This window comes from Flectobacillus roseus (genome assembly GCF_030056595.1).
Taxonomy (GTDB): domain Bacteria; phylum Bacteroidota; class Bacteroidia; order Cytophagales; family Spirosomataceae; genus Flectobacillus; species Flectobacillus roseus.
The window spans coordinates 57,672-103,728 of sequence record NZ_JASHIF010000016.1 but is presented as its reverse complement, the minus strand read 5'-3'; the positions used below and the strand labels follow the sequence as shown (position 1 = coordinate 103,728).

At 37.4% G+C, this 46,057-nt stretch carries 37 protein-coding genes (1 of these 37 running past the window's edge); 9 read left to right on the top strand and 28 right to left on the bottom strand.

Features of this window, described 5'->3' with window-relative positions; all coding sequences use genetic code 11:
- Positions 1-86 precede the first annotated feature (86 nt).
- Positions 87-272, top strand: coding sequence for a hypothetical protein (locus QM524_RS17625; RefSeq protein WP_283345574.1), 186 nt, complete (start codon positions 87-89; stop codon positions 270-272).
- Positions 273-753: 481 nt separating this feature from the next.
- Here the strand turns inward: QM524_RS17625 and QM524_RS17620 are convergent, their stop codons facing one another.
- From QM524_RS17620 to QM524_RS17595, 6 genes are all read right to left on the bottom strand, one after another.
- A complete protein-coding gene (locus QM524_RS17620; RefSeq protein WP_283345573.1) occupies positions 754-3,312 on the bottom strand; it encodes a DUF5686 and carboxypeptidase-like regulatory domain-containing protein in 2,559 nt (852 codons plus the stop codon).
- 405 nt (positions 3,313-3,717) lie between these two features.
- Positions 3,718-4,299, bottom strand: coding sequence for a non-canonical purine NTP diphosphatase (locus QM524_RS17615; RefSeq protein WP_283345572.1), 582 nt, complete (start codon positions 4,297-4,299; stop codon positions 3,718-3,720).
- Between the two features lie 126 nt (positions 4,300-4,425).
- Positions 4,426-5,316 carry an FKBP-type peptidyl-prolyl cis-trans isomerase gene (locus QM524_RS17610; protein WP_283345571.1) on the bottom strand — a complete coding sequence of 297 codons (891 nt, stop codon included), beginning with the start codon at positions 5,314-5,316 and terminating at the stop codon, positions 4,426-4,428.
- Positions 5,317-5,528: 212 nt separating this feature from the next.
- Positions 5,529-6,401: an FKBP-type peptidyl-prolyl cis-trans isomerase gene (locus tag QM524_RS17605; protein WP_283345570.1), complete on the bottom strand. Its 873-nt coding sequence runs from the start codon at positions 6,399-6,401 to the stop codon at positions 5,529-5,531.
- Positions 6,402-6,683: 282 nt separating this feature from the next.
- Entirely contained in the window at positions 6,684-7,547 is an 864-nt protein-coding gene (locus QM524_RS17600) for an FKBP-type peptidyl-prolyl cis-trans isomerase (RefSeq protein ID WP_095161362.1), read from the bottom strand.
- A gap of 33 nt (positions 7,548-7,580) precedes the next feature.
- Positions 7,581-8,603, bottom strand: a complete 1,023-nt coding sequence (locus tag QM524_RS17595; protein WP_095161361.1) for a DHH family phosphoesterase — start codon at positions 8,601-8,603, stop codon at positions 7,581-7,583.
- A 289-nt stretch (positions 8,604-8,892) separates the two neighbouring features.
- Here QM524_RS17595 and QM524_RS17590 point away from each other — a divergent pair, with 289 nt between their 5' ends.
- Positions 8,893-9,312, top strand: coding sequence for a nucleoside-diphosphate kinase (locus tag QM524_RS17590; RefSeq protein WP_095161360.1), 420 nt, complete (start codon positions 8,893-8,895; stop codon positions 9,310-9,312).
- Positions 9,313-9,428: 116 nt separating this feature from the next.
- A complete protein-coding gene (locus tag QM524_RS17585) occupies positions 9,429-10,814 on the top strand; it encodes a sodium:solute symporter family protein (protein ID WP_283345569.1) in 1,386 nt (461 codons plus the stop codon).
- 98 nt (positions 10,815-10,912) lie between these two features.
- Here the strand turns inward: QM524_RS17585 and ftsA are convergent, their stop codons facing one another.
- The 17 genes from ftsA to rplM form a co-directional block, all read right to left on the bottom strand.
- Entirely contained in the window at positions 10,913-12,277 is a 1,365-nt protein-coding gene (ftsA, locus tag QM524_RS17580; protein WP_095161358.1) for a cell division protein FtsA, read from the bottom strand.
- Positions 12,278-12,390: 113 nt separating this feature from the next.
- Entirely contained in the window at positions 12,391-13,128 is a 738-nt protein-coding gene (locus QM524_RS17575) for a cell division protein FtsQ/DivIB (protein ID WP_166578624.1), read from the bottom strand.
- Between the two features lie 269 nt (positions 13,129-13,397).
- Positions 13,398-14,771 (bottom strand): UDP-N-acetylmuramate--L-alanine ligase, encoded by a 1,374-nt coding sequence (murC, locus tag QM524_RS17570; RefSeq protein ID WP_283345568.1) that lies wholly within the window; start codon positions 14,769-14,771, stop codon positions 13,398-13,400.
- 309 nt (positions 14,772-15,080) lie between these two features.
- Positions 15,081-15,551 carry a CYTH domain-containing protein gene (locus QM524_RS17565; RefSeq protein ID WP_283345567.1) on the bottom strand — a complete coding sequence of 157 codons (471 nt, stop codon included), beginning with the start codon at positions 15,549-15,551 and terminating at the stop codon, positions 15,081-15,083.
- 3 nt (positions 15,552-15,554) lie between these two features.
- A complete protein-coding gene (locus QM524_RS17560) occupies positions 15,555-16,562 on the bottom strand; it encodes a Gfo/Idh/MocA family oxidoreductase (RefSeq protein ID WP_283345566.1) in 1,008 nt (335 codons plus the stop codon).
- 29 nt (positions 16,563-16,591) lie between these two features.
- Positions 16,592-17,680, bottom strand: coding sequence for an undecaprenyldiphospho-muramoylpentapeptide beta-N-acetylglucosaminyltransferase (gene murG, locus QM524_RS17555; protein ID WP_095161655.1), 1,089 nt, complete (start codon positions 17,678-17,680; stop codon positions 16,592-16,594).
- A 66-nt stretch (positions 17,681-17,746) separates the two neighbouring features.
- Complete coding sequence (locus tag QM524_RS17550; RefSeq protein WP_166578626.1) at positions 17,747-18,895, bottom strand: FtsW/RodA/SpoVE family cell cycle protein; 1,149 nt, start codon at positions 18,893-18,895, stop codon at positions 17,747-17,749.
- Positions 18,896-18,932: 37 nt separating this feature from the next.
- On the bottom strand, positions 18,933-20,276 hold the full coding sequence (gene murD, locus QM524_RS17545; protein ID WP_283345565.1) for a UDP-N-acetylmuramoyl-L-alanine--D-glutamate ligase: 1,344 nt from the start codon (positions 20,274-20,276) through the stop codon (positions 18,933-18,935).
- A gap of 237 nt (positions 20,277-20,513) precedes the next feature.
- The gene (gene mscL / locus QM524_RS17540) at positions 20,514-20,846 is read right to left on the bottom strand and encodes a large conductance mechanosensitive channel protein MscL (protein WP_095161353.1); all 333 of its coding nucleotides are present in this window, start codon (positions 20,844-20,846) and stop codon (positions 20,514-20,516) included.
- 19 nt (positions 20,847-20,865) lie between these two features.
- On the bottom strand, positions 20,866-21,771 hold the full coding sequence (locus QM524_RS17535) for a DUF3078 domain-containing protein (protein ID WP_095161352.1): 906 nt from the start codon (positions 21,769-21,771) through the stop codon (positions 20,866-20,868).
- Positions 21,772-21,829: 58 nt separating this feature from the next.
- Positions 21,830-22,672, bottom strand: coding sequence for a mechanosensitive ion channel family protein (locus tag QM524_RS17530; protein WP_095161351.1), 843 nt, complete (start codon positions 22,670-22,672; stop codon positions 21,830-21,832).
- Between the two features lie 37 nt (positions 22,673-22,709).
- Positions 22,710-22,913: a hypothetical protein gene (locus tag QM524_RS17525; RefSeq protein WP_095161350.1), complete on the bottom strand. Its 204-nt coding sequence runs from the start codon at positions 22,911-22,913 to the stop codon at positions 22,710-22,712.
- 35 nt (positions 22,914-22,948) lie between these two features.
- On the bottom strand, positions 22,949-23,554 hold the full coding sequence (locus tag QM524_RS17520; protein ID WP_095161349.1) for an RNA polymerase sigma factor: 606 nt from the start codon (positions 23,552-23,554) through the stop codon (positions 22,949-22,951).
- A 441-nt stretch (positions 23,555-23,995) separates the two neighbouring features.
- Positions 23,996-24,829 carry a translation elongation factor Ts gene (gene tsf / locus QM524_RS17515; protein ID WP_095161348.1) on the bottom strand — a complete coding sequence of 278 codons (834 nt, stop codon included), beginning with the start codon at positions 24,827-24,829 and terminating at the stop codon, positions 23,996-23,998.
- A 419-nt stretch (positions 24,830-25,248) separates the two neighbouring features.
- Positions 25,249-26,061, bottom strand: a complete 813-nt coding sequence (gene rpsB, locus QM524_RS17510; RefSeq protein WP_095161347.1) for a 30S ribosomal protein S2 — start codon at positions 26,059-26,061, stop codon at positions 25,249-25,251.
- A gap of 167 nt (positions 26,062-26,228) precedes the next feature.
- Positions 26,229-26,618 (bottom strand): 30S ribosomal protein S9, encoded by a 390-nt coding sequence (gene rpsI, locus QM524_RS17505; protein ID WP_095161346.1) that lies wholly within the window; start codon positions 26,616-26,618, stop codon positions 26,229-26,231.
- A gap of 59 nt (positions 26,619-26,677) precedes the next feature.
- Positions 26,678-27,121, bottom strand: a complete 444-nt coding sequence (rplM, locus tag QM524_RS17500) for a 50S ribosomal protein L13 (protein ID WP_095161345.1) — start codon at positions 27,119-27,121, stop codon at positions 26,678-26,680.
- 456 nt (positions 27,122-27,577) lie between these two features.
- Here rplM and QM524_RS17495 point away from each other — a divergent pair, with 456 nt between their 5' ends.
- Both QM524_RS17495 and QM524_RS17490 read left to right on the top strand, forming a co-directional pair.
- On the top strand, positions 27,578-29,635 hold the full coding sequence (locus tag QM524_RS17495; RefSeq protein WP_283345564.1) for a S9 family peptidase: 2,058 nt from the start codon (positions 27,578-27,580) through the stop codon (positions 29,633-29,635).
- Positions 29,636-29,770: 135 nt separating this feature from the next.
- Positions 29,771-30,565 (top strand): SDR family oxidoreductase, encoded by a 795-nt coding sequence (locus tag QM524_RS17490; RefSeq protein ID WP_283345563.1) that lies wholly within the window; start codon positions 29,771-29,773, stop codon positions 30,563-30,565.
- A gap of 241 nt (positions 30,566-30,806) precedes the next feature.
- Here the strand turns inward: QM524_RS17490 and QM524_RS17485 are convergent, their stop codons facing one another.
- A complete protein-coding gene (locus tag QM524_RS17485) occupies positions 30,807-32,135 on the bottom strand; it encodes an amidohydrolase (RefSeq protein ID WP_283345562.1) in 1,329 nt (442 codons plus the stop codon).
- 665 nt (positions 32,136-32,800) lie between these two features.
- On the opposite strand from QM524_RS17485, the gene QM524_RS17480 reads away from it, so the two are divergent.
- From QM524_RS17480 to QM524_RS17470, 3 genes are all read left to right on the top strand, one after another.
- Positions 32,801-36,043, top strand: coding sequence for a SusC/RagA family TonB-linked outer membrane protein (locus tag QM524_RS17480; RefSeq protein ID WP_283345561.1), 3,243 nt, complete (start codon positions 32,801-32,803; stop codon positions 36,041-36,043).
- Between the two features lie 70 nt (positions 36,044-36,113).
- Positions 36,114-37,424, top strand: a complete 1,311-nt coding sequence (locus QM524_RS17475; RefSeq protein WP_283345560.1) for a RagB/SusD family nutrient uptake outer membrane protein — start codon at positions 36,114-36,116, stop codon at positions 37,422-37,424.
- A gap of 295 nt (positions 37,425-37,719) precedes the next feature.
- Positions 37,720-40,344: a T9SS type A sorting domain-containing protein gene (locus QM524_RS17470; protein ID WP_283345559.1), complete on the top strand. Its 2,625-nt coding sequence runs from the start codon at positions 37,720-37,722 to the stop codon at positions 40,342-40,344.
- A 271-nt stretch (positions 40,345-40,615) separates the two neighbouring features.
- On the opposite strand, the gene QM524_RS17465 is transcribed toward QM524_RS17470, so the two are convergent.
- On the bottom strand, positions 40,616-41,272 hold the full coding sequence (locus QM524_RS17465; protein WP_283345558.1) for a hypothetical protein: 657 nt from the start codon (positions 41,270-41,272) through the stop codon (positions 40,616-40,618).
- 262 nt (positions 41,273-41,534) lie between these two features.
- Here QM524_RS17465 and accD point away from each other — a divergent pair, with 262 nt between their 5' ends.
- Entirely contained in the window at positions 41,535-42,377 is an 843-nt protein-coding gene (accD, locus tag QM524_RS17460; RefSeq protein WP_095161336.1) for an acetyl-CoA carboxylase, carboxyltransferase subunit beta, read from the top strand.
- Positions 42,378-42,625: 248 nt separating this feature from the next.
- Here accD and QM524_RS17455 read toward each other — a convergent pair whose 3' ends face one another.
- From QM524_RS17455 to QM524_RS17445, 3 genes are all read right to left on the bottom strand, one after another.
- Positions 42,626-44,104, bottom strand: coding sequence for a tetratricopeptide repeat protein (locus tag QM524_RS17455; protein WP_283345557.1), 1,479 nt, complete (start codon positions 44,102-44,104; stop codon positions 42,626-42,628).
- 139 nt (positions 44,105-44,243) lie between these two features.
- Positions 44,244-45,002, bottom strand: coding sequence for a zinc ribbon domain-containing protein (locus QM524_RS17450; protein ID WP_095161334.1), 759 nt, complete (start codon positions 45,000-45,002; stop codon positions 44,244-44,246).
- 85 nt (positions 45,003-45,087) lie between these two features.
- On the bottom strand, positions 45,088-46,057 hold the 3' portion of the coding sequence (locus tag QM524_RS17445) for a Nif3-like dinuclear metal center hexameric protein (RefSeq protein ID WP_283345556.1). Its footprint extends 128 nt past the window's final position; the window shows 970 of its 1,098 coding nt (coding positions 129-1,098); its start codon lies beyond the right edge, outside the window; the stop codon is at positions 45,088-45,090.

The following is a 46,057-nucleotide window of genomic DNA, read 5'->3' as shown; positions in this document are numbered from 1 at the left end:
ATAGCTTCAATTATCTCGAATTTCTAAGAATAGCCCTTTTTTACCAATAACAACACAACATTCAAAAATTTAAAACTCTTATTGCCATGAAATCTATCGCAACTAACAACAAGCTTTCTGTTTATAAATCTACTGTAGCAAAATTCAACAACCAAGATAGCCTTAACCACAAAACGGCTTCGATTATCTCAAACGTTGGTGCTCAGTATACTGCTTCTATCATTTCGAATTTCAATGATAATGCTACTGCTTCAATTATCTCGAATTTCTAAGCAGTTGTTTGTCCTAGCCATAAAACAAAAAAATCCTTAATTTGTAGACATTCGCAAAACCGCTCAAGTGCGAAAAGTAAAATTATAAATCTACAATATTCTAAATTTCAAATCGCAAGTTTACATTCGGTCAAAAGGTACTTTTGACAATCAATCATCAAATTTTTTTAGCTAATGTCTTCGACTTTAGGAGGCACGTAGATGTCGATATGCTATAGAAATGAACCAGAGGGGAAACTCAGTAATTCTACATAATGGAAAATACTCAATTATACGCATTGCTCAATACGTATAGCCCTAAAGGTTCATTTCTTTTTTTTGGATTCACGGCACTGTAATATACTTTTTGTACAAAGTAAATACCTTATCGCAAAAAAACTATCTTCAACAAAGACATTTTCGATATCTGACAGGGTATAGCAAAATAAGAGACTTAACAAAAAACTCCTACCAAACATTACGTTCAATAGGAGCTGGTAACTTAGAATGAAAAATGTACTGAACCTTTGATGGTAAATTTATCTGGTAATTTACCCGATGGTGACAAATGGTCTAAGTAAGTTAGGCGATGAAATGCCTGAAGTCTAAATATTTTGAAGATATTATCAATACCATAACCAACCTCAACAAACGGTACATTGGGATCTAAGCTAGAGAAATTAAACCTTGATTCCAACAAATTAGATGGGTGTCTAGGGTTAAAAATTGGCATTGCATCATCCATTAACTGTTTATTGCTATGTTTTTGGCTACCGAACAATACATTGGCTGTTGCCAAAAGACGCCATTTCAATTGACGAATCGCAGGAATTCTATTGAATAATAACCCTTCGAAATTGTGGTTGTATTGCATTGAAACAAACTTATCGCTCACGAACTCAAAATAGTGCATCGTATTAAAAGCTGCTCTATTGAAAAATAAGGTCTGATTCCCTAAATGTGGATACAATAATGGCGCTGGCAAACTTGATGGAGTATAACCCGCTTGCAACAAATAAGACGAGCGACCGAGCGTACCTAATCTAAATGTTTGATATACTTTTGCGGTAAATTTATGATAGTCAAAATCGCCATTTAAAACTCCTTTCAAACCCTTTTGATAAGTAAGCGTTACAACTGGAACACGTTTGGTGTCGAGAGTAATTCGTTCGTTGCCGTCCATGATATAAGTTTCATTTTTAGCAAAACGAGCTTCTAATGTCAAAAAGGTATCATCATAATAATCTCTTGAAGGAGATTGTTGATTCATTTCTGGATTAGTACGGTATTTGAATGCAAACAAAGGATCAAAATTTCGTTGAATCAATGATGCCGTTAAAGTAATGCCTTTAGTCGGCTCAGTTTTAATGAACGCTTCATTTTCTCGACGATAAAACGCTCCAGAATATAATCCCCAGCGCGTAAAAGCGTAGAAAATTTTATTGTCTGAAATCAATTCAGGTGTTAAGCCTATGCGCTCTAAGTCATAAGAATGTTTAATTCCTGCAACAGTCCAGTGTCTTCTAGATAAAATATAATTAGCCTCCGCCCCATATTTCATCTTCAAATCTCTTGTACCAATTCCAGCAAACCCTTTAAAAACCCAACGCTTGCTAAAGGCTGCATTAGTTCTAAAGCCCATTCTTAAGCGCATTCCCTCGATTCGGTTGAAGGCAATAGAATACAAATATGGGCCAATTTCGATACCATCGAAACGCTTGTAACCACTTGCAACAATCTCCGCAATCTCTACATATGTACGTACGATAGGCACATTACGAACGGTATCTATCAACTTAGACGCTAATACATCTTGAGCACTAAAAGGCTCATGACGCGCTTGTTCCCAAAACTTAGGATCTGCTTCTTTTGAATCTTCGGCTACTTCGACAGGAATATCATAAAACGCTAGAGGCTTTGGCTGATTTATCACAAAGTCTTTGTTGGAGATATACATTTTCAAAAGCATACCTGCCGAGTTTTTTGAAATTTCAGCAATATCAATCAAAAAACGTGTTTTTGCTGGAAGCCAAGCACCTTCAGAAGTTTGTGTTAACTCCTGAGAAATTTTAATTTTATCGATGAAGTTGATATTGGCTTCTTTACCTACAGTAGCGTCTATCTGAACCAAAGCATAAGTAGTGGTATCGATATAAGCTTTTCCGATAAACACCAAATCTTTATCGTTTTTTGGGTCAAACTCCATTCCATAGCAGATATGCCCATCGATATCGGTAGTATCTGCCAAATACCACTTATAGGTTCCTTTCCAGTTTTCACCTATTGGCGAAATAATATCTTTTCCTAAAAACGCTACGTAGTTATTATAAAAGTTGTAGTTAGCAAAAAGATTTCCGCCCACCAACTGTGACACAAATCCACCTTCTTTGACGCCAACTCCTTTTACATTATTTTTAAGCACCATCTCTTTTTTACGAGAAGGACTTTCACGATAATAATACTTTGATACTGTTTCGGAAATGAATGTTGGGATAACTGCCTTTCCATCTTCGCCAGCCATTTTTTCAAATTTGCTAATAGCGCCTTGGATTTGCTTCATAACCTTTTTCTTCTTGAACTTTTCTGAAATATTATCTACATCAAGTTCCATTTTCGAATAGGAATCATACTCGTAGGCACTCAAACGCTTACGGTCATTTTTATCACTATTTTCACGAAGTTTACGAAGAATTTTAAAAGCAGGATTTTCTCCAGAATAAACAATTACCTCATCTAGTGACTTGGCTTCGCCTGCTAACTGAAAATCAATAGTTTGATTTGCTGACTTTTTATCTATGGCTTTGGTACGAGTTTTATAGCCTACTGTACTTACATAGAGAGAATCGCCTAATTCTTTTGCACGAATAGTAAAAATACCCTCAAAGTTAGTTTGAGCGCCTATATTTTTACCTTTGATACCGACTGTGGCAAAAGGAAGCGGATCACCATTTTTTGCATCTGTAACTCTACCTTTTATGACGAATTGTGCTCTTGTAGTTAGGGTTGTTAAGATTAGAATGGTTAAAATTTTTGTGAATAAAAAGAGGTTTTTAGTGCACATGTATAAGACAAGTGATTTTGATTCCAACATTTCTCGGATAATACTCGGATGGCGATAATGTTTTAAATCTGTGATTAGATATTTTATAAACGGAAAACTAAACAGCTGGCTACTTGAGCCATTAATTTAAAGAGATTTTTTATTCAAATTTGGAAAAAGAAACTTAAAAATACAATTTATTAGTATGACAATTAAAAGACACTTCACCCTCTAACTTACTGAAGATAAGTCTATAATCTTGTATAGCAAATCTCCATTCCTTTTATGTGCTGTACATTGAATATGTACGAAGAAAAAGTTATAACTGGTTGCTTAAGAGCGTAGAATATTTTTGGGGTACAATTCAGTTAATGAATCATTGAGGTTATTTTTTATTTCAAATCAAAAAGAAGTTTTCACTCCTCTCTAAATTTCTTTCAAGAATTGGACTAATTTTTGGAAAGCTCGTCCTCGGTGAGACATACTGGCTTTTTGTTCCATCGTCATTTCAGCAAATGTTTGCTCATAACCATCTGGCACAAATACAGGATCGTAGCCAAAACCGCCTTCGCCTCTTAATTCTTCGATTATTTGTCCTTCTACGATACCATCAAATTGGTGAATTACGCCATCCAATATCAAAGTAATAACTGTTCTAAATCTTGCTTTACGACTTGCTTTATCTTTTAAATTGGTCAAAAGCAAGGCTATATTATCGGCATTATTACGATGGGCGCCTGCATAGCGTGCCGAATATACCCCTGGCTCGCCATTGAGTGCTTCAACTTCTAAACCTGTATCATCTGCAAAACAGTTGATATTGCTATAATTATCAAAAAGGTATTGGGCTTTTTGTAGAGAATTGGCTTCAAGGGTATTACCTGTTTCGGGTAACTCTTCTTTGCAGCCTGTAGCTTCAAGAGAGATAAGTTCGAACTGCTCGCCGAGCATGGCTTGAATTTCTTGCAACTTATGGGCATTGTTCGTTGCAAAACACAACTTTTTCATAATAATCATTCAAATTTTAGTTTCGGGCTATACTTTTCATGTCAAAGCCTTCCTCTGCTGAGAAGAAGGCTTTGATATTTTTTGTAAAACTACAAAGAAAACAGTTGAGTACTACCCTGACTGTCATTATTTTACTGACACTACTTCTACTTCAAATTGTAATGAAGAATAAGGAGGTATCACATATACACCAGTAGTTTGATTTACACTACCACTACTTGAATACCCAATATTTGACGGAAAGATAAACACCGCTTTTTCTCCTACCTTCATTCTTGCAACACCTTCTTCGAACCCTCTAATTGCAAGATTTGCACCAACGGTAAAGTCCATAGTATTTGAGTCAAATTGAGCATCATAATAAAGTTTGTTATTGGCATCTACTTTTCTCATTTCAAAAAGCAACTTTCCTGTGTACTTCAGTGACACTTTTTTGCCTGCTGTTAAAGACTCCCCAGTAGGATTAGCACTTGTTACTGCAAATCGCAAATCTGTAGAAGTTTTGGTAAATGACAATTGCGGATACTTTGTTGCGATGTATTTGTCAATATTCTCGTTTTCGGTAAGCGTATTTAATAACTCAATCTCAATAATCACAGGATCACCATTACTTTGAAGTTGAGGGAAAATAAATTTACCTTTATCGCCTACACGCATGATGCTCAACGGATAATTGAACACACTGTTATAAGCTCCGAAAATATAATCATAAGCAATTTTCTGATTAACTCTTGAGCTATCGACAATAGTACCTGCAAGGTTTTTAATGACAAAGTTAATTGACGACAAGTCACCTACCACAGGAACACGACCTGAGGGATTTGAATTGTTGATTTGAAAATAAAAGCCCGAGGCATGTTGTTGTACAGCAAGATTATTATCAGTGATATATTTCTTTACTGCTGCTTCATTCTGTTTTAGTTTCTCTGTTGCAGCTGGGTCTGGATCGCCATTACTCATACAAGAAGTCACCAAAAATGCGCAGCTAATCGCTAATAACCAGAAGAGTTTTTTCATAATAAATACAATAATTGGGGTTTAAAATTGCAGAATCTTATGGCTTTGCATATATCTGCTATCAAAAAATAAAGAGTTAGATGTTAGAGCATCTTATCCCAAAGACTCCAAAGCTAGCAAAATGGTTGTATCAACACCTCCATTCCTTACAACTTTATCTTTTTAAAAGGATTACTTACTCTAATTTCTAACTCTTTAGATAATATTTACTATTAATTATCGCTTACAGCAATTACTTGTACATCAAAAATCAATGGTGATTCTCCTGGAATCTTCGGTAAAGAGCCTGTTGTACCATAGCCAATAGATGATGGGAAAATAAGGGTTGCTTTTTCTCCAACTTTCATCAACTCCACACCTCTTTGAAAACCTGTAATAGCCGATGAACCTCCAATGGTAATTTTGAAAGTATCGGTTTTAGCAACGTTCGAATCGAAGATGAATCCATTTAATAGCTTTCCCGTATATTTAACTTTGGCAATTTTACCACTTGCCATATAGTCGCCTGTACCGTCTTGAGTACGGATATAACGTAAGCCATTGGTATATTTTGCTGTTACCTTAATCTTATTAGCCAAGATATAGTTATCAATATAGGCTGATTCACTGTATGTTTTAAACCATTTTACATCCAAACGAATTGGTGAGTTTGCAGGTAAATTTGGAAACGTTTGTGACCCCAACGCTTGAGTAGATGGAATTATAAATGAACCTTGTTGGCTTTCATGCAACAAAGGAAGTGTTTTCACAAAAATACTGGTACTATTACCATAGATAAACTGGAAAGGTTTTCCTGTCACAGAGCTATCTATCTTCACCCCATCCAATCTCGAAATGGTGTACTGTACTCTTACAGTATCGCCAGAAGTCATAACACGCCCGCTAGTATCACCCACAGCTGTATAGTAAATACCGTTTGTTGCTTTGGTAAATGATAATGACTGTGAACTTAAATATGTCTGAATTTTGGTTTCGTTCTGCTTAACGATTTCGTCGTCCTCTAAAACGATCGTCGATAAACAAGAACTCAATAGCACTACAATCGCAAACAGCCCCAACACATATAAACTTTTGATGTTTTTCATCTTTGATGATAATTACAGATTGTTAGATTAAAAATTAGCTTGGAATATCTTTAACTGAAAACTCCTAAACATAAAGTATTCACTTTACTGGAACAGACAGTCTTTCATAGTGTAAAATAACGACAAGCAATTGTGGAATAGTGCTACTTGGCTGTTAAAAACTGTTAAAATTAGCAGTTTTGCACTTTAGTATGAAGGGATTTCCAAAAACAGACAAAAGTGTAAGATGTATCCGAGAATACCGCCTACACTTTTATCGGATAATTACTTACAACCTTGATATTATTTTGACGCTGTGAAATCAATTACTTCAACCTCGAATACCAATGCAGAGTTGCCTGGGATTGGGCCTTGTCCTTGCTCGCCATAACCAATAGCTGGAGGAATAACGAATGTTGCTTTACCACCTTTTTTCATCAATGTCAATGCTTCGTTAAATCCTGGAATCATTTGTCCGATTGGCATATCAATTGGTTGTTTGCTTTGGTCAAATACTTTACCATCCAAGAATTTACCAACATACATACACTTACAAACGTCTCCTTTTTTAGGACTAGCACCAGTACCTTCAGTTGTGATTGAGTAGTACAAGCCTGAAGCAGTAGTTTTGAATGTTTTTCCTGATTTTGCGATATAATCTTCAATCAATTTTGGAAGTTGTGTCTTACGCTCTTCAGCAGCTTGCTTTTCTTTTTGAGCGTTAGCAGCCATTTCTTTATCAAAATCAGCACGAGTTTGTACTTTCAAGATTTTAACAGAATATTTCAAATCTGTTCCTTTTTTGATAAATGGAGGCAATTGTTGTGCACCTTTTGACAATGAATCTACTGGTACATAAATTGTTGCACTGTCACCCTGAGCAAGTAATCTCAAACCATCTTCGAAGCTACCTTTAAAGCCTGATGCACCTGCTGGTTGAACCATAGCACGTGCTGGGTTTGCTTCTGTTGACTCCTGTAACAATGAATCTGCGCTGTTATAAATTTTCGCAGTAAAAGTGATGATATCGCCATCTTTTAATTTCTTCGCCTTGTCGTCATGATTGTGAATTTGGATCTTCACATTTTCAATTACCTCTACACGATTTTTGTTACATGCAACTACTAAGCTAGCAGCAGCCATAACCATGGTAAGTTTTTTAAGCATTTTTCTGATTATTGTAAAAAATTGATTTTAATTCTATTCTACTTTTAATAATTCCTCTTGATACTCTGGCAAAATTGAGAGTAATTTAGCGACTGTTCCTTCTACGCCCAATCCTGTTGTTTTTCCTCCTGCCGCATTTTTATGTCCTCCGCCATTAAAATACTTAGATGCCAAGCCATTTACTGCAAACTGCTCTACCGAACGGAACGACATTTTTACAGCTTCTGGGCGATCTACAATAATTACTGACATGACAATGCCTTCTACTTGTAAACCATAATTTACAATCCCCTCTGTATCACCTGTTTGAGAATTGTATCGTTTAAGCTCCTCAGCAGTTAACACAAAATACACTACTCGATATTTAGGCAATACCACCATTTTTTCGGACAATACAAATCCTAAAAACTTCAGGCGCTCTACCGAAGTACTATCATAGATACGACGATGGACCAAGTTGGTATTGACGCCCAACTCCATAATATCTGCCGCAATACGATGTACTTCTGGCGTGGTACTTGGATGTCTAAAAGAACCCGTATCAGTCATAATACCTGCATACAAGCTTTCACCGATTGGAACATCGATGAGATTTTTATCACCCAACAATACAATCAGTTGATAAATCAACTGCGCTGTTGCCGAAGCTTTTGTGTCATGGTATACAAAAGTAGCAAAGCTTTCAGGATTGATGTGATGGTCTATCATCACTTTGGTAGCTTTTGCTTTTTCTACATATTCGGCCATTGCTTCAATGCGACCTAATGCAGAAAAGTCAAGGCAAAAAATTAAGTCTGCCTCATTTATGTATTTTATGGCTTGCTTTTGAGCTTTTGAGTCTTCAAAATTAAGAACCTCATCATTTCCCTGCATCCAATTCAAGAACCTAGGATAATCAGATGGAGTGATTACCTGTACTTGATGACCTTTTTTCTTGAGATAACCTGCCAAACCTAGCGACGAACCTAAAGCGTCGGCATCTGGCTTGTAGTGAGTGGTAATCACAATCCTTTGTGGGGTAGCGATTATCTCACGAAAGGCTTCGAAGTTTTGCATTCTATTAGTGATTTCTCCTAAAAGAGTTTTATTTTAAGTTAATTAGCCCACAAAGTTAGAGAATAGTTTACAGTTTATGATTTATCACTTGGAGATTTTTGAAATATTCGAGTGATTTAGCCTTAAAATTGCTATATTAGGTAGGTAATCGTTTGAAAATCAAGCAAAGAGTATATCAAGCCTATAAAACCGTATAGTTATTTCTTTGAATGGTGAGAAGAATATCCTTGGAACTTGATATAATCAGATATAATTTTGTATTAAACAAAAATCATATAATACCCATTTTATGGCTACTAACAGAACCTTTACAATGATTAAGCCAGATGCTGTAGCAGATGGCAACTCAGGTGCAATTATCAAAATGATTGAGGAAGCAGGCTTCAAGGTTATTGCAATGAAAAAAACATTGTTGACTCCAGCTCAGGCGGGCAAATTCTATGAAGTTCACGCTGAGAGACCGTTCTACGCTGATCTTTGCGAATACATGTCTTCTGGTCCTATCGTACCAATGATTCTTGAAAAAGAAAATGCTGTTCTTGATTTTAGAACACTTATTGGTGCTACTGACCCAGCTAAAGCTGACGAAGGAACTATTCGTAAAATCTTCGCAAAGTCTTTGAGTGCAAACGCCATTCATGGTTCTGATTCAGACGAAAATGCAGCTATTGAAGGTGCATTTTTCTTCGCAACTACTGAGCAATACTAGGCTATTGCTGAGTAACACTTCAGATGCAACATTAATCACAGAAGCTGTCTTACCGACAGCTTCTGTTTTTTAAGGCTTTTGATTAAATATCATTTTATTTACCTCAATTCCGACACATGCTCCTTTTCTTTATCCTTGGATATTTATCGGTGAATCTTTTGGTAGGCTGGTGGGCTTCAAGCAAAATATCGAGTACCGAAGATTTTGTACTTGCAGGACGTGGTTTGTCCTTTGGGCTTTCGTCGATGGTTACTTTTGCGACGTGGTTTGGCTCAGAAACCATGATGGGAGCTCCCGCAGAGTTTATAGAAAAAGGTATCTTAGGAGTGATAGAAGAGCCTTTTGGAGCAGCGCTGTGTTTGATTTTGGTAGGCTTGTTTTATGCAAAAATTTTCTATAATCTGAATATCCTCACCTTTTGTGATTATTTCAAATTACGATATGGAGTTGCCGCAGAATATGTATCGGCATTCCTAATGGTTCCTTCTTATTTTGGTTGGATTGCCGCCCAGCTTATTGCGATGGGTACAGTTTTGGAGGTAGTAGTTGGCTGGCCTTTGTATGTGGGAATATTAATCAGTGCCATTTTGGTGATGGTTTACACCCTAATGGGTGGAATGTGGTCAGTTTCAGTAACCGATTTTTTCCACAATATTTTGCTAATTATTGGATTAATCATTCTCACGGCAATCATGCTTGATAAAACAGGCGGACTCAAACCTGTGATAGCCTCTACGCCACAAGATTTTTTTAGAGTAATACCCAAACGGTTTACCCTACTCGAATCGGCTTCTTACCTCACAGCTTGGATTACTGTTGGATTAGGCTCTATTCCCCAACAAGATATTTTTCAGAGAGTTATGGCATCTAAAGATGCAAAAACGGCTGTTCGATCTTCAGTTACAGCGGGTTTTCTGTATTTGTCTGTAGCTATGCTACCTTTATTTATTGCCTTAATGGCAAAATACCTTCACCCCGAACTTTTACAGCATGATGCCCGTATGATTATCCCAAACATGGTGATGGAGCATACCAATACATTTATACAAATCTTGTTTTTCGGTGCTTTAATTTCGGCAGTATTGAGTACAACGAGTGGAGCTATATTGGCTCCTGCGTCTGTCATTGGTGAAAATATCATTAAACCACTTTACCCTAAACTAACAGACCAACAATTACTTTTTGTGATTAGATGCTCTATAGTTGTAGTGACTATAGCAAGTATATGGATGGCAACCTCAAGGCAAAATATCTTTGAGTTAGTTGGCGAGTCCTCAGCATTTAGCCTTGTATCACTTTTTGTGCCATTGACGGTAGGATTATACTGGAAGAAAGCCAATACTATAGGCTGTATTGCTTCGATGATATTAGGATTTAGCTCTTGGTTTATTTGCAATTTTGTATGGAAAACGGAGTTTCCTGCTTCCCTTATCGGGCTTATAGTTAGCTGGATTGCTATTTATGTCGGGTCGTATATTCCAATTAAGTCTCTAAGATCTTAATTGGAATAATACTTCGACATACGATGTTGACCATCAGATGTGAAGGTTTTAGAAATTTTATTTGTAAGGATTTTATAAAATATCAAAAATCAATCTGACTAATACTTATCGTCTTCGCCCAAATCATCTCCTAGAAGGCCTTTGCCAAATTTTTTGAGACCATCTAGCCACGAACCCTGTTTCTTTCCCTGTCTTACTTCTTTTTCTGGTTCGCGTTTTCTTGGCGTATTAGGTGTAACAGTTACTGGCGGTACAACCTTAGGTTCTGTTTTACGCAAAATTTTATAACTATCTTCACGTTCATCGATTGAACGAAGCCCGTTCCAAACTAATCCTACAGCCGTTGCGAAAGATGGGTTTTTCACTTCTTCAGAAATGGTACGTCCAAGATTTTCGTTAGGATACCCTAGTCTTACATCGCGTCCTGTTACTTTTTCAAACAACTCGCAGATATTCGGTGTTTGTACAGAACCTCCCGTAAGAACGATACCACATGACAAGCGATTTCCAAACCCTGAACGGCTAATTTCGGCAACCACGAGTGCTGCGATTTCCTTCAAACGCTCCTCAATAATGATAGATAGGTTTTTTACCGAAACAACTTTTGGCTTACGTCCATTGATACCAGGAATCGAGATAGTTTCTTCAAAAGGTACCTGAGAAGCTAATGCATTACCAAAACGTACCTTCAGTACCTCTGCATGTTCATTCGAGACATTACATCCTTGCTCAACGTCGGCTGTAATGATATCGCCAGCATAAGGCAATACCGAAATATAGCGAACGATATTTTTATAGAAAATAGCAATTTCGGTAGTACCGCTACCGATATCTACCAAGGCTACTCCACTTTTCTTTTCTTGCTCTGAAAGTACTGCCAATGAAGCTGCCAACGGAGAAAACACCAAACCACCTTCGATTTCCATTTTCTCTTTTGCACGCTCGATACAGCGCTTAGTTTTATCCAAAGCCAGTGTAGGAGATGTAATCATTAGAAAATCTCCTTGTAACTTCAAACCACTAATACCTACAGGTTCTTGAATACCTGTACTAGAATCTACCACGTATTCTTGGGGTAAGGTATGTACGATTGAGTTACCTTGAGAAATGAAGGTACGCTCTGCGTCACTAGCCACTTGGTCTACGTCTGTTACTGTAACCTCCTCGCCTGAGGTGTTACGAGTAATCATGGCCTTGTGCTTAATTCCCGCAATGTTTGGACCCGCAACACTAGCGATAACTCCACGGATATCGATATTCGCTTGTTGCTCAACTTGCATAATCGCGTTGCGAACGGCGTCGATTGTTTTGTTGACGTTCAAAACAACACCCTTCGAAACTTGACCAGTAGTATCGCCTTTGCCCAAGCCAAGTATCTCTAACTTTCCCATGTTATCGAGTCTACCAGCTACAACGCTTACTTGCTTGCTACCTATGTCCAATCCAACAATTATCTCACTCATGCGTTTTAGAAGTTTTAGTGATCCTTCAGTCAATAAACCCCAATATAAATGTAATAGCAAAAACTACATAATACGCCTCAACCTATAACACTATTGATTAACAACTGAAAACCTTATTCACAAACAATCTGATTCTTATATTTAACACTAATCTTTTTATAAAAATCCCAACCTTTGACTGGTAGAATCTCCTTATATAAAATTTTGATTTTTTTAAATTTAGCCTCTAAATCCATGGCTAATCCTAGCTCAATAAAGTGACTTCCAAATTCGGGTATTAAAGTAACTCCCCCATCTTTTTCAACAATAAGCTGGGTAATTTGAGACTTCCAAAATTCATCATCACGAATAAACTTTATCAGTTCTATAATAGACTTACTTTGTGCGTCTTTTAGGGATTTTTTACCCGTAAAGTAACCGCCCGAAATCAACAACACTCGCTCGGTGTGGTGAGGCGATAGCCCAATCATTGAACCATCCTCTACCAAGTAGCTATCATATTGAGTATGGTTGGGACTTTTGCTCGACAAGATTCTTGCAATAGGAGTATGTTCTTGCACCGTAATAGTCATTTGTCCACTCAAATCTTGGTGTGCCTGACATGATTTAATCAAAGGATTTGCCAACACTTTTCGTTCAATTGCCTTCAGATTTATTCTACTAAAAGGCTTGCCTTGAGGGTCTTCGCTTGGTATTCCAGTGACTACGTTTTGAACATCATACTCTTTTACAAGTAGATTTTTGTTTTCACTCTCTATTACAACCTTAATCTCTTTACATTTTTGTTTGCTATGAATTAGATTAGCTCCAAAAATGGCAACCGCCACCGCTACCACTGATACGATAAGCACTATAGTTCTCTTGAATTGTACTTTTAGTGGCAAATCAATATGGGGTTAGTGTTTACACGTTATTACTATTTTTTAGCCAAGCAGTTAAGGCTACAAGATTTACACGAAATTAGTATTTTTTTCTTATGTTTTACTTAAGAGGATTTTATTAAAATTTTTAATAACCCTAAAAAAGCAATTTTAATCACCGAATTTATTACAAGAGTGCAACAAATCGGTGATTAACTTATTTCAAATTGAATATTTTTTTATAGTAGATACCTCTTTTTTTATTGAGCGGTTAACATCTCCTTAATTGGAGCCAAAAGAGTATCAATATCTCCAGCCCCAATTGTCACTAGCAAGTCTAAATCTTTCGTTTTAAGCACGTTCAACAAATCTTGCTTAGCAACCATTTGTTTGTTATCAATAGTCACTTTATCAAAAATAATTTGCGAAGTAACTCCCTCAATTGGTAGCTCTCTTGCAGGATAAATATCTAATAATAAAAGCTCATCAGCCAAACTTAAACTTTCGGCGAAACCCTCTTGGAAGTCTCTTGTACGAGTAAACAAATGTGGCTGAAATACCGCCGTAAGTTTACGGGTAGGATACAGCGCTTTTACAGAACGTAAAAAAGCCTCAATTTCTGTTGGGTGGTGTGCATAATCATCAATAAACACTACGTTTTCTTGACGGACATGGTATTCAAATCTGCGTTTTACTCCCTTAAATGTATTGATTCCATCACGAATTTCATCAGCACTCAAACCTACAGTTAAACATGCCGCTGTAGCTGCCAATGCATTTTCGACATTATGAAATCCTGGCGTAAGTAATTTACAATCTTTGATTTCTCCATCTGGATACACGATATCAAAGACCATCTCTGCATTTTCAATGCGAAGGTTACTCACATGATATTGCCCACCATCGAGCGAAAACTCAGCCGAGTTCTTTGTGTAATTCTCCAACTCCAAGCCTTTTCGCTGAAACAATCGACCACCTTCTTTAATTTGTCCGACATACATTCTAAAAGAGTCCAATACATGATTGTGATCTCCATAAATATCTAAGTGGTCGGCATCGGTAGAAGTTACAATAGCAACATCGGGATGCAAGGTCAAAAACGAACGGTCAAACTCATCCGCTTCAATAACGCATGCCAAAGGATTTGGCGCACTACTAATCAAAAAGTTGGTTCCGTAGTTTTGCGTTATGCCTCCCAAAAATGCCGTAATATCACGATTTGCATTTTTAAGAATATGAGCAATCATCGAAGAGGTTGTGGTTTTACCGTGCGTACCCGCCACGCCAATCGTAAACATATTTTGCGTGAGAAGTCCCAATACCTGCGAGCGCTTCATCAGCGTAAAGCCATTTTCCTGAAAATAATTCAACTCGGTATGATTCTTTGGAATAGCAGGGGTATAAACTACAAGGGTTTGACTCGTATCTGCCAAATATTCACTTGGAATAAGTTCAATGCTATCTTCGAAATGAACTTTTGCACCTTCTTTTTCCAAAGCTTGAGTTAGTGGTGTAGCTGTTTTGTCATAACCAGCCAATTGATATCCGTTGGCAATGAACCAGCGCGCAATTGCTGACATACCGATTCCACCTATTCCTAAGAAATATACGTATTTGAGTTGTTGTAAGTTCACGATATAGTGTTTGGTTAATGTTAATTAAGTAAGTGGCAACATAAAATTCAACTATTTGGCATTCGGCTATGGGCTCTCGGCATAAATATTTCTCATAAATTCATAGAAAATCTTCTGCCTAATACCTACAGCTTATACCCTAAAGCATTTTAACGCCATCCTATTTTGCATTAATACTGGAGTTATTAAACAATATTAACTTTACTGCCTCTATGCTAAAAGTTTGACGGTATCTTTGAGGAAACCATGGAAACATTTTTGCCAAATGCCCATTGTCGACAGCTAGTACCCAATAGCTATAATTTTGCTCTATTGCCATGACGAATAAGGCTCAATACTTAGTCTTGAATTGTAATAACGAGGGTCGTCTGTAACTTCAGTCTGTACCCAAGTAGGTAGGTCAAATGTTTCTGTTTCTGAGCTAAGCTCTATTTCGGCAACAATTAAGCCTTCGTTGGCTCCTTTAAATACATCGACTTCCCAAGTTTTTCCTTCGTGAGTAATGAGATATCTGTACTTTTCAATGTTTTGTTGCGTAAAATTATCTAACAATGCCAGTGCTTCATCTTTAGGTATCTCATATTCAAACTCTAAGCGACTCATTCCTTGAGTTTTTCCTTTAATTGTAATAAAGCCTTTATCATTGGTAGCTCTCACTCTCAAAGTTTTTTCAGGATCGGTAGAAAGATACCCTTGTTTTAAGAAGTTGGGTATTGGTTTATCCAATTCATGCCATAATTCATGATTTACCAAAAACTTTCTTTCTATTTCTACAGCCATGATTTATAGTTGTTTTACGGCCTCAATAATTTTAATTTGCTCAAGTACCAATTCTGGTTTTATCAACAACTCTTTTCCTTCTGCAATGGCTTCATATAAGTTTTGGAAAAGTAATCCCCAATTACCAACTTCCGTTTCCACTTTTCCTTTGATAACTACATCGCCAATATTCGAATAGATTGCTCCTTGATTTTCGATAGGCTCAACGCCAAACCCTGCCATCTGTGGTAATAAGTCTGCCTTCAAATGATCTTCTTGATGGTCTATACCGTATTTCACAAATGAACCTGCTGTACCGTTAATTCTATAGCGAGGGCTTTCTTCTCTTACTAATAAACTTGAGGATAGCTTTACCGTCATTGTGTCATAAGATAAATAAATATCAAATGCATCGTCAATCAATGAGCCTTCTCGCTGGGTATATGTTTGCCCCCAAACTTTTTGGGGCACTCCAAACAATACTAAAGCTTGGTCAAGAATATGTGGTCCTAAGTCATAAATAATACCGCTTCCCGGCGATGGTGTTTCTTTCCATTTTTTGGGATTAAGTACAGGCTTATAACGGTCGTATCTCACTTCATAACTTACGATATCACCTAATAATTTGGCTTTCAAAATTTTTTGTACTGTCAGAAAATCAGAATCAAATCTGCGATTTTGAAACACAGAAAGTACCTTATTTTGCTGTTTGGCCAATAGAATCAGCTCCTCTGCTTCTTGGCTAGTACTAGCAAGAGGCTTTTCTACCAAAACATGCTTATTGGCTAATAAAGCTTTTTTAGCATATTCATAATGAGTAGCATTCGGACTTGCAATACTCACTAAATCGATAGTCGAATCTGCCAAAACATCTTCGATTGAAGATACGATCTGAGCTTCAGGGTATAACTCCTTTGCCAAGGCATTGGATGTTATAATAGTTTTGAGATGATAATTAGAATTTGCCGTAATGAATGGTGCCTGCAAATAACGTCCAGAAAGACCAAATCCCACCAATGCTATATTTATCATAGTTGAGTCGAAAATAAGTAAAAGAATGTCTATTTTACCAAGCTAAGCACTTGTTGAGCAATCTCAATAGCGGCATTAGGCTTACCTAATTTTAGAATATTATCGATGAGCGTACTTTGTTTTTGTTTATCATGTAATAAATCCAAAGCAACCTTCACGAGTTCTTCTCTTGCATGTACATCTTTAACAAGTATGGCAGCATTATTTTCTACTAAACTCATAGCATTTTTTGTTTGGTGATCTTCAGCAGCAGTCGGAAGAGGCACTAAAATAGACGGTTTGCCAGCCAAACAAAGTTCTGAAACAGACAGCGCTCCTGCACGCGACACAACAATGTCGGCCATAGCATAAGCCAAATCCATCTCATAAATAAAATCAGAGACATATACCTTGCCAGTAAATACTTCAGCAGCTTTTTTGGCTCTTTCGATATAGAGCTTACCTGTTTGCCAAACTACTTGGCAACCTTCATTAACAAGACTTGTTAGGCCACCATCGATACTTTCATTGATGGTTTTGGCACCTTGGCTTCCTCCTATTACTAACACGGTTGGTTTATCGGGCTGTAGTCCAAAATGCTCAAACGCTTGCTGGCGCTTAGACGCCACATTGAGTATATCTTTTCTTACGGGATTACCTGTCATCTGAATTTTAGATGCAGGAAAAAACTGTTCCATTTTTGGGTATGCCACACATATTTTCTTGGCGTTTTTGGCTAAGAATTTATTGGTAATACCCGCGTAAGAGTTTTGTTCTTGAATTAAAATAGGAACATTGGCAAAAGAAGCTGACAATAGTAGTGGCCCAGAAGCATAGCCTCCTACCCCTACCGCTACATCAGGATGAAAGTCTTTTACAATTTTTCTTGCTCGTAGCAAGCTCGATATGAGCTTTAGAGGAAAACCTAAGTTTGCCAGCATATTCGAGCGGTTGATGCCTGCAATTGGTAAACCAATAATAGGATACCCAGCCTTGGGTACTTTTTCCATCTCCATTTTTCCTTCAGCACCTACAAAAAGTACTTCAACGGCGGGATTAATTTCTTTGAGGGCGTTAGCAATTGCTATGGCAGGATAAATATGACCTCCTGTACCACCGCCTGAAATAATTACTTTTATGGCTTTCACAAGTTGTATTATTTTTCAATTAAACCTTAAAGATAATGATTACTTATAAATCTCTTATTAGAGAGCTGCATCTTTCACTTTATCTCTACTCACCGATATAATAATCCCAACTGTAATACCTGTAAAAATCAAGGAGCTCCCTCCCCAACTTAATAATGGCAAGGGTTGACCCGTAACAGGCCCTAAACCTGTAGCTACCGACATATTGACCATCGCCTGTATAACCAAACTAAAAGTAAGTCCTGCCGAAAGTAGCCCTCCAAAGGCTCGCCCAGAGCTATCGACGGCCTTCATTCCTCGATACAAAAACCACAAGTAAAGTCCTAATACAAAAATGCCTCCGAGCATTCCCCATTCCTCAATGATAATAGAATACACAAAATCTGAATCGGCTTGAGATAGGAAATATCGTTGTTGGCTTTTGCCAGGTCCTTTGCCAGTAAGTCCTCCGTTGGCAATAGCAAAGAAACTTCGTTCTATTTGGTAATCGCTATCTTTATCAGCACCGGGTTTCTTTTTACCTTTGATACCATCAACATAATTTGCAATACGATTACGAGCTGTCTCGATACGACTACCTGTACCTGTCATCACCAAAATTGTTCCCATCATAAAAAGTCCCATCATAGTGTACACTAAATATTGTACAGGTACTCTACCAAAGAACATTAGTAAAAAACATGTTGAAAACAGCAACGCCGACGTAGATACATTGGTCAAAGCGATACAGGTACAAACCATGAGAATTTTTAAAATCATAGGTAACAATTCTACAAAGGTGTATTCTACATGCTGGCGCTTGGCCAACATTCCTGCCAAATTGGTAATCAGCGAAAGTTTGGCCAAATCGGATGGCATAAAAGTCATTCCTATCAATGGTACACGTACCCAACGGCGGGCATCGTTGATGGAAACTCCGTATTTGTAAGTATAAATTAGTAGCGCTATCGAAAGAAACACACAAAAGTTGGAAACGGTGGCAAATTTATGGTAGTCAAATTTGTGAAAATACCACATTGCGCCTAAGCTTGCTACTACAATAGCGGTATGTTTCACTAAAAATGAGAAAGTACCTTGGCCCGACAATATGGCTAATTTTCCTGTAGCGCTAAATACTACAATGATACTACACATTGATAGAAAGGCTACAATTGTCCAAATCTGATAGTCCCCTTCAAGGTTTTTTTTCAGCCAATTAGTTATCATAGTTGATAGAATTCTATGGGTATTAAGTAAAGTAGGATTATTTCAGATTGGGTAATTCTTTGACAGCTTGCTTAAATTGGCGACCTCTGTCTTCATAATTTTTGAACAAATCAAAACTGGCACAAGCTGGTGATAAGAGTACTACATCGCCCTCAACTGCTAAGTTTGCTGCTGTTTCCACAGCCTCTTTCATAGATTTTGTATCAAAAATTAAAGGTACTTTTTTACCAAAATAATCAAACAATTTATGATTATCTGTTCCCATACATACAAGGGCCTTGACTTTGTTTGCCACTAACTCATCTATTTGGCTATAGTCGTTACCTTTATCAACTCCTCCCATTATTAATACAATAGGCTCATTAAAACTTCCTAGTGCATAAAATACTGAGTCTACGTTCGTGGCCTTCGAGTCATTCACAAAAGAAACTCCATTTACAATTCCAGCTGGTTCTAAGCGGTGCTCTACACTTTGGAAAGAAAGTAAGCCCGTAGTAATTTGCTCATCGCTCAATCCGATGGCTTGGGACGCTAACACGGCACAACTTGCATTGATGCTATTATGGGTACCTTTGATTGGTAATTTTTCTATTTCAATCTGAAAATCTCTTTCTTGAAATTTAGCCTCCAAAATACCATTTTGCACAAATGCTCCTTGAGCTACCTCTTCCTGAATTGAAACTGGCAAGTGGTTGACTGAATATGTTTTTTGGGTCAGTTCTTTCGCTAATGCTTCACTTTCTTGAAAATAAATAAAATGGTCTGTGGCCGTCATATTCTGCAAAATACGGAATTTGGAATTCACGTAGTTTTGGAAATTATACTCATAACGGTCAAGGTGGTCGGGTGTAATGTTCAATAAAATGGCAATATCAGCCTTGAAATTATAGCAATTGTCAAGCTGAAAACTCGAAAGCTCCAGCACAAAATAATCGAAAGTATCCTCAATCACCTGTTTCGCGAAACTATCCCCCACATTTCCAGCTAGACCAACCTTCAATCCTGCCGATTTGAGAATATGATACGTTAGAAGCGTAGTGGTAGTTTTACCATTACTTCCAGTTATAGCAATAATTTTCGCTTTGGTATATCTTGAAGCAAACTCTATTTCTGATATAATAGGTTTGCGCAAAGACTTTAACTTTTTAATTAATTCAACTTTATCAGGAATCCCAGGGCTTTTGATAATTTCATCGGCATCCAAAATAAACTCCTCATTGTGTTGTCCCTCTTCGTAAGGAATATCATTTTGCTCTAAAATTTCTTTGTACTTGTCAGACAAGGCTGATTTATCAGATAAAAAAACCTCATATCCTTTACTTTTTGCCAACAAAGCTGCACCTACGCCACTTTCTCCACCTCCTAAGATTACAATTTTCATAACAGTTTTATTTTTGGGATAAAGCTTTAATTCATTTTGTTTTTGTATCAAACCACCAATATAAGCCCATCAAAAAGTACTCATTTTGTATCAGTGTCAAATCTTTCTGCATGAAAGACTTTTTGACGTTGCAAAATAATCAAAAAGCGCTTTACCAAATATGCTTTAAAAAATAAAAAACAAAAGTCTGACGCCATTAGCATCAGACTTTTGTTGAAAATCGAAATCTTTGATGATTTATTCAAATTTCTTTTCTGTCAAACCTGCTTTATTTGCAGCCTTAATGACCAAGAAAATCACCCATGCTACGATAAGGAAATTGACCGAAATCTGAACAAAACTACCAAATTTCATGGCTACTTCTGCTTGGTTTTCTGCAGGGTTTGCAGCTTTTAGCACGACCTTCCAAGAAGAAAAATCGATTCCGCCAAGAAATAAGCCAACCACTGGCATTAAAATATCCTCAACAAGTGAGGTAGTAATTTTGCTAAATGCTCCACCTATTACAACCCCCACTGCCAAATCAAGCACATTACCCTGAGAGATAAAACTTTTAAATTCTTTTAACATCGGTAGTTTAGTTTAGAAATCATGGAAAAGTATATAAAAGACCAATACCCAAGTTTTGAGCTACTTGTAAATTAGCACTTTGATCTTGGAAATACATAGCAATGATATCAAATGTAGTGCTTATGTATTTATTAACCTTGGCTGTAAATTTCGCATCTAAGCGATTATCCATTGCTGCGAGGTCATTGTATTTCACAAACAATGCATAACGCGCCTTTAGATTAATATTCTTTGCTACATCTTTATCCAACGTTGCAACTATCTGCATCAAGGCTACTTCATTTTTAATGTTTTTGCCATCTGGTACACCATATCGCTCTCCTGTTTTGGTAAACGCAATTTTATTGTCCGCGATGATAGTCTGACGAAGGGCTCCAGGAGCAAAAGACATATTAAAGACTTTTGAAGGTTTCCATTCAAGACCTATAGATTCGGTTATGTACGCAGGAGAGAACAAATTCGAAACCAAAATATCGGGTTTATAGGTAGTTCCATCTGGAAGTGTCACATCAGCGCCTGCTCCATAGTTATAGCCCTTTGAAAATTGCGATTGAAAGTTGAGGTTGGCGATAAACAACCATTTAGGAGAAATTTTATTTCCTAGTTTAGTATCAAAGAATACCCTATCTATTGTTTTTCTTAAACCACTTCCATTATCCTGTAAGCCATACTGCATTTGTAAATCATTTACCCAGTTGACTCTCCCCTTATTATATTCACCTTTTGCATTAAAAAATACGTTGAACCCTACAGATCCTTTCGCACCTTGAACAGAACTCCAAGCTCCATTAAAACTAGCTTGGTTGAAGTTGGCACCAAAAGAGGTTTTCTTTTTCCAGTAAGAAGTATCTTTTTTTGCCTCTTGTGCTCTTATAGCACAACCTACACTTAAAATTGAGAGTGTTAATAAAATTTTTTTCAGCATGGCTCTAATATGTATTGATTGTAGAATTTCCACTCTCCTTCTCAACACAAATCTGGCACTACAGGTCTGATTCTACCTTTGAGTCATGTGTGAAAACTTCAATTCTTTCCTTTTGTAGTACATTCAAAGGTAAAATTGTCTGTGTTTCGCCAGTTTGTAATGTTAAAGAGGTGGTGTCAAACGAAACGATGGTACCTTTCACACCATTCACTTCGATGACTTGTCCTTCTTTGAATTTATTTTTGCTATAGAAGTTAGACAGGATATTTGTTAAAACGTCACGCGAGGCAAAACCATATCCTATGGCAAACGCTAAAACGACTCCTCCTATGATTAGATTGAAGCTCGATTCTAAAAGGCTAGTTTCGATACCGGCCTGTTTAAGAGAGGCGATCAACGCAATCACAAAGAAGAAGAAAAATACTATATTGCCAAGGAGCTTCGCAGAATCGATTTTAAACGAATTACATAAGTTTATTACCGTATTTTTTAGGGTATCTGCAATCATTAACCCAGCAAAAAGCAAAATAGCAGAAGCTATCAATTTGGGGATTAAATTAACTAAAGATGCGACCATATCTGTCAGTACTTGCATGCCTAACGTTTCGGTAGAGGCAGTAATAAATACCAACATGATAAAGTACTGTAACACTTTAGAGACGATCAAACTTAATTTCAACTCCCCAAATCGGGATATAACATCAATCTTATTTAGCTTGTCTCCTAGGCGATCAAATCCTGACTTTTCAAGGGCCGTTTTTAAGATTCGACTTACAAGTTTTGAAACGATTGAACCCACAATCAATAGAATAGTAGCTCCAAGTAGTTTCGGTACAAAACCTGTTAACTGCTCTAATAATTTACGAAATGTATCAATTAAAATGTCTTGGATGTTTGGCATGATCAATAAATGCGATTATAATAATGAAAGTAAAGAGCTATAATTCATCTTTAGGTGTAATAGTAGAGTCACCTCGTTGTGTATTCAACGAAGCAGTTATGGTATTGATGAAATTACCAACAAACAAATCTATGATGATAGAAGTGTTGCGAATTGTATCAATCTCTGATACAAGAGCTCGCTTGAGACTTTCTGGAGCCTTTTCCGAAGATTCTAAATCTTTAAAGGGGTTTTCAGCCATATCTATTTAAGTAATTAGCGTATTTGGAACCAAATTTAGTCATTTCCAAATAGTAAGCTAAGTGCTTTAGCGATAATTATTCCCCAAATAAGCGTTGATTCAAGGTAAACTTTTCTGATTTTTTCTTTGGCTCTAAGCAAGCGCATTTTCACTGCACTTTCAGATATGTCTAAGGTAGATGATATTTCCTTAATAGATAAATCATCCTGATACTTCATCATCAGAATAGATTTTTCCTCTGGTTGCATTTGAGATAAGGCTTTACGAAGTTTTGTTGCTTCCATTTCAGCCAATTCTGCTCCTTCGTCATAGTCCTCTACGTCGAAGTTTTCATCCATCAAGGTTTCTGAATAACGCTTAGCCAGTCGAGTTTGATCAATACAGTAGTTATAAGTAATCGAATATAGCCATGTTGAAAACTTAGCAGTTTCCTTATACGATGATATATTCATCACTAATTTTAGAAAGATGTCGTGTGCGAAGTCTTCGGCACGCGCTTCATCTTTTACAAATGATAGGCATTTGCGATATACTTTATCTGAATATCTATCATATAAATGCTCAAAATAGATATTCTTTTGAGTTTCGATAAAAAGCTTCACGAGCTTTTCATCAGTTTCTTTTTTAAGATTAGCTTTCATTAGCAGACTTTGATTTAGCTCAGGCGGATTTCATATAGTTTTACTGAAAAAGATAGTGTTTATTATTTAATTATTATCATTTGTCTACATAATATTAAGGAAGGCAAGTTACAAAAAACTTCGTACAAATAGGGTGGCGTTCCCTAAATCTTATTAATCGTCACTTCCTCCTTTGGGTATTCGCATGAAAATAATCTAATACACCTGTTATTTAATCACTAAGCAACTCCTAATTTACTGATTATAAAGCTATTGACGTTAAAAATACCAATTATGCTACAATTATATTTAACAAAGTAGTTAATCGATGAATATAACTGATAAATGTCGAATAAAAGAAATAAAAACTCTGTATTTTATATAAATAAAGTGTATCAACTGAAATAAAAAATAAGAGCCTCTTTTGGGGAGGCTCTTAGTAAAAATATCGTATTCAAGCGATTATGCTAAAGCAATACGTTTGAATTCTGTGATTGTCAAACCTTTTTGAGTTTGTTCCAACAATTGTTTGATGTTGATAGATGAATCTTTCACAAACTGTTGGTTCAACAAAGTAGATTCTTTGTAGAATTTCTCTAATTTACCTACTGCGATTTTTTCCAACATAGCTTCTGGCTTCCCTTCAGCACGAGCTTGGTCTTTACCGATTTCGATTTCACGCTCGATTGTAGCAGCATCAACACCGTCTTTGTCCAAAGCAACTGGTTTCATTGCAGTGATTTGCATAGCGATATCTTTACCTACTTCTAGAACATCAACACCAGAAGTGTTAGCAAATGCTACCAATACACCGATTTTGTTGTTTGAGTGAATATAAGAAACTACTTTCTCAGCAGTTACGTTTTCGTAACCAGCGATAGTAATTTTTTCACCAATTTTACCAGTCAATTCGATAATATTTTCTTCTGCAGTACGTCCGTCAGACAATGTAGCTGCCAATACTTCTTCTTTAGTAGCAGCATTGTTTGATACTGCAGCTTCCAACAAAGCAGAAGCCAAGTTATTGAAATCAGCTACTTTAGAAACTGGTTCAGTTTCACAAGCCAAAGCAAGTAATTTACCATTTGAACCATCTTCGCTGATAGAGATCAATACAACACCTTCATTAGTAGCATTGTCAGCACGCTTAGCTGCAACTTTTTGTCCAGCTTTACGAAGAATATCGATAGCGGCTTCAAAATCGCCATTAGCTTCAGTTAGGGCTTTTTTGCAATCCATCATGCCCGCACCTGTCATTTGTCTTAGTTTATTAACGTCTGCTGCTGTAATAGCCATCGTTTTGTATATTTTAAGATTAAAATTTCTATTAAACTTTTAAGCTTTGAAAGTATCAATAATTAATAGTGCAAAACTAGATTTAAGTTATGTGTTTAGACAACAGGCACAAGGCAAAGAGTGTTAAAATGTTTTAATAACCACGCACACGCTTTTTTCCAAAGCCCACCGCCAAAAGTCGTTACCTGAAAGCTTAAACCACAATCTTAAATTTTATTTTGCGTACTAACTTACTTTTAGTAATAGCCTTTTCGTAACAATTACTTATTTCTTAATAGCCTCCCAAAACTAACAGAATAGCCCACAGAAAACTATGGGCTATTCAAATGGTAATAATTATTTCATTGACACTTAATAACTTAAGAATATCAGTGTCAATCTACGAAAGAAAGTTTACAGGCTTATAGCCCCATTTGCTATTAAGCTTCTTCTTCTTTTTCGTATTTAGCTGCTAATTTCGCTGCTTCGCGTGCTGCTTCTTCTTCCTCTGCAACTTTCTTTGCCTCTTCTTCTTCAGCGATACGAGCATCGTCTTTATCTTGCTTACGCTCCATCAAACCTTCTTCGATAGCCTTACCAATAGCTAAAGTAATCAAAGCGATTGATTTGTAAGCGTCATCGTTTGCTGGAACTGGGAAGTCTACTAAATCAGGGTTTGAGTTAGTATCGCACATAGCGAAAACTGGAATACCCAAACGTTTTGCTTCAGCAACTGCAATGTGCTCACGCTTAACGTCAACTACGAACAAAGCAGCAGGAAGACGAGTCAAATCAGTGATACCACCTAATACTCTTTCCATTTTCTCTTTGTCACGAGTCATCATCAAACGCTCACGTTTAGCCAATGCCTTGAAAGTTTCTTCGTCTTTCAACATCTTTTCAATCTGTCCCATCTTCTTGATAGATTTACGAACAGTTGCAAAGTTTGTCAACATACCACCCAACCAACGGTCAGTAACGAAAGGCATTTTCAAACGACGTGCTTCTTCAGAAACAATCTCTTGAGCTTGTTTCTTTGTAGCTACGAACATTACTTTACGTCCAGAACGAACGATTGCTTTAATAGCAGTACATGCTTCGTCCAAACAAGCCAAAGTCTTGTTCAAGTCGATGATGTGAATGCCATTTTTCTCCATAAAGATGTATGGAGCCATTCTTGGATCCCACTTACGTGTTAAGTGTCCGAAGTGAACACCAGCATCCAATAAGTTTTTGTATTCTAATTGTGCCATTTGTGTATTGTTGAAATGAATTCAACACTAAATGATGAAAAAAAATATGAGTAAATAATCGCTGTGGGCATCGGTCACTGCAAGCCTAACAGCAATAAGCATTTGGCATACGAATAACAAGCAGACCATTGCTGGACTGAAATTCGTATACCAAAAGCCGTAAAATATTAACGTTTCGAGAACTGGAATCTACGACGTGCTTTACGACGACCTGGTTTCTTACGTTCTACCATACGAGGGTCACGAGTCAAGAAGCCTTCTTTCTTCAATGGAGGACGCAATTCGCTATCGATTTCTTGCAATGCTCTAGAGATAGCCAAACGGATTGCTTCTGCTTGTCCTTTGATACCACCGCCATCAACGTTTACTTTAACATCGTAAGTACCTTCAGTTTTTGTTAAAGCGAAAGGTTGGTTAACGATGATTTGTAAAATTTCTGATGGAAAATATTCTTTAATTTCACGACCGTTGATGATGATTTCGCCCTTACCTGGAGTCATGTAAAGACGCGCAACAGCCGTTTTTCTTCTTCCTAATGTATTAGTTACTTCTGCCATTGTTTTATAGAGAAGTTATCGGTCATAGTGGCGCTCCCAACTACAACTAATAACGATTATTAGAATTTAATTTCTTTTGGTTGTTGAGCTACGTGTGGGTGTTCAGTACCTGCATAAACGTGCAAGTTTGTGAACAAACGACGACCTAGACGGTTTTTGGGAAGCATACCTTTTACTGCTGCTTCAACAACGCCTCTAGGGTTTTTGCTCAACACTTCTCTTGGAGTAGCAAAACGCTGACCACCTGGATAACCAGTGTGACGAGTGTAAACTTTATCAGTTAATTTCTTGCCAGTAAAACGGATTTTATCAGCATTGATTACGATAACGTTATCACCACAGTCAACATTCGGAGTGTAGCTTGGCTTGTGTTTACCACGTAAGATTTTAGCAATCTCAGAAGTTAAACGACCTACGATTTGGTTTTCTGCATCTACGATTACCCATCCCTTCTCTACGGTAGCTTTGTTAGCTGAGATGGTTTTGTAACTTAAAGTATCCACTTTTGTTCTAAGTTTTAATGTTATGAATCATCTTTTACAGATGACGGAATACACCTGATTTTCAATGATTTTGCCTTATTTCCTTTCTGAACGGGCATCCAGTCGAAAATGGGAATGCAAAATTACTGAATATCATGGCGATATACAAATAATTACAAGGAAAATTTTCGCATAAAAGCCTATTCTTTCTATTTTTCTTCTCGATTGATTTGCACCTCTTTAGCACAGCGACTTGGTCGTAAAGGAGATTTTTATAGACCTTGATTTCGCTTTGGAATCTTCCCTCTAAATATTGGCTACTTAGAACTTGCCTATATCTTGTTCAAGATTTATCTAAGAAAACTTTATCTTTGAATAATGCGTTTAGCTCATGACCTACATTGAGGTTAAATGTGAATTATTTTATTTATCAAAAACTTTACTGTTTTTACTCAGTCTGACAATTCCATAAATTCTATGAACATTCAAGGTATTCCAGCGCCCAAGGCTCCTATCAAACCTTACCCTATGACCATCCACGAGGATACTCGTGTGGATAATTATTATTGGTTAAATGACCGTGAAAATCCAGAAGTAATCACCTACCTTGAAGCAGAAAATGCTTATACAGAAACGGTTATGTCTCCAACTAAAGCTTTTCAAGAGGAGCTTTTTGAAGAAATGAAAGGTCGAATAAAAGAGCAGGATGAATCTGTACCTTACCGCGATGGAGAATACTACTATTACTCTAAATATATCGAAGGTGGGGAATATCCTTTGTATTGTCGAAAAAAACATTCGATGGACGCGGATGAGGAAGTGCTACTGGATGGTAATGCCCTTGCAGAAGGTCATGACTATTTCTCGATTGGTGGCTATGATATTTCGGACAATGACCAAATACTGGCGTATAGCATTGACACAATCAGCCGTCGTAACTATACGCTTTATTTTAAAAATCTTCAAACAGGCGAACTATACACTGAAACAATAGAAAATACGGAAGGTGGAGCTTACGCTTGGGCAGCCGACAATCAAACGATTTTTTATCTGCAACGTGACCCTCAAACTTTATTGGCTTCAAAAGTTTATCGTCATAAATTAGGCACATCAGTCTCTGAGGATGTTTTGGTGTATACCGAGGAAGACCCACAATTTTATATGGGATTGGGGCGTATGAAATCTAAAAAATATATCGTTTCGGTTTCTGACCACAACGGTGTTTCTACAGAGTATCGCTTGTTGGAGGCATCAAACCCTGATGGTGAATTCAAAGCCTTTTATCCGCGTCAGCATGGATTGCAATATTCGATTGAACATTTTGAGGACAAGTTCTACATTCGTACAAATGCGGGAGACGCAACGAACTTTAAACTAATGGAAGTTCCTGAAAATGAATCGTATAATATCGAAAACTGGAAAGAAGTAATCGCGCATCGTGAAGATACTTACTTGGAAGGTATAGATGTTTTTCGTCGTCATTTGGTGTTAACTGAACGTAGCCATGCACTCATTCATTTGAGAGTCATTGACCAAAGTACACAAAAAGAGCATTATTTGAATTTTGGTGAACCTGCCTATGATGCAGGTGTTGGATACAATCCTAACTTTGATACTGATTTGCTTCGCTTTCATTATACTTCATTGACTACTCCTAGTTCGGTATTTGATTATAATATGGATACACAGGAGAAGACGCTCATGAAGGAACAAGAAGTTCTTGGTGTATTCAATAAAGAAGATTATCAAACCGAAAGGCTTTTTGCGACTGCACGTGATGGTGTGCAAGTGCCTATTTCGATTGTCTATAAAAAAGGATTCAAGAAAGATGGTTCGCAACCTTTGTTACAGTATGCGTATGGCTCATATGGCTATTCTATCGATCCGTATTTCTCTGCTGCACGTTTAAGTTTGTTGGACAGAGGTTTTGCCTTTGCCATTGCCCATATCCGAGGGGGACAAGAAATGGGACGTCCTTGGTATGAAAATGGGAAGATGCTTCAAAAGAAAAATACATTCTTTGATTTTATTGATGTTTCAGAGTATTTGATCCAAGAAAAATGGACTTCGAAAGATAAGCTTTTTGCCAACGGCGGCTCAGCAGGTGGTTTATTGATGGGTGCAATTATCAACTATCGTCCAGACTTATATAAAGGTATCTTAGCAGCAGTGCCTTTCGTAGATGTTGTTACAACCATGTTAGATGAAACTATTCCGCTTACGACAGGAGAATGGGAAGAATGGGGTAATCCTAAAGAAAAAGTATATTATGATTACATGAAGTCATATTCACCATACGACAATGTAGTAGCACAAGATTACCCAAATATGTTGGTCACAACAGGCTTGCATGATTCGCAGGTTCAATATTGGGAGCCAGCCAAATGGGTAGCCAAGCTGAGAGAGTTAAAAACTGACAATAATATCTTACTTATGCACTGTGATATGTCGACAGGGCATGGTGGCGCATCGGGACGCTTCCAAAGATTTAAAGAAGTTGCTCGAGATTATGCCTTTGTTTTAAGTTTGGTGTAAAAAAAGGGGTATCAGGTACAATGCTATATCATTTTTCGAAAAATATCAACTTCGTAAAAAAACAAATACCATAAGTATTACCTGATAGCCCAAACAACTATTCCAAAATACGTTTATTCCGCTCATAATAATACTATGTATCTCGACCAAAAAGTCATTTGGATTACAGGAGCTTCCTCAGGGATTGGGGAAGCGCTAGCACTGGAGTTGGCAAAAATGCCTGTCAAATTAGTCTTGTCTGCCCGACGAAAAGATGAGCTAGACAGAGTTGCAGCACTTACAGGATTACCACCAAAAGATATTTTGGTTTTACCTCTCGATATGTTAGATATATCGTCGATGTCACAAAAAGTAGAGGAAGTGATACATCATTTTGGTCATATTGATATCGTAATACAAAATGCTGGAGTGTCTCAACGTTCGATGGTGAAGGATACCGTTTTTCAGGTATATCGAGATTTAATGGAGATAAACTTCTTTAGCGTAGTAGCTTTGACACAAGCAATTTTACCGCATTTTACCCAAAGACAATCAGGACATTTTGTAGCCATCAGTAGTGTGGCCGGCAAAATTGGAACGCCGTTACGTGGCGGTTATGGCGCCACCAAACATGCTGTAATTGCCTTTTTCGACTCATTAAGAGCAGAGGTTTTTCCAGACAATCTTCATGTAACTGTTGTTTGTCCGGGCTATATCAAGACGCAAATTTCGTTTAATGCTCTTTCTGGTGACGGTAGTAAACATAACCAAATGGATGCCAATCAGGCAAAAGGGATGCTACCAGATGAATGTGCACGCCGAATCATACAAGCAATAATTGCCAAAAAATCGGAAGTATATGTCGGTGGATGGTACGAAGTATTAGGGGTGTATCTCAAACGCTTCTTTCCAAATTTCGTTTACAGAACTTTACGATTAAAAAAATCATAATGATAGGAAACATAGGTTATCCCTAATTTAGTGAGTGGGTGATTAAGTAAAAATTTGTATTCCATCAGTAGAGACGCAATGATTGCGTCTCTAGCCATTCATATCTAACATAGTAGCATCAAAAAAGCGGTCGAAAACCTATTTTTCGACCGCTTTTTTGATAAAAACTGAAAGAATAATCTCAATCCTAAAAATTAGGGATGACTTATGTTTTCTTTATCAGTAAACTGCATTTACTAGTTTACTTTCCTGTAGTATTGATAGCTTTTCCAGCATTCATTTCCATGTAATCGAGTGTTAGGTTGGTCATGGCTTTCATACCTAATACAAAACCACCTTCGTCGATATAGAAATCTGGGGTGTGATGTGAAGCTGTCTCAGACTCTTTCTTGCCTTTTGGAGCACCACCAAGGAAGAAGAACAACCCCGGTACTTTTTCTTGATAAAAAGCAAAGTCTTCTGCGCCAGTAGCTGCTGAAGTCAAGAACACATTTTCTTTTCCAGCAACTGCTTCCAGCGTTGGAACCATCTTTTCTGTCAAAGAAGGATCATTAAAGGTTACAGGGCACATTTTGGTAATACTTACTTCTGCAATCGCACCAGCACTTTCAGCAATATTTGTGGCCACCTGCTTCATTCGAGCATGAATCATATCTTGAACCTGCGTATCAAGCGTACGAATGGTTCCATTCATATTCAATTCTTCAGGAATGATATTACTACGAACACCTGCATTGATTTGACCAACCGTAACAACTGCTGCCGACTCTGTAAGTGGAGCGTTACGACTGACAATGGTTTGTAAACCCATCACGATTTGTGAGGCAGTAACAATAGGGTCGATACCTTGCCAAGGAGTAGCACCATGTGCTTGCTTGCCTTTTAATTTAATTTTGAACCAATCCGAAGCAGCCATAGTACCTTTAGGACGGTAACGAATTGTTCCGACAGGTGCTTGTGCACTAATATGAAGTCCGAAAACAGCGTCAACTTTAGGGTTTTCAAGTACACCCTCTTTTACCATCAAGCCTGCACCACCCTCTTCACCTTCAGGAGCGCCTTCTTCAGCAGGTTGGAAAATAAACTTAACTGTACCTTTCAGCTCACTTTTCATACTTGCCAAAATTTCGGCAGTACCCATCAAAATAGCCACGTGCGAGTCATGACCACATGCATGCATAACGCTTACGGGTTGTCCGTTGTATTCACCCATTGCCTTTGAAGCAAAAGGGATATCTACTCTTTCCTTTACAGGTAAAGCATCCATATCGGCGCGCAAAGCAACCACAGGTCCAGGCTTTCCTCCTTTCAGAATACCTACCACACCTGTTTTAGCAACTCCCGTTTGTACTTCAATTCCTAGAGAACGAAGGTGAGCTGCTACTTTTTCAGAAGTCTTAAATTCGCGATTACTTAATTCAGGATTTTGGTGAAAGTCACGACGCCACGTTACAACTTTAGACTCAAGAGCTTGTGCTTTTTGTGCCACTTTGGCTTTGAGTGCTGCAGTTTGAGCAAATGACATAAAGGCGCCAAGGAGTAAAGCACCAGAAAGTACTATTTTTTTCATGGAATGTGTTAAGGTTTGTTTGATGACATTTAGACCTAGTGTAATGTCAGATTTTGGTATTACGCTTTTATGAAATTAAGAAGTAATTGATAATATTCCAAGAATAATCCGTCTGGAAGAATAGCCACGCTTGAATTACCCTCTCGCAGAAGAATACTACTCTGATAGTCTAATCATGGCAATAGACACTAAATCATTGACGTATACTTAAAGATAGTTACCCTTAATACGTCTACACATTTTGAACTATTCTATTAATAAACAATGACTCAACTGAATTGTACTTTGGGAGGTTAAAATAAGGATTTAGAGCTCAGTTAGTTAATCTTTCTCCTAAGAATCAGGACAAATGAAATCTTAGAATAATACTATTATTATTTAGAGAATTGGATTTTAAAATGTATATTTATCGTAATCGGTCGTTATTTGCATAAATATATTTTCATCTTTTATCCAACCATTTTACAAACAAAATATTATTAATTAGTGTTATTGAATTAGAGTAACATTTTAAGGCAAACTTTCAAATATGTAAAATATTACCTGCAAAAATTTAATGTTTCAACATATAAAATTTGGTTTAGAAGTTTTTCTGTTTGTATTTTTGTTCTAGTTGGAGATTATTCCAAAGTCAGTTTAGTATTAACAAACTAAAAAATTGTCACATGAAAAGAAAGCTACTAATGAGCTTTGTTTTGGTGTTGTCGCTTATATTTAGCACAATCGCCCAAGACATAGCAATTTCAGGAAAGGTAACTTCATCAGAAGATGGTTCGACACTAGCAGGTGTCAATGTTACTATCAAAGGGTCTTCGAAAGGAACCACCACTGCTTCAGATGGTTCTTATCGTATCAGCGCTCCTGCAAAGTCAGTTTTGATTTATAGTTTTGTTGGGTTCAACTCGCAAGAAATCGCAGTTGGTTCAAAAACTATCATCAATGTTACTTTGAAATCATCTACTACTGACCTCGACGAAGTTGTTATCGTAGGTTATGGTACACAAGCAAAAAATAAAGCTACTTATTCAGTATCATCGATTAAGAGTGACGAGTTGAAAAACCTTCCAGTTACAGGTGTTGACCAAGCTATGCAAGGTCGTGCTGCAGGTGTATTGGTTACTTCAAACTCAGGTACTCCTGGTGGTGGTGTTACAGTACGTCTTCGTGGTGGTAGCTCAATCACAGCAAGTAACGAGCCTTTATATGTAGTAGATGGTATTCCAATCAACACTGGTAGTTATTCACAGTTAGGATTTGGTAACCAGTCTTCCAATGCATTGAATGACATCGCACCAAACGACATCGAATCTATCGACATTTTGAAAGATGCAGCGGCAGCGGCTATTTATGGTTCACGTGCAGCGAATGGTGTTGTTTTGATTACGACTAAAAAAGGTAAAGCAGGTAAAACTCAAGTTAACTTCAACTACTATACAGGTTTTGGACAAAAATCAGGAAACAAGCTAACTCCTATTTCTGGTGCTGAAGAAACAAAGTTGTTGCAAGAAATGGTAATTAACCGTTATGGTGTATATAACAGTGCAGGCGGATTAACAACTCCAGGCTTTGGTACTGGAACAAGTGTATGGGCTTCGGCAGCAGACGCAGCAGCGTGGTTCTGGCAATCAGACAGTAACACTGGCGTAAATGCAGGTGGTCAGTTGTACACGATTGAATCTGCAGCTTCAAAGGCTAGAGGTATCCGTACAGTAAATGTATTCCAAAATCCATCACAGGCAATTAGCACAAACTGGCAAGATTTGATTTTCAGAAATGCTCCTATTAGCCAATATGATATCTCAGCGAGAGGTGGTAATGAAAAAACAACCTTCTTTGTCTCAGGATCATTATTTGACCAAAAAGGTATTATTTTAGGTTCAGATTATAAGCGTTTGGTAGGTAGAATTAATTTAGAGCATCAAATCAGCAAAAGAGTAAAAACTGGTGCTCAAATGTCATATACTCGTTCGTTACAAAATCGTATCAACAACGATAACAACATTTATGGTGTATTGAGTACCGCTATTTTGATGGCATCGGATATTCCTGTTCGTTTTGCAGATGGTTCTTATGGTAAAGATGCTTCATCTTCAACAGAAAACCCATTAGCAGCAGCCGTTGAGCCTTACAACTTATCAACAAGCGGACGTTTACTAGGTACTGTATTTGCAGAAGCAGCTTTGATAGATGGTTTGAAAATTAGGACAAACTGGAACTTAGATCAGGTATCATTCAAAGAAGATCGTTTCTTACCAAACACATTGAATGCTGCTTCAGGTTTGAACGGCTCGGCTACTGCAACAAACGGAGGTGAATTGAACTGGTCAACAAGTAACTACTTGACTTACAATCGTTCTTTCAACAATATCCATTCAATCTCTGCAACGGCGGGTGCTGACTACCAACAGTCAACATATGATTTTGTGTTAGCTTCATCAACCAACTTCCCTGGTAATGCTATCAAGAGAGTATCGGCAGGTGCTAACAAAACAGATGCAACGTCGGGTGGTACTTCATGGGGCTTGGTATCTTACTATGGCCGTTTGAACTACGACTATGATGGTAAATATTTGGTACAAGGTGTATTCAGAACAGATGCTTCTTCAAGATTTGGTGCTAACAACCGTTGGGGTACATTCCCTTCAATCTCGGTTGCATGGAGAGCATCTAAAGAAGAATTTATGGAATCGGTTCCAGCTATTAGTGATTTGAAAGTACGTGCTAGTTATGGTAAAACAGGTAACTCTGAAATCACCAACTTCGGTTCTTTAGGTCTATTTGGTAGTGGTGTTGCTTATCAGTTAAATGGAGCATTAGTTCCTTCTCAATTATCAAACCCTGATTTGAAATGGGAAACCACTACTACTTCAGAAGTTGGTTTGGACATTGGTTTGTTGAAAAATCGTCTTACTATCAACGCAGGGTATTACCACAAATACACGAATGACCTATTGTTGAACGCTACAATTCCAGCTACTTCTGGTTTTACTTCGGTTCTACAAAACATTGGTGAAATGCAAAACAACGGTTTTGAGTTAGGTATCTCTTCTGAAAATATCAAGGGTAAAGACTTTACTTGGAACACAAGTTTCAATATTACTTTCAACAGAAATAAAGTAATGAAAATCTTCAACGGAACACCAACTCCTTACGGTTTTGCAAGCTGGTTGGCAGAAGGCGAAGAGTTAGGTGCATTCAGAGGATATGTAGTAGAAAAAATCTTCCAATCTGCTGATGAAGTTGCAGCAGCTAACGCTGCGGCAAAAGCAAAAGGATTTGCTAACTATCAGGTAGCAACTACTGCTCCTGGTGATATCAAGTTCAAAGATTTGAACGGTGATGGTACTGTAAACTCAGCTGACCAACAAGTACTAGGTTCTGCTCAACCAAAATTCTTTGGTAGCTTAACAAACGACTTCACTTACAAAGGTTTTGACTTGAAAATTTTCGCACAGTTTGTATATGGCAACAAAATCTTGAATTATACTCGTAACTTCTCTGAAGGTATGAACGGTGTATTTGGACAAACAGATGCTGTATTGAATCGTTGGACTCCAACAAATACAAACACAGATATTCCAAGAGCTGTATATGGTGACCCTAACAACAACCGTCGTGTATCTGACCGTTTTATCGAAGATGGTTCATACTTGCGTTTGAAAAACGTGATTTTGGGTTACACATTACCTAAATCTGTAACAAACAAAGTTGGTATTGAGCGTGTAAGAGTTTATGCACAAGCACAAAACTTGTTGACATTTACTAATTACAAAGGCTTAGACCCAGAAGTAAGTACTTTCACAGCAGGAGCTAACGGTAACTCATCAGCTAACGCCGCTTTAGGTACAGATTTCTTGACTTTCCCACAACCTAGAACAATCACATTTGGTGTAAACTTAACTTTCTAGTAGTACAACCACTTGATTTGTAGGTATTATTGTTTTACAGTAAGTTATTCATTTTAAAGATTTTGAAGCCATGAATAAACTAAAAATATTTATATTTAGTACTCTTGTTTTGGGCAGTACAGCTTGTGAACAAGTACTAGACCAACTTCCCCAAACTGCCGTAGTATCCGAAATTAAGGATGCTTCGACAGCACGCGCGGCACTTAATGGTGCTTACAACGGTTTACAATCTGCCAACTATATTGGTACTCGCTATCAATTATTACCAGATTTGCAATCAGGAAACCTTCGTCACACAGGTACTTTCTCTGACTTTGCTGAGATTGCAAACCGCTCTATTCTTACCAACAACACGTCGGTAACAGGTATGTGGACGCAAATTTATACGTCTATTTTGCGTGACAACTTCTTGATTAAGTATGTGCCATCAATTAACGAATCAGGTTTTACTGATGCTGCGAAAAACCAAATTGTAGCTGAAGCTAAATTTTTGAGAGCATTCAACTATTTTAACTTAGTAAGATGGTGGGGCGATGTACCTTTAGTATTGGATCCAACAGAACAAGCTGACGAATCTTTGAAAGTTTCTCGTAGCTCAACTGCCGATGTGTACAAGCAAATCTATGCAGATATTGATGCAGCACTTCCATATTTGCCATCAACTAATAAAGGAAAAGCTACAAAAAATGCAGCATTGGCATTGAAAGCAAGAGCAGCTCTTTATCAAAAAGACTATGCTGCTGTAGTTTCGTTGTGTGATCAAATCATTGCTTCTGGACAACACTCATTAGTACCTACGTTTTCTAATATTTTTGCGAACCAAGGTACTGCTGAAAGTATCTGGGAACTAAGTTTTGAAACTACCAACAGTAACACATTGGCATTCTTCTTATTCTCTACTGCCTTGGGTGGTAGAAATGAGATTCGTCCAAATACAACATTGGCGTCTGCTTACTCAACAACGGATACTCGTCGTATTTTGACTACTTCTTACGATGCTCAATTGAAATACTTCAGAATTAATGGTACTGACTTCCCTGTACTTTTCCGTTATGCTGAGGTTATCTTGAATAGAGCTGAAGCATTAGCTGAACTTGGTAGAAACGCAGAAGCTTTGACAGCTTTAAACTTGATTCGTAACCGTGCAGGTATTGGTGATGCAAGTGCTACATTAGTTACAGATCCAGTTGCGTTGAAAAATGAAATCTTTACTCAAAGAAGATTGGAGTTGGCATTAGAAGGTCACTATTTCTTTGACTTGGTTCGTACAGGACGTGCAGCTACTACGCTTACTAACTGGGCAAGTACACAAGCATTATTACCAATTCCTCAAAGAGAAAGAGATTCAAACCCTAAATTGACTCAAAACCCAGGGTATTAATCAATTTTAAATAGATATTCCCTGATTATTTATTTGATTTAATCTTGAATATTATAATCTTTGAAAGAAGCTTCCTTTATCAAGAAGGAAGCTTCTTTTTTTATATAAAAAAAGCTAATTTTAAACTATTCAAGTTTGAAATGTTGTGTTGATGACCTTATACCATCCTTGTGCCTTGGTGCAACTAATTTCTTCTTTGATTGGTCTTTATCATAAATATAATACCCTCTTAATTTTTGTAATCATCATTGATTTCACTTGAAAATATTTGTCCTTCTCACTTAATCCTAGACTTATGAAAAAGCAACTTTTACTTCTTTTATTAACGCTTTTTTCAATTCCTTTTATTCGGGCTCAATCAAAGCTTGACAAATTTGTTGGCCCCGGTAGAAGTATTTATTGCCCCCCTTCAGACCCAAATGCTCCTGCCGTAAAAAGCTATGTTGCTCCACCACTTGAGTATTTACTCAAGCAAAACAAGGCGGCAAAAGTTACCGCAGACAAATCTCAGTTTATTGTTACCTATAATGATTTCCCTGCAGATGCCAAAGCCGCATTTCAAAAAGCGGTGGATATTTGGCAGTCGATATTGGTTTCGGATGTACCTATTCGAATAACGGCCAATTGGCAAAGTTTAGGCTCAAGTGTTTTGGGCTCAGCCTCTACGACTGGTGCTTATCGTGATTTCCCTGGAGCAACCAAAGCTCAAACTTGGTACGCTGTTGCTCTCGCTGAAAAAATGGCACATACTAATCTGAATGGCGATAGACCCGACATCGTCGCTCAATTCAATGGTGATTTCGCATGGTATTATGGTACAGACGGGATCGTTCCTACCAATAAGTATGACCTTGTGTCAGTAGTACTTCACGAAATAGGACACGGTCTTGGCTTTTTTGGCTCACTGCGCGAAGCTAGCTCAGATGCAACGCTTGGGGTAATTACTGACGGTGGTGTTCCTTACATTTATGATGCATTTGTCGAAAGTCAAAGTGGTCAAAAACTACTTAACTCTAGTGTTTTCAAAAACCCGTCTGCTGAACTTCACCAACAACTTGTAGGAGGACAGTTGTATATGAATACCCCTTTGATTATTGCTGCAAACGACAGCCTTCGAGGAAGACTCTATGCTCCCAACCCTTACGACCAAGGTTCGAGCTATAGTCACTGGGATGAAGTTACCTATCGTACAGGAACGGTTAATGCATTGATGTCTCCGCAGTTTGCCAGAGCAGAAGCCATACATAACCCAGGTCCTATGATGCTAGGTTTATTTAATGATATGGGATGGGTAGGAAATACTATTGCCCATAAACGCCTCAAAGATTCTGAAGACTTAGTAAATCCTTTGGCGTTCAATATCAAAGTTTTTGGTGACAATGGCTTTGATTCTACCTCTGTCAAACTTGTGTACTCGTATGGAGATATAACAAAAGATAAAACAGAAGTATTAATGACAAGAAATGGCAAAACTGGTAACTATACTTTCAGCTTGCCAAACAAAGGAAGTGACCAAACCTTGAGTTACTACTTTACGGCGGTAGATAGTAAGAAAAAATCATTTTCTACTCCAGCAGAAGCCTCAGGTAGTATTGCCAATATTAATTTCTATAAGGTCAAAATTGCTGCAGATACTGTTAAACCCGTTATCGACTTTGTTAACAATATCTCATTGGTAAAGCCTTCTGACACACAAGTAACTCTACCGGCATTGACAGTAGCAGATAATATCGATATTGATACAGTTTATGTTGAGTACTTAATTGACGGAAAAGCTCAAACCGCCTTTGCTCTCACTAGAGGCCAATCTAGTGATTTGTTAAGTGGTGGTATTGCCTATCCTTTTACTGGAAAGTTTACATTTGCTAGTGGCTTATTCAAAGGAGGAGAAAAGATTCAGTACAGAATTGTGGTAAAAGATAAAACAAAAGCCAAAAATACAACCTACTCTCCGAGCACAGGTTATTATGAGTTTAGTGTACAAAAAATCCTCGCTGCTGTTAACTCGTATGTTACAACTTTTGAAAGTGTAGCTACAGACGATTTCTACACCAAAGGCTTTAGTGTAACACAACCTTCTGGTTTTACTAATAAAAGTATGCACTCTGATCACCCATACAAAGACGGAACGGAGTTTGCATTTACCGCATCTGATCCTTCTGATACTTACAGTAACTTTACTTTTAATTTGCAAAAACCCGTTATTTTAAGAGGCGATACTGCCAAGATTTATTTTGATGAAATCGTATTGGTTGAACCTGGTGATAGAGGTGTTGCCTTTGCTAGCAATGGCGTACCAAACAGAAACTTTTATGACTACGTAATCGTAGAAGGCTCTAAAGATGGAGGGAATACATGGAAATGGTTTCAAGATGGCTGGGATTCGTCAAGCAACTCTGCTTGGTTAGCCGCCTGGAATAGTTCGTCCGATGCCAATGGTAATTCACTAGCAACAGGCACTCAATCGTTATTCAAATCTCGTGAAATAGATATGCTTAAGTCTGGTGATTTTAAAGCTGGCGACCAAGTCTTAATTCGCTTCCGTTTGTTGGCTGATGTGGGTGCACATGGCTGGGGTTGGGCTGTTGATAATCTTAATATTCAAGGTCCTAATCCAAATCCTCCAAAAGTTGTTGTATTGGGAACCGAGTTTGATGAAACTCAACTTTTCACGGTAAGTCCAAATCCAAGCAATACGGGTCAATTTTTACTAAAAGCTACTTTCGAAAAACCTGCAACCAAACTACGCTTAAGCGTGGCCAATATGCTTGGTCAAGAAATATCACAAGCTAATTTCGAAAAAGTAGGAACGGAATTTTCTCAAATCGTTGATTTGTCTTCTTCAAGCTCAGGTACCTATATCCTCCGTATGATGGTGGATGACAAATTATATGTCAAAAAATTGATTAGCCACCGCTAAATTGAGTGAATTGAGATTGAGTGAATGAGTGATTATTTTAAGAAAAATCACCTGTAACAACCTAATAATTTGCGTCTTAGGAAGTGTCATTCTGAAGTATAGTATCAAAAAGGGGGCGAAAAATATTTTTCGCCCCCTTTTTTAATGCTACTATGCTAGATATGAATGGCTTGAGACGCAATCATTCCGTCTCTACTGATGAAATACAAATTTTAAATTAATCACTCATTCGCTAAATCACTAAATCGCTAAATTCGGGATGACTCATGTTTTATAGAGTATCCAAATAAGCTAAGAAAGCTTTCAAATCAGTTTCATTTTTTAGGTTAGGTTTTTCCTTACTCCACCAATCTTTCACTGCACTTTCATCTTTGCCCAAGGCTTCCAGTAAAGATTTTTTGTCTTTCTTTACCTTCACGATGGTATTATCTGATTTCAAGAGATATAAGGTCTCATTAATATCAAATTTCATCGTTTTAGTTGCTGAATTATAGCCCGAAACATCAAATTTATGTGCTTTAAAATATTTTAATAATTTGAATTTACCATCAAAAGCGATTTCATAAAAAGTACCATCATTCTGTCGGTCAATAGCAGGAAATCCTTTTTTGAACACTCGCATACTGCCTGCAGCCTCCTCAAACCCAAATTCGACAATTGGTAAGGTCAAGACCTTTTCTTCCTTACCCTCTTTAAATTCGATACGATTGTCGTAAGAATTAAATCGGACTTGAGGAATTGCCATTTTCCTTTCATTCGAAAACTTCAAATATCCTTTTTTAAACTCCTGAGGAATATAAACCGTACCTTCCACATTGACTTCATGCCCATCAAATAACACCCTTCCATCGGGAGTTTCAAGATAAGATTGGGCTTTAGTATGATAGGATAATAAACAGATTATCAAAAATGAGGCGATTTTTTTCATTTCAAAAGAACTTAGATTGTTGTGTTTTTAGTTATATAGACCAATAAATTACGGAAAATGTTGTCAAAATCAACACTTTATCTGTAAATTTCTGGACTTAAAATCAACTACTAAAACGAAAAAGCTTAGATAAAATTCAAGTTTTTGTTAATTCTCGATTGCTTAAGTTTTATCTTTGCGATTCATTATCACTCACAACGAGTATTTTACCTAGTGTTTCTTTTCCTAAAAAACACGTAAAATCTTTAATTGAAAAAGAAATATGTCTTGGTTTACCAGAAAAGATAAGGGGATTTTGACCCCAACCGAAGCTAAAAGAGAAGCACCAGATGGTCTATGGTATCAGTGTCCTTCTTGTAAAAAAGTAATGCATACGCGCGAACATCGCCTATTTGCTTGGACTTGTTCGTCGTGTAACTACCACGAAAAAATCGGTTCACAAGATTACTTCGAGCTACTTTTCGACCAATCACGTTATACAGAGCTAGATGCCTTTATGTCGTCGGGCGACCCTCTCAAATTCGAAGATACCAAACGCTATCCTGATCGTATCAAAGCTACAGAAAAGAAAACTGGCTTGAAAGATGCTGTTCGTACTGCGCATGGTAAAATGAATGATGTAGAGGTAGTAATTGCAGCCATGGACTTTTCATTTATTGGTGGTTCGATGGGCTCAGTAGTAGGCGAAAAAATTGCTCGTGCGATTGACTATTCTCTAAAGCACAAAATTCCATTCTTGATGATTTCAAAATCTGGTGGAGCTCGTATGATGGAGGCTGGTTTCTCATTGATGCAAATGGCTAAAACATCAGCCAAATTAGCGTTACTTGCTGAAGCAAAAATCCCTTACGTATCGTTGTTAACAGACCCTACTACTGGTGGTGTTACAGCTTCTTACGCCATGTTGGGTGACTTCAATATCTCTGAGCCAGGTGCTTTGATTGGTTTTGCTGGTCCTCGCGTTATCCGCGAAACTATCGGTAAAGACCTTCCAAAAGGTTTCCAAAGTGCTGAGTTTGTATTAGAACACGGCTTCTTGGATTTTATCGTAGATAGAAAAGATTTGAAAGATAAGCTTACAGCTTTGTTCAATATGTTGAAATAAGCGATGTGCTATTTATTGAGTGAATGGTGATTGAGCGAACTAGTGATTGTTTTAAATCAATGTTTACCAATAAAGAGAGATAGATTAAAGCTATTTAGGTGTAAAAAAAGCGGTCGAAATTTAATTTTCGACCGCTTTTTTAGCTAATTCCATATCTGATTCGGTTTAAGACGTAAAGTAATACGTCTCTACTGTTGAAAATTACTCGATGGAGGATAGATGGCTCTTGCCTGATACTTCATATCACTCTAATTTAAGGTATTCAAGGCTGCTTTGGCTTTGTTGTCTGCAGAGTTTTTATATTCATGCTTTGAATAGGTCAGTACTTTTTCGAAATAGTATTTGGCTTTTTCTTTTTGCTTAGTCTCTTGAAATATATACCCAAGCTGTAAACACGCTAATGCGCCATAACTAATCGAGGCATTCTGACTAAGTACAATAGCTTTTTCAAAATGCTCTTCTGCTAAGGTTATCTCATGTAGTTTTTGATAAACTCTTCCTTTTCTATAGTTATATTCTGCTTTCTCGGTATTGAGACTAAATTGATTTTCCTTCAAGTCAGTCATCAATTCTTTTGCTTTTTGATAATAGCCACCATCAAATGCTAATCGTGCCTTCATAAGCTTTTTATGAGCCTCGTTTTTGACCGAAACATTAAACTTTTCAACAAATCGTAACGCAGACTGATCTGCCTCCACAATAGTTGAACCTTGTGTTTTTATCTTTTCGAAATAAGTAATCGCTTTGGTATCCTCATTATTAAGCCAAAAGCATAAAAACAATTTGTAATAGGTATCCTTGATAAAGTTGAAGCCTTTGTATTGTTGTAAAAACATTTGATAATACCGACTCGCCAGCATATAACTCCCTTTCTGAATCTCGATTTCAGCATGTAGATATTGTAAAAATGGAAAGGCCCAATAACCAGCCTGAGCATTTAAGGCATCGCATTTTTTGAGCAATACACTGGCTTGACTGCTATTGCCCTCTTTCATATAGGTGGTGACTCCTAAAAATTGGATTAAAAGACTATCATCATTTTTCTCCAAAAACTGCTCATAATCCTGCAAAATCAAAGGGGTAAAACCCAGTATGTAGGCATGAGCCAAATAATACATTATGTTGGCTTCAATCGCATAGCGAGGTTCATTTTTGCTTACATTTTTCAATTCCTGCAAGCCATTTTTAACAGAACCCTTAAGTCCTAAAAGTTTGGCTACCCACAAAAAATTCTGGGGTATCGACCCTACCATAATATGAATCAAACCAAGTGATTTTTGTTGCGGGATAAAATTGGGAAACTTCTTGGCGTTACTTTCGAGCAATTTAGAGGCTTTTATCAAATTCCATGCACCTTTTACTTCGTGTCCAAATTTGAGCTTTGCAGTAGCCAAATGCAGATACATTTCGGCAATAATCCATTGTTTTTCAGGAGAGGTATCAGGGAAATCTTCCAATAAAGTCAATCGAGAAGATTGTGTATCGAGAAACTGCTCAAAATCGGCTTTATCTTCTGTAACCATCAACTCGATTAAATCGGTGTAGCTTTGAAGATATATCTTAATTCCTGAAGTGTTTTTTTGTGAAGCCAATAAAGCTCTGGTTTCTTGCAAGCGCAGTTTCCAAAGTGAAGTATAAGCCTTTTGTAATAGTGGATTCCACTCAAAGTCATTGGCTTTACTTTGAAAATTTATCAACACAAGAAAAACAACGATTAACCTTCGCATATTTAACAGCTTTATTTGAAAGTTTTATAACGTCAATACCATGATTAAGTTGCAAAAAGTCGTGGAGCAAATTTGTCATAAACAAATAAAGCCCATAACTGTCGAGTTATGGGCTTTAGATATATTTTTAGCAGATTTCTTAGCGTTTTGAAGCTGTGATAACATCTTCAACACCAGCCAAGATACGTCCGCAGTGCTCACATACGATAATACGTTTGTGGTCTTTGATGTCTGCCTGACGTTGTGGAGGAACTACGTTGAAACAACCACCACAAGCACCACGCTTAACCAAAACTACTGCAAGTCCGTTTGCATAGTTTGTTCTTAATTTATCGTAAGGGCGCAATAAACGTTCTTCAACGAACTTCACTGCTTTGTCACGATCTTTCAACAAACGTTGCTCATCGTCTTCGCTTTCTGAAATCAAAACGTCCAATTCTTTACGTTTTGCATCAAGGTCTTTTTGACGGTGAAAAAGACGAGTTTCAGTTTCAGAAACATCATCACGTTTGTTTAAAATTTTGAATTCGAATTCACGCATACGTTTGTCTGCTAATTCGATTTCCAATTGTTGTAATTCGATTTCCTTCGAGATGGCGTCGTATTCACGGTTGTTACGAACGTTCATCTGTTGGTCTTTGTATTTGTTTACAAGCTTTTCTGATTCTTTTTTCGTATTTCTATTCTTCGAAATTTCTTCTTCCAAAGAAGCGATCTCACGATTGAATTTTCCGATACGTGTCTCGATACCAGCAATTTCATCCTCCAAATCACGAACCTCTTCTGGCAAGTCGCCACGCATTTTTTTGATACTATCTAAAGATGAATCTATGGTCTGAAGTTTCAGAAGTGCTTCTAATTTCTGAGCAATGGTTGTTTCGTTAGCTACTACTGCCATTTTCGTTATACGTTATTCGTTATGCGTTAAACGTTATTTGTTAAGTTCTATGTTGTAATGATTACCCTCTACTCCTAACGCCTGTTCAAAAATACTGTACAGGATTCGTATTTACCTGACTTTTGAGAATCGCAAAATTACTAAATTTTTCAGATAAATAACTAATTATTAATTCCTTTGTGTAAACTTCTGACTCATAATGTCCAATGTCACAGATGATAATCTTGTTTTCGGCATCAAAAAACTCATGATATTTGTAATCTGCCGTCACAAACACGTCTGCGCCTTGTCTAATGGCATCATTTAGTAAAAAGCCTCCCGCTCCTCCACATACTGCTACTTTCTGGATTTTTTTTCCTGAAAGTGGCGTGTGACGAATGGTAGATAAAGCCATTGCGTCTTTTAGGTATTGTAAAAAAGAGGTTTCCTCTAAGACTTCGTCCAAACTTCCGATTGCCCCAGCGCCCACTTGTGCTAAATCATTCTCTAAGTTAGACAAATAATAAGCAACCTCTTCATAAGGGTGCGCTTTTTTTAAAGCACTCAAAATCATATATTCTTGATGTGCTTGAAGAATGACCTCTATTCGAAATTCTTTTACCTCCTCATCTTGATCTACTGTTCCGATAAAGGGGTTTGCACCTCCTGTAGGACGAAAGGTGCCTGTTCCCTCCACTCTGAAACTACAATTTTTATAATCTCCTATTTGTCCAGCTCCTGCTTCGTACAAAGCATCCAACACTTTTTGACCATGCTCTACAGGCACAAAAGTTACCAGCTTTTTAAGAAGATTTTTTTTCGGTTGCAATATCCTCACATTTTGTAAGCCTAACTTTTCAGCAATCTTAAAATTTACGCCACCTTCCACGTGATCCAAATTGGTATGTGAGGCATAGATAGCAATATCATTTTTGATGGCTTTGATGACTACTCTTTCAACGTAGTTTTTACCATTTAGTTTTTTCAAACCTTTAAAAACAATAGGATGATGGGCTATAATCAAATTGCATCCCGACTGAATTGCCTCCTCGACCACAACTTCTGTACAGTCGAGG

Coding starts and splice junctions, on each gene's coding strand:
- QM524_RS17625 (WP_283345574.1), top strand. CDS start 87: ATGAAATCTATCGCAACTAACAACAAGCTTTCTGTTTATAAATCTACT.
- QM524_RS17620 (WP_283345573.1), bottom strand. CDS start 3,312: ATGTGCACTAAAAACCTCTTTTTATTCACAAAAATTTTAACCATTCTA.
- QM524_RS17615 (WP_283345572.1), bottom strand. CDS start 4,299: ATGAAAAAGTTGTGTTTTGCAACGAACAATGCCCATAAGTTGCAAGAA.
- QM524_RS17610 (WP_283345571.1), bottom strand. CDS start 5,316: ATGAAAAAACTCTTCTGGTTATTAGCGATTAGCTGCGCATTTTTGGTG.
- QM524_RS17605 (WP_283345570.1), bottom strand. CDS start 6,401: ATGAAAAACATCAAAAGTTTATATGTGTTGGGGCTGTTTGCGATTGTA.
- QM524_RS17600 (WP_095161362.1), bottom strand. CDS start 7,547: ATGCTTAAAAAACTTACCATGGTTATGGCTGCTGCTAGCTTAGTAGTT.
- QM524_RS17595 (WP_095161361.1), bottom strand. CDS start 8,603: ATGCAAAACTTCGAAGCCTTTCGTGAGATAATCGCTACCCCACAAAGG.
- QM524_RS17590 (WP_095161360.1), top strand. CDS start 8,893: ATGGCTACTAACAGAACCTTTACAATGATTAAGCCAGATGCTGTAGCA.
- QM524_RS17585 (WP_283345569.1), top strand. CDS start 9,429: ATGCTCCTTTTCTTTATCCTTGGATATTTATCGGTGAATCTTTTGGTA.
- ftsA (WP_095161358.1), bottom strand. CDS start 12,277: ATGAGTGAGATAATTGTTGGATTGGACATAGGTAGCAAGCAAGTAAGC.
- QM524_RS17565 (WP_283345567.1), bottom strand. CDS start 15,551: ATGGCTGTAGAAATAGAAAGAAAGTTTTTGGTAAATCATGAATTATGG.
- QM524_RS17560 (WP_283345566.1), bottom strand. CDS start 16,562: ATGATAAATATAGCATTGGTGGGATTTGGTCTTTCTGGACGTTATTTG.
- QM524_RS17550 (WP_166578626.1), bottom strand. CDS start 18,895: ATGATAACTAATTGGCTGAAAAAAAACCTTGAAGGGGACTATCAGATT.
- murD (WP_283345565.1), bottom strand. CDS start 20,276: ATGAAAATTGTAATCTTAGGAGGTGGAGAAAGTGGCGTAGGTGCAGCT.
- mscL (WP_095161353.1), bottom strand. CDS start 20,846: ATGTTAAAAGAATTTAAAAGTTTTATCTCTCAGGGTAATGTGCTTGAT.
- QM524_RS17535 (WP_095161352.1), bottom strand. CDS start 21,771: ATGCTGAAAAAAATTTTATTAACACTCTCAATTTTAAGTGTAGGTTGT.
- QM524_RS17530 (WP_095161351.1), bottom strand. CDS start 22,672: ATGCCAAACATCCAAGACATTTTAATTGATACATTTCGTAAATTATTA.
- QM524_RS17525 (WP_095161350.1), bottom strand. CDS start 22,913: ATGGCTGAAAACCCCTTTAAAGATTTAGAATCTTCGGAAAAGGCTCCA.
- QM524_RS17520 (WP_095161349.1), bottom strand. CDS start 23,554: ATGAAAGCTAATCTTAAAAAAGAAACTGATGAAAAGCTCGTGAAGCTT.
- tsf (WP_095161348.1), bottom strand. CDS start 24,829: ATGGCTATTACAGCAGCAGACGTTAATAAACTAAGACAAATGACAGGT.
- rpsB (WP_095161347.1), bottom strand. CDS start 26,061: ATGGCACAATTAGAATACAAAAACTTATTGGATGCTGGTGTTCACTTC.
- rpsI (WP_095161346.1), bottom strand. CDS start 26,618: ATGGCAGAAGTAACTAATACATTAGGAAGAAGAAAAACGGCTGTTGCG.
- QM524_RS17495 (WP_283345564.1), top strand. CDS start 27,578: ATGAACATTCAAGGTATTCCAGCGCCCAAGGCTCCTATCAAACCTTAC.
- QM524_RS17490 (WP_283345563.1), top strand. CDS start 29,771: ATGTATCTCGACCAAAAAGTCATTTGGATTACAGGAGCTTCCTCAGGG.
- QM524_RS17485 (WP_283345562.1), bottom strand. CDS start 32,135: ATGAAAAAAATAGTACTTTCTGGTGCTTTACTCCTTGGCGCCTTTATG.
- QM524_RS17480 (WP_283345561.1), top strand. CDS start 32,801: ATGAAAAGAAAGCTACTAATGAGCTTTGTTTTGGTGTTGTCGCTTATA.
- QM524_RS17475 (WP_283345560.1), top strand. CDS start 36,114: ATGAATAAACTAAAAATATTTATATTTAGTACTCTTGTTTTGGGCAGT.
- QM524_RS17470 (WP_283345559.1), top strand. CDS start 37,720: ATGAAAAAGCAACTTTTACTTCTTTTATTAACGCTTTTTTCAATTCCT.
- QM524_RS17465 (WP_283345558.1), bottom strand. CDS start 41,272: ATGAAAAAAATCGCCTCATTTTTGATAATCTGTTTATTATCCTATCAT.
- accD (WP_095161336.1), top strand. CDS start 41,535: ATGTCTTGGTTTACCAGAAAAGATAAGGGGATTTTGACCCCAACCGAA.
- QM524_RS17455 (WP_283345557.1), bottom strand. CDS start 44,104: ATGCGAAGGTTAATCGTTGTTTTTCTTGTGTTGATAAATTTTCAAAGT.
- QM524_RS17450 (WP_095161334.1), bottom strand. CDS start 45,002: ATGGCAGTAGTAGCTAACGAAACAACCATTGCTCAGAAATTAGAAGCA.